This window comes from Peptacetobacter hominis (genome assembly GCF_006861675.1).
In the GTDB taxonomy this organism is placed as follows: Bacteria; Bacillota; Clostridia; order Peptostreptococcales; family Peptostreptococcaceae; genus Peptacetobacter; species Peptacetobacter hominis.
This window is the reverse complement of record NZ_SGJB01000012.1, coordinates 1-57,671: the sequence shown is the minus strand read 5'-3', so window position 1 is coordinate 57,671 and position 57,671 is coordinate 1. Positions and strand designations below refer to the sequence as shown.

Here is a 57,671-nt window from a genome sequence, read left to right as displayed (position 1 = left end):
AGCAACAACTACGTCGCCTATATTAGCATATCTTCTTTTACTTCCGCCAAGAACACGTATAGTTAATAGTTCTTTAGCACCAGAGTTGTCCGCAACTCTTAGACGAGTTTCCTGCTGTATCATCGTGATCCCTCCTTCTTTTAAAACTATTTAACCTTCTCAACAACTTCAACTAATCTGAATCTCTTATCTTTTGATAAAGGTCTAGTTTCCATTATCTTAACTCTATCTCCGATATTACATACATTGTTTTCATCGTGAGCTTTGAATGTTTTTGTTCTCTTAACACGTTTGTTGTATAGTGGATGACGTACGAACTCTTCAACAGCAACAACTATTGTTTTGTCCATTTTATCACTTACAACACGGCCTATTCTAACTTTTCTTCTTCCTCTTTCCATGTCTAAAAAGCCTCCTTCCAATTATTATGCTCTAGCTTCGTTTAACTTTCTTTCAGCAAGAACTGTTTTAACTTTTGCTATGTCTTTTTTAACAAACTTTATTCTAGCTGTGTTTTCTAATTGACCAGTAGCTAATTGGAATCTTAAGCTAAATAATTCGCTTTTGAATTCGTTTAACTTTTCTATAAGCTGTTCACTTGTTAACTCTCTTAATTCTTTAGCTTTCATCCTATTCACCACCCTTTATCTGATCTTCTTTTCTTACGAATTTACATTTGATAGGTAGTTTGTTTGCAGCAAGTCTCATAGCTTCTCTAGCTTTTTCTTCTGCTATTCCTCCACCTATTTCGAACATTACTCTACCTGGTTTAACAACTGCTACCCAGTATTCTGGTGAACCTTTACCGGCACCCATACGAGTCTCAGCTGGTTTTCTAGTTATTGGTTTGTGAGGGAATATTTTTATCCAAACTTTTCCCCCTCTTTTCATGTATCTTGTCATCGCAACTCTGGCTGCTTCTATCTGATTTGATGTTATCCAAGATGGCTCCATAGCAACAAGACCGAAATCTCCGTATGTTACTGTGTTACCTTTGTTAGCTTTCCCAGACATGTTTCCTCTGTGAACTCTACGACGTTTTACTCTCTTTGGCATTAACATGAGTTTGTTTCCTCCCTTCCTCTGAACCTTTTAATTAGTTTTCTTTATTTTCAGTTCTCTGAGGTCTTGATCCCTGAGGTCTGTTTCCTCTTCCTCTATCATTTCCTCTTCTGTTATTTCTTCTGTTATCTTTTCTGTTTCTTCTGTTATCGTTTCTTCTTTCTTCTCTTGGATCTACTCCGATACCACCTTTAGTTGGAAGAACTTCTCCGTTACACATCCAAACTTTTATACCTATTTTTCCGTATGTAGTATCAGCTTCAGCGAATCCGTACTCTATATCAGATCTTAATGTCTGTAGAGGTACATTTCCTTCACTGTATCCTTCAGTTCTAGCCATCTCAGCTCCACCTAATCTACCAGAAGCAGCAACTTTTATACCTTTAGCTCCTGATTTCATAGCTCTCTGTATAGCCTGTTTCATAGCTCTTCTGAATGCAACCCTTCTCTCTATAGCAGCTGCTATGTTTTCAGCAACTAACTGAGCATCTCTATCTACATTCTTAACTTCAACTATGTTAACTATTACGTTTTTCTTAGTTAATTTTTCTAATTCAGCTTTTAATGCTTCTATTTCAGAACCTGCTCTACCTATAACAACTCCTGGCTTAGCAACATGTAAATCTATTTTAACTTTGTTTGCTGATCTTTCTATTTCTATTTTAGCAACACCAGCTGTGTATAATTTTTTCTTTAAAAATTTACGGATATTGTGGTCTTCTAATAAGAAGCTTCCGAACTCTTTGCTATCATTAGTAAACCATCTTGAGTCCCAATCTTTTATAACACCGACTCTAAGTCCGTGTGGATTAACTTTCTGACCCATTACTGTACCTCCTTCTCTTATTTTTCTTTAAGTACAACTTCTATGTGAGATGTTCTTTTTCTTATTTCGCATGCACGACCCTGAGCTCTAGGCATATATCTCTTCATTGTTGGCCCCTGGTTAGCAACTATTGATGCTATATATAACTTATCTGAATCCATTTCGTAGTTATTTTCTGCATTCGCTTTAGCTGATTTTACAACTTTTTCTATTATTGAAGCTGCCTCTCTAGGAGTGAACTTTAATATTGCTAAAGCTTCATTAACATTTTTTCCTCTAACAAGATCGCATATCTGTCCTGCTTTTCTTGCTGAAACACGTACATATTTAGCAGTAGCTCTTGCTTCCATTACGTGGTCCTCCTTTCAACAGTATAATTATTTTCTTTTATTTGATTTCTCGTCGTCTTTATGTCCTTTGAAAGTTCTTGTTGGAACGAATTCTCCTAATTTGTGTCCAACCATATCTTCTGTTATATAAACTGGAACGTGTTTTCTTCCATCATGTACAGCTATTGTATTTTCAACGAACTGTGGGAATATTGTAGAAGTTCTTGACCAAGTTTTTATAACTTCTTTATTTCCGCTAGCGTTCATAGCTTCTACTTTCTTTAATAGACCCTTATGCACGAAAGGTCCTTTTTTAGTTGATCTTGACATTTATGATCCTCCTTTCCGAATAAATAAATCTATTAACGATTACTACTTAGTTCTTCTTGAAACTATTAATTTATCTGAAGCTTTGTTTTTCTTTCTAGTTTTGTATCCAAGAGCAGGTTTACCCCATGGAGTAACTGGTGTAGGTCTACCTATTGGAGCTCTACCTTCTCCTCCTCCGTGTGGATGGTCATTAGGGTTCATGACAGAACCTCTAACAGTAGGTCTTATACCCATGTGTCTAGTTCTACCAGCTTTACCTATAACAACGTTACCGTGTTCTACATTACCAACCTGTCCTATTGTAGCTTTACATTCAACACTTACGTATCTCATCTCACCTGATGGTAATCTTAATAAAGCGTATTTTCCTTCTTTAGCCATTAACTGAGCTGAAACTCCGGCAGATCTTACTAGCTGTCCACCTTTTCCTGGTTTTAACTCTATGTTGTGTACCATTGTACCAACTGGCATATCTTTTAACTGTAAGCAGTTACCTGGTTTTATATCAGCATCTTTTCCTGATAATAGAGTATCTCCAACTTTTATTCCAACTGGAGCAAGTATGTATCTCTTTTCACCATCTGCATAGTGTAATAGAGCTATATTTGCAGTTCTGTTTGGATCGTATTCTATTGTAGCAACTTTTGCTGGTATTCCGTCTTTATTTCTTTTGAAATCTATTAATCTATATTTTCTTTTCTGTCCTCCACCTCTGTGACGTACAGTTATTCTACCGTGAGCATTTCTACCAGAGTTTTTCTTTAAGTTAACTAAAAGAGATTTCTCTGGAGAGTTAGTAGTTATTTCATCAGAAACTAAAACTGTCATCTGTCTTAAGGCAGGAGAAGTAGGTTTAAACTTTTTAATAGCCATTCTCGATTTCCTCCTTAATTAATTCAGGATATTACATTCCCTGGAAGAATTCTATATCCTTGCTTCCTTCTGTTAACTTAACAACAGCTTTTTTGAAGCTAGCAGTTCTTCCCTGAGTTCTACCCATTCTTTTTACTTTTCCATCATAGTTTAGTGTATTAACTTTTTCAACTTTAACGTCGAATATAGCTTCTACAGCTTTCTTTATTTCAGTTTTGTTTGCTTTTTTATCAACAACAAAAGTATATTTCTTGTTAGCCATTTCAGTCATACTTCTTTCAGTAACAACTGGTCTTATTATAACGTCATGTGGATTAGTCATTACGCGTACACCTCCTCCACTTTCTTAACAGCATCTGTAGTTATTACAAATGTGTCATGGTTTAATATATCGTATACATTTAAAGTGTTAACTAGAGAAGTCTGAACACCTTCTATGTTTCTTGCTGATTTTATTACATTTTCGTTTTTGTCAGCCATAACTACTAAAGCTTTTTTAGAAGCTTTTATGTTGTTTAATATAGCTGCGAATTCTTTAGTTTTAGGAGCATCCATGTTTAATGCATCTAATACTATTATTTCGTTGTTCTGTACTTTTGATGATAAAGCACATTTCATAGCTAATCTTCTTACTTTTTTAGGTAAAGTATATTTGTAGCTTCTTGGTTTTGGTGCGAAGGCAACTCCTCCACCAACCCACTGTACAGATCTTGTAGAACCCTGTCTAGCTCTACCTGTTCCTTTCTGTTTCCAAGGTTTTCTTCCGCCACCTCTAACTTCTGCTCTAGTTTTAGCTGACTGAGTACCCTGTCTTCTATTTGCTAACTGACACTTAACAGCTTCGTAAAGCACATGTGAGTTAACTTCAACGTTGAATATAGAATCACATAATTCTATTTCACCAACATTCTGTCCCTGAACGTTCATTACATTAATCTTTGGCATTGTTATTCCTCCTTTCCTCTCTTAGTAATTATTTAGAAGCCTTTATTGCTTCTTTTATTGTTACTATTGATCCTTTAGCTCCTGGTATAGCACCTTTAACTAATACAAGATTTTTGTCAGCGTCTATTCTTACTAAATCAAGATTCTGTATAGTAACTTTTACGCTACCCATGTGTCCTGCAAGTTTTTTGTTTTTGAATACTCTACCTGGGTAAGAACAAGCTCCCATTGAACCTGGTCTTCTGTGGTATCTAGAACCGTGAGATTCTGGTCCTCTTGACTGTCCGTGTCTTTTTATTGGACCCTGGAATCCTTTACCTTTAGATATTCCAGTAACATCTATTTTTTCACCTGCTTCAAATATATCAGCTTTTATTTCCTGTCCAACTGTATATTCTGCAGCGTTTTCTACTCTGAATTCTTTTAAGTGTTTTTTAAGAACGTTAGCTGCTGCTAAATGTCCTTTCTGTGGTTTGTTTAGAGATTTTTCTTTAGCATCTCCAAATCCTACCTGTATAGCATTGTAACCATCATTTTCTACTGTTTTAACCTGAGTTACAACAACTGGACCTGCCTCAACAACTGTAACTGGTATTACTACACCGTCTTCAGTGAATATCTGAGTCATTCCAACTTTTCTTCCTAATATACCTTTCATCGTTAACCTCCTATTTTCTTACAGCGGATTGCTCCATGCGGAGTAATCATTCTAAGATATCTCTATCTTAGGCGGCTTCTTATAATTTTATTTCTATATCAACACCAGCTGGTAAGTCTAATCTCATTAATGAGTCAACTGTTTTTGGTGTTGGGTTAGCTATATCTATAAGTCTCTTATGAGTTCTTATTTCGAACTGTTCTCTAGAATCTTTATATTTATGTACAGCTCTTAATATAGTAACTATCTGTTTTTCTGTTGGTAGAGGTACAGGACCTGAAACCTGAGAACCAGCTTTTTTAGCAGTTTCTACTATTTTACCAGCAGAGAAATCTAATAATTTGTGATCATATGATTTTAATCTTATTCTTATTTTTTCATTCTTAGCCATCTTGTTTTCCCTCCTTCTGCAAATATTTATCATAATTCTGATATTCCGTCGCATCCGATACACTGTTCCGGGTGTGTTCTTACTTCAGAACCAGCATTTCGCAACGTTCAGCCAGAATTCTAACAAAATATATCTCTCAAGCACACTAGTATATTTTACATCATATCGGCATTGATTTCAAGCTTTTTTTGATTTTATTTTTAAGTTTTTTCGTTGTTTTTCCAATCATCAGAAGCACTTTCCTTAGTATATCGTGTTTTTGTATACATGTCAACAAAAAAGAATAATTTCGTAAAATTCTGTAAAAAAAGAGAGACTCCTAAAAGTCTCTCTCTTGATCTATGTGTCTGAGTTATTATTCTATTATAGATGCAACAACTCCAGAAGCTACTGTTCTTCCACCTTCTCTTATGGCGAATCTTAATCCTTCCTCTACACATATAGAGTTTATTAAGTCAACTTCTATTGTTACGTTGTCTCCTGGCATTACCATTTCTATTCCTTCTGGTAATTTACATTCTCCTGTTACGTCTGTTGTTCTGAAGTAGAACTGTGGTCTGTATCCATCGAAGAATGGAGTGTGTCTTCCTCCCTCTTCTTTCTTAAGAACGTATATCTCAGCTGTGAACTTAGTGTGTGCGTTTACTGTTCCCGGCTTAGCTAATACCTGTCCTCTTTCTATTTCGTTTCTCTGTACACCTCTTAGAAGTGCTCCTATGTTGTCTCCTGCTTCTGCCTGATCTAGTAGTTTTCTGAACATCTCTACTCCTGTTACTACTACTTTTCTTGGCTCGTCTGAAAGTCCTACTAGTTCAACTTCGTCCTGTACTTTTAGTACTCCTCTTTCAACTCTTCCTGTTGCAACTGTTCCTCTACCTGTTATAGAGAATACGTCCTCTACTGGCATTAGGAAGTCTTTGTCTACATCTCTCTCTGGAGCTGGTATGTATTCGTCTATCATTTCGAAGAATTCTACTATTTTATCTCCCCACTCGCTTGATGGATCTTCTAATGCTTTTAATGCTGATCCTCTTACTATTGGAGTGTCATCTCCTGGGAATTCATACTCGTTTAATAATTCTCTTACTTCCATTTCAACTAATTCAAGAAGCTCTTCGTCGTCTACCATATCACATTTGTTTAGGAATACTACTATGTATGGTACACCAACCTGTCTTGATAGAAGTATGTGCTCTCTTGTCTGTGGCATTGGTCCATCTGTTGCTGATACAACTAGTATCGCACCGTCCATCTGAGCTGCTCCTGTTATCATGTTCTTAACGTAGTCTGCGTGTCCTGGGCAGTCAACGTGTGCGTAGTGTCTGTTTGGAGTTTCGTACTCAACGTGTGCTGTTGATATTGTGATTCCTCTTTCTCTCTCTTCTGGTGCTTTATCTATGTTAGCGAAGTCTACTGCTTCTCCTAACTGATATCTGTCGAATAATGTTTTTGTTATTGCTGCTGTTAATGTAGTTTTACCGTGGTCAACGTGTCCTATAGTACCTATATTAACATGAGGTTTATTTCTTTCAAATTTAGCTTTTGCCATTTTAAAATCCTCCCTGAATAATATTATTTATTTTATCCGGGCGGAAAGCCCCGCCCGATTTTTCACATTTATTTTGAGATAATATTATTATCTACCTTCTACTATTTTCTTAGCAACTCCTGCTGGAACCTGCTCATAGTGGTCGAATATCATAGTGTAAGTAGCACGACCCTGAGTCATAGATCTTAGGTCAGTTGAGTATCCGAACATTTCAGAAAGTGGAACAAATGCGTTTATAACCTGAGCACCACTTCTTGCTTCCATACCCTGTATTAGACCTCTTCTTGAGTTTAAGTCACCCATTACATCTCCCATGTAGTCTTCTGGAGTAACAACTTCAACTTTGAAGTATGGCTCAAGTAATACTGCGTTACCCTGCTGCATAGCTTTCTTGAACGCCATAGAACCTGCCATTTTGAACGCCATTTCTGAAGAGTCGACTTCATGGTAAGATCCATCGTATAACTCAACTGCAACGTCAACAACTGGATATCCTGCAACTATACCAGACTGCATAGCTCCCTGTATACCCATGTCAGTTGGTCCAACATATTCCTTAGGTACAGATCCACCAACAGTTTTGTTTTCGAATTTGTATCCTTCACCTGGCTCAGTTGGAGTAACTCTGATCTTAACGTGTCCGTACTGACCTCTACCACCTGACTGTTTCTGATATTTGTATTCAACATCAACTGGCTGAGTTATTGTTTCTCTGTAAGCAACCTGAGGGTTACCAACTTTAGCTTCAACCTTGAATTCTCTTAGAAGTCTGTCAACTATTATGTCAAGGTGTAATTCACCCATTCCTGATATTATAGTCTGTCCAGTTTCTTCGTCAGTTCTAACTGTGAAAGTTGGGTCTTCTTCAGCAAGTTTCTGAAGAGCTATACCCATTTTTTCCTGAGCTGCTTTAGAAGCTGGCTCTATAGCAACAGATATAACTGGCTCTGGGAATTCCATAGATTCAAGTATTATTGGATGTGCAGGATCACATAATGTATCTCCAGTAGTTGTATCTTTTAGACCAACTGCTGCAGCTATATCTCCTGCATAAACATTAGTTATTTCAGTTCTTGTGTTTGCATGCATCTGAAGTATACGTCCGATTCTCTCTCTCTTGTTCTTAGTTGCATTTAATACATAAGAACCTGATTCAAGAGTACCTGAGTAAACTCTGAAGAATGCAAGTTTTCCAACGAATGGGTCAGTCATTATTTTGAATGCTAATGCTGAGAATGGCTCATCGTCAGAAGCATGTCTTTCATCTTCTTCTCCGTTTTCTAATACACCTTTTATAGCTGGTATATCAGTTGGAGCTGGAAGATAATCTATAACAGCATCTATTAGAGGCTGAACACCTTTGTTTCTGTAAGCAGTACCACAGAATACAGGGTTCATTTCACATGCTATTGTAGCTTTTCTTACTGCAGTTTTTATTTCTTCAACTGTTAATTCTTCACCTTCAAGATATTTCATCATTAACTCTTCGTCAGTTTCAGCTACAGCTTCAACTAGTTTTTCTCTCCACTCCTGAGCTAATTCTTTCATTTCTTCAGGTATTTCAGTTTCTTCCATTACAGTACCTTTATCGTCTTTGTATATTATAGCGTCCATTTTTACAAGGTCTATTATACCAACGAAATCATCTTCTTTACCTATTGGTAACTGCATTGGAACTGCATTTGCACTTAATCTAGTTTTCATCATATCTACTGCATTGTAGAAGTTTGCACCTAGTATATCCATTTTGTTTATGAATGCTATTCTAGGTACTCCGTAAGTTTCTGCCTGTCTCCATACGTTCTCAGACTGAGGTTCAACCCCACCTTTCGCACAGAATACAGCAACTGAACCGTCAAGAACTCTTAGAGATCTTTCAACCTCAACTGTGAAGTCGACGTGTCCTGGAGTATCTATAACGTTTATTCTGTAACCTTTCCAAGTAGCTGTAGTGGCTGCAGATGTTATTGTGATACCTCTCTCTTTTTCCTGCTCCATCCAGTCCATCTGAGAAGCTCCCTCGTGAGTTTCTCCTATTTTATGAGTTTTCCCAGTATAGAAAAGGATTCTCTCTGTAGTAGTAGTTTTTCCTGCGTCTATATGGGCCATTATACCGATATTTCTAGTTTTTTCTAAAGGAAATTCTCTAGTCATCTTGTTCCTCCTTATATGGTATCAAATTAATTGGAAGATTTCCTGTTTCCTATATTACCGAATACTCAGCATCCTACCATCTGTAGTGAGCAAATGCTTTGTTAGCTTCTGCCATTTTGTGAGTATCTTCTTTCTTCTTAACTGAAGCTCCTGTGTTGTTAGCTGCGTCCATTATTTCTTTAGCTAGCTTTTCAACCATTCCTTTTTCTCCACGAGCTCTAGTGTATCTTACTAACCATCTTAGACCTAGAGTCTGTCTTCTGTCTGGTCTAACTTCTATTGGAACCTGATAGTTAGCTCCACCAACTCTTCTAGCTTTAACTTCTAATACTGGCATTATATTGTCCATAGCTTTTTCGAAAACTTCTAAAGCGTCTTCTCCTGTTCTTTCAGCTATTAACTCGAATGCATCGTATACTATTTTCTGAGATTTACCTCTTTTTCCGTCTAACATTAAATTGTTTATTAATTTAGTAACTACCTTACTTCCGTATATTGGATCTGGTAATACTTCTCTCTTTGGAACGTTACCTTTTCTTGGCATTTCGCTTCCCTCCTTAATTATTAAAATTTAAATCATAGGTACTCGACATCGAAAAGTCAGCCGTGATGCCATAAATATATCTATATTTAAAGCACCTAACTATATTACTTAATCACTTTTTCTTCGATTTTCGGTTTGTTATCTTTTAAGCGTAACAGATCTTATTATTTACCAGCTTTAGGTCTCTTAGCACCGTACTTAGATCTAGACTGTCTTCTCTTGTCTACACCTGCAGTATCTAGTGTACCTCTTAGTATGTGGTATCTAACCCCTGGTAAGTCCTTAACTCTTCCACCTCTTATAAGAACAACTGAGTGCTCCTGTAAGTTGTGTCCTTCACCTGGTATATAAGCAGAAACTTCTATACCGTTTGTTAATCTAACTCTGGCAACCTTTCTTAGGGCTGAGTTTGGTTTTTTAGGAGTAACTGTTTTAACTGAAGTACAAACTCCTCTTTTCTGTGGAGAACTTGCGTCAGTTGTTTTTTTGTTTAATGAGTTATACCCCTTCTGTAATGCTGGAGCAGTAGACTTTTTAACTAAGTCTTTTCTACTTTTACGAACTAACTGGTTAATTGTTGGCATCATCTGCACCTCCTTCTTCTAATTTTCGATCTTTCAGTGATCGCCAACTTCGATTAATATCTCTAACTAATCGATTTGCTGTGCTTTTTAGCTTGATGCTTTTTAGTTCTACTTTTTCTATAATATAAAAGTCACTAAGAGCCTAATTAAAGACCCTTAGTGTACTTTTAAATCACACTTTTATTATTTTATCATCTAACATAACCGTTGTCAACACTAGAAATTTTACAATTTGAACTATTATTCTTCTATTTTTTCAACAGCTATATTTCTATATTTCTTCATTCCTGTTCCTGCTGGTATAAGTTTTCCTAATATAACATTTTCTTTTAGTCCTATTAGGTGATCCTCTTTACCTTTTATAGCAGCTTCAGTAAGAACTCTTGTAGTTTCCTGGAATGATGCAGCTGATAGGAATGACTCTGTAGCAAGAGATGCTTTAGTTATACCAAGAAGAACTCTCTTAGCAACTGCAGGTCTTAATCCCTGAGCTATTGCTTCTTCGTTGCACTTATCAAATACAAGTACATCTTCATATCCTCCTGGAAGTAAATCTGTATCTCCCGGATCCTCTACCTTAACTTTAGAAAGCATCTGTCTTACGATAACCTCGATATGTTTATCGTTGATATCAACCCCCTGAAGTCTGTAGACTCTCTGTACTTCCTTAACTATATAGTCCTGAACTCCTCCGATTCCTTTTACTCTTACTATATCGTGAGGGTTTATAGAACCCTGAGTTATAGGATCTCCAGCTTCTACTATCTGTCCATCTCTTACTCTAAGTCTTGAACCATATGGTATCTGGTAAACCTGAGCTTCACCTTCTGCCGGTATTACAGTAACTTCTTTTCTCTTTCCTGTTTCATCAACTCTTACCTGTCCTGAAACTTCTGTTATTATTGCAAGTCCTTTTGGTTTTCTGGCTTCGAAAAGCTCTTCAACCCTTGGAAGACCCTGCGTGATATCTCCACCGGCAACTCCTCCTGTATGGAATGTACGCATTGTAAGCTGTGTACCCGGCTCACCGATAGACTGTGCAGCGATGATTCCTATCGCTTCACCTATATTAACTTCTTTTCCTGTAGCAAGGTTTCTACCGTAACATTTTGAGCAGACACCATGTTTTGTCTTACAGTTAAGAACTGTTCTTATGTTTACTTTTTCTATTCCGGCTTCAACTATTTTTTCTGCTGCAGCCTCTTTTATCATAGAGTCAGCTGGTACAAGAACTTCTCCTGTTTCCGGATGTACTATTGGATCTATAGTATATCTACCAACTATTCTGTCGTATATTTCCTCTATTACTTCATTTCCGTCTTTTATAGCAAGTATTTCTGTAGTTTCTGTAGTTCCACAGTCTACATCTCTTACTATAACGTCCTGGCTGACATCGACAAGTCTTCTTGTAAGGTAACCTGAGTCGGCTGTACGAAGAGCTGTATCGGCAAGACCTTTTCTGGCACCGTGAGCAGATGTGAAGTACTCTAACACTGATAGACCCTCACGGAAGTTTGATTTAACCGGTATTTCGACAGTTTTACCAGATGCATTGGCCATAAGTCCACGCATACCTGCAAGCTGTCTTATCTGGTTTTTAGAACCTCTGGCTCCTGAGTGTGCCATTATGAATATATTGTTAAGTCTGTCAAGGTTATCCATAAGTGCATTTGTAACCTTGTCAGTGGTTTCTGTCCATGTAGCAATAACTTTTTCATATCTTTCGTCGTCAGATATAAGACCTCTTCTGTATGCTTTTTCAAGTCTGTCAACTTCTTTTTCAGCATTAGCTATGTATTCTTCTTTTTCCTTAGGTATAGCCATATCCGCAACGGCAACAGTTATACCACCTACTGTAGAGTACTTGAATCCAAGTCCTTTTACATAGTCAAGAAGTTCAGCTGTTACAGTGTTTTCATGTTTTCTGAAACATTTGTCTATTATCTTACCAAGATATTTTTTAGTTACAACCTCGTCTATTTCAAGGCTGAACGGATCTTTTTCTCTGTCTACAAATCCAAGGTCCTGAGGTATTTTTTCATTGAATATGAATCTACCTACTGTACTTTCAACAAGAGCACTTCTTCCATCAGGAAGTACTTTTCTGCATTTTACAAGTGCATGAAGTTCTACTGCCTTGTTGTAGTATGCAAGTAATAACTCATTGTAATCCTTGAATACCATTCCAGTACCCTTTGCACCTTCCTGTGCTTCTATTGTAAGATAGTAACTTCCAAGAACCATATCCTGAGATGGAGTTGTTATTGGAGAACCATCTTTAGGTGCAAGTATATTGTTTACAGAAAGCATAAGGAATCTTGCCTCTGCCTGAGCCTCTACTGATAGTGGAACGTGAACGGCCATCTGGTCTCCGTCGAAGTCCGCATTGTATGCAGTACATACAAGTGGATGAAGTTTTATAGCCTTACCTTCAACTAATACCGGTTCAAATGCCTGTATTCCAAGTCTATGTAGAGTAGGGGCACGGTTAAGAAGAACTGGATGGCTCTTTATAACCTCTTCAAGAACATCCCATACCTCTGTTTTTACTTTTTCAACTATTGTTTTTGCACTCTTTATGTTGTGAGCGTATCCCTCTTCAACAAGTTTATCCATAACGAAAGGTTTGAATAATTCAAGTGCCATTTTCTTAGGTAGACCACACTGATAGAATTTAAGTTCTGGTCCAACAACTATAACAGAACGTCCAGAGTAGTCAACACGTTTACCAAGAAGGTTCTGTCTGAAACGTCCCTGTTTTCCTTTAAGCATGTCAGATAAAGATTTAAGAGGTCTGTTACCAGGACCTGTTACAGGTCTTCCTCTTCTTCCGTTGTCTATTAGGGCATCTACTGCTTCCTGAAGCATTCTCTTTTCGTTTCTTACGATTATGTCAGGAGCTCCTAATTCAAGAAGTCTCTTTAATCTGTTGTTTCTGTTTATAACTCTTCTGTAAAGATCGTTAAGGTCTGAAGTTGCAAATCTTCCACCGTCAAGCTGAACCATAGGTCTAAGATCCGGTGGTATAACAGGGATTGCATCAAGTATCATCCACTCAGGTTTATTTCCTGATTTTCTGAATGCCTCAACTACTTCCAGTCTTCTTATTGTTCTTATTCTCTTCTGTCCAGTACTGTCCTTAAGGTCAGCTCTAAGCTCTTTGCTCTGCTGCTCAAGGTCTATGTTCTGAAGAAGTTTTTTAACTGCTTCTGCACCCATTCCTACTTCAAATGTTCCATATCCGTAGTTATCAACAGCATCTCTGTATTCTTTTTCAGTTAGAAGCTGTTTTTCTGTAAGTCCAGTTTCTTTTGGGTCTATTACAACGTATGATGCAAAGTAAAGAACTTTCTCAAGAGATCTAGGAGACATATCAAGTAAAAGACCCATTCTACTTGGTATACCTTTGAAGTACCAGATATGAGACATAGGAGCTGCAAGCTCTATATGTCCCATTCTTTCTCTTCTTACCTTAGACTTTGTTACTTCAACACCACATCTATCACATACAACACCTTTATATCTTACTCTTCTGTATTTACCACAGTGACACTCCCAGTCTTTCTGAGGCCCGAAAATTCTTTCACAGAAAAGCCCGTCCTTTTCAGGTTTAAGAGTACGGTAGTTTATAGTTTCCGGTTTTTTTACTTCTCCTCTAGACCACTGTCTTATTTTCTCTGGAGAAGCTAATCCTATTTTTATCGACTCGAAATTGTTTAGTTCAAACAAGGAGTTCTCTCCCTTCTATTTGAGATTTTCGTATTTTTTACTTTTCTATCCGATTTTTATAAATCGAAATCATCTTCATCATAGTTCATATCGTCATCTTCAAAGTCTTCTGAGAATCCGTCGAAATCCACTTCTTCGTCTTCTGCAAATTCATCTTCAAGCTCTTCTATGACATGTGTATCTTCTATATCATCTGGTACTACATCAAGTTCAAAGTTTGTAACATTTCCATCATCTTCATAGTCAACAGATTCTTTTACTTCTATTTCCTGATCTTCATCAGAAAGAACCTTGACATCAAGACATAATGACTGAAGTTCTTTTATAAGAACCTTGAATGATTCTGGTATACCTGGCTCAGGTATATTTTCACCTTTAACTATAGCTTCATAAGTTCTTACACGACCTACAACGTCATCTGATTTAACTGTCAGTATTTCCTGAAGGATGTGAGCTGCTCCGTATGCTTCAAGAGCCCAAACCTCCATCTCTCCGAATCTCTGTCCACCGAACTGAGCCTTACCTCCTAGAGGCTGCTGAGTTACTAGTGAGTAAGGACCTGTACTTCTTGCATGAAGCTTGTCATCAACAAGGTGATGAAGTTTCAGATAGTACATGTATCCAACAGTTATTCTATTGTCGAAAGTATCTCCTGTTCTACCATCGAACAGTGTAAGTTTTCCATCTCTTGGGTATCCTGCTTCTTCAAGAGCATCCATTATATCGTACTCGTTTGCACCATCGAATACTGAAGTTGCAACATACCATCCTAATTTCTTAGCCGCAAGACCAAGGTGAACCTCAAGAACCTGTCCGATGTTCATACGAGATGGTACCCCCTGTGGGTTAAGAACTATATCCATAGGAGTTCCGTCTTCCATAAATGGCATATCCTCTTCAGGTAATACTCTTGAGATAACCCCTTTATTACCATGACGTCCGGCCATTTTATCTCCGACTTTTATCTTTCTCTTCTTAGCTATGTAACATCTTACAAGCTCATTTACACCAGGAGATAAATCATCTCCGTTTTCTCTTGTAAATACTTTTACATCGACGATTATACCAGATTCTCCATGAGGTACTTTAAGTGAAGTATCTCTTACCTCTCTGGCTTTTTCACCGAATATAGCTCTAAGAAGTCTTTCTTCTGCAGTAAGTTCAGTTTCTCCTTTTGGAGTTACCTTACCTACAAGTATATCTCCAGAGTCAACCTCTGCACCTATTCTTATGATACCTCTGTCGTCAAGGTTCTTGATTGCACTTTCCCCAACGTTCGGTATATCTCTTGTTATTTCTTCTGGTCCAAGTTTTGTATCTCTGGCTTCACATTCATACTCTTCTATATGTATAGTAGAAAGTCTGTCTTCTCTTACAAGTCTTTCGTTTATTAAAACGGCGTCCTCGTAGTTGTAACCTTCCCAAGTCATGAATGCTATAAAGCAGTTTCTACCAAGTGCTATTTCCCCAAGGTCTGTAGCTGGTCCGTCTGCTATAACGTCTCCTGCCTTTACTTCTTCACCTTTGTCCACTATAGGAGTCTGGTTTATACAAGTACCTGCATTTGAACGTTTGAATTTAAGAAGCTTGTACTTATCTTTGTTTCCATCTTCTCTTTTTATTACTATTTCATCAGCTGAAACTCTGTCAACTATACCGCTGTTTTTAGCAACAACAACAGCTCCAGAGTCTTTAGCTGCTCTGTACTCTATTCCTGTTCCTATTATAGGAGCTTCTCTTCTCACTAGAGGAACTGCCTGACGCTGCATGTTTGATCCCATAAGCGCACGGTTGGCGTCGTCATTTTCAAGGAATGGTATCATTGCAGTCGCAACAGATACAACCTGTTTAGGAGATATGTCCATGTAGTCTACTCTATCAGCTGAAAGAAGCTCAAGAGCACCGTTTACAGTTCTACATGTTACTCTGCTGTTTACAAATTTACCGTCTTCTGTAAGAGGTTCGTTTGCCTGCGCTCTTACAAAAAGGTCTTCTTCATCTGCAGTAAGATAATGTATCTCATCTGTTACTCTACCTGTTTCCTTGTCATATTTTCTGTATGGAGACTCTATAAATCCATACTCATTTACTTTTGCATATGTACCAAGAGAGTTGATAAGACCGATGTTTGGTCCCTCTGGAGTCTCTATCGGACACATTCTTCCGTAATGTGAGTGATGAACGTCACGGACTTCGAATCCCGCTCTCTCTCTTGAAAGACCTCCTGGTCCAAGAGCAGATAATCTTCTCTTATGAGTAAGCTCTGATAGAGGGTTTGTCTGGTCCATGAACTGTGAAAGCTGAGAGCTTCCGAAGAATTCTTTTATTGCTGCAGAAACAGGTCTTATATTTACAAGAGCCTGAGGAGTTATGGCTTCCATATCCTGAACAGTCATTCTCTCTTTTATAACTCTTTCCATTCTTGAAAGACCTATTCTCACCTGGTTCTGAAGAAGTTCACCTACTGATCTTATTCTTCTGTTTCCAAGGTGGTCTATATCATCTATGTTACCTATTCCGTAGAATAAGTTGAACTCGTAGCTTATAGACGCAATTATATCGTCAAGAAGTATGTGTTTAGGAATAAGTTCTCTTATTCTTGATTTTATAGCTTCTTTTATTTCTTCTTCATCATCATAGCTGTCAAGTATTTCCTTTAATGTAGGATAATGTACTTTTTCTTTTATATTAAGGTCAGATATATCAAATCCCACATGGGCTTCTATATCAACAAAGTTGTTACCTATTACTTTTACTTCTTTCTCATCATTTACAAGTATATGTACAACGTTTATACCTGCATTCTGTATTTTCTTTGCAGTTTCAAGAGATATTGTATCTCCTGCATTTACATACACTTCACCTGTCTCAGTATCAACAACGTCTCTTGATGCCACTCTGTTCATTATTCTGTAGCATAAAGCAAGTTTTTTGTTGAATTTGTATCTACCTACTTTTGCAAGATCGTATCTCTTTGGATCAAAGAATAATGCATTAAGTAGAGAAGATGCACTTTCTACTGTAGGAGGCTCACCTGGTCTAAGTTTTTTGTATATTTCAACAAGACCTTCTTCAACTGTAGAAGTATTATCCTTTTCAAGAGTAGCTGAAAGTCTTTCATCTTCTCCTAAAAGGTTTATTATTTCTGCATCAGTTCCTATTCCAAGCGCTCTAAGTAGAACTGTTACAGGCTGTTTTCTTGTTCTGTCAACTCTTACAGATATAACATCATTAGAGTCTGTCTCATATTCAAGCCATGCTCCTCTGTTTGGTATAACTGTAGATGATATCAGTTTTTTACCTGTTTTATCTCTTTCTAAAGCGTAATAAACTCCCGGAGATCTTACAAGCTGGCTGACAATAACCCTTTCCGCTCCATTTATAACGAAAGTTCCTCTTTCTGTCATAAGCGGGAAGTCACCCATGAAGACTTCCTGTTCTTTTATTTCGCCCGTTTCTTTATTTATAAGTCTAACTTTAACTTTTAGAGGTGCACAATATGTTGCATCTCTTTCCTTACATTCTTCTATATCATATTTTGGATTTTCGTCAAGAGAGTAGTCGACAAATTCCAGTATAAGATTACCTGTGTAATCCTCTATTGGTGAAATATCGTCAAAAACTTCTTTTAATCCTTCTTCTAAAAACCACTTATAAGAATCCACCTGGATTTCTATAAGGTTTGGTACGTCAGCTATTTCCTTTATTTTGGAAAAGCTCATTCTCTTTCTTTTACCTATCGTGACAGGATGTGGCATTTCACTCTTCACCTCTCATATCTAAAGTTCATTGTATAACGCATCTAATGATTTTATCACATTTTCATGGTTTTTTCAATACTTTTTTATTCCGTACATATTGAAAATACGCCCATTTTAATGTTCCTATCTATATAATAACTCATTCAGAGAATATTTAACAGATGATATTTCTTTTTTATTTCACATTTTTGTCTATTGCCGTTCAAAGTTGTTTTTACAATTAAAAAGGGTGTTCTATTGAACACCCTATCTTGTCTGAATATCAAACTGTCAAATATAATTATTTAACTTCTACTTTTGCACCAGCAGCTTCAAGTTTTTCTTTTATCTGATCTGCTTCTTCTTTAGAAGCTCCTTCTTTAACTGCTTTTGGAGCGTTGTCAACTAATTCTTTAGCTTCTTTTAATCCTAATCCAGTTATTTCTCTAACAACTTTTATAACACCTATTTTTGATGAACCAGCATCTGCTAATACAACATCAAATTCAGTTTTTTCTTCAGCAGCAGCTCCACCAGCAGCTGCACCAGCAACCATAACTGGAGCTGAAGCAGAAACACCGAATTTTTCTTCTGCAGCTTCAACTAATTCATTTAATTCTAAAACTTTCATATTTTCTATAGCTTCTAATATCTGTTCTATTGTCATTTTAAGCACCTCCGAATTTTTTTCTTAAATTATTTTTAGTTTAATTTGTTCAGGTTCAGGCAGCTATTAAGCTTCTTCTTCCTGTTTCTTCTTTGCTATTGCATCTATTAAGTATACAAAGTTTGATACTGGAGCTTTTAAGCTTCCAAGTAGTTTTGCAATAAGCTCTTCTCTTGATGGTATGTTTGCAAGTTCCATAACTTTTGCTTCGTCATAGAATTCACCTTCAACTATACCCATTTTTAACTGCATTTTTGGATGAGTTTCTATGAATTTTTTAAGTATTCTAGCTGGAGCAACTGGATCATCGTATCCGAATGCTATAGCGTTAGTTCCTACTAGTAATTCATCGTTGAACTGCTCTATTCCAACTTCTTTAGCGGCTCTTCTTACTAAAGTATTTTTGTATACCTTATAATCAACACCTGCTTCTCTCATCACTTTTCTTAATTCTGTAACTTCAGCAACTGTTAATCCTTTGTAGTCAACTACAACTGCAGAAGAAGAATTTTTTAATTTTTCTACTATTTCAGAAACAACTAATGATTTAACTTCTAAAGCTTTTTTCATTAATATGGCACCTCCTTGTCAAAAGTTATATTTCATTCACCGTATAACTTAAAAAGCCTCTTTATCACAGACAAAGAGGCTTGAAGATTCGTTATATATCTAAAACCTCGGTGGGAATATTAAGCTTGCGCACCCACTGTCTACGGCAAATCTATTCATTTTTACATCAACATCTGATATATTATCACAGATACCTTACTGTGTCAACAGTTTTTTATTATTCAGCAACTCTTGCAGGGTTAACTTTAACTCCAGGTCCCATTGATGAAGCAACAGTTATGCTTCTTAGGTACTGTCCTTTTGCTGCAGATGGCTTAGCTTTTATTATAGCTTCCATTAATACTGCAAAGTTTTCAGCAAGTTTTTCTCCACCGAAAGAAACTTTACCTACTGGAACGTGTATTATGTTAGTTTTGTCAAGTCTGTACTCAACTTTACCTGCTTTTATTTCGTTAACAGCTTTTGTTACGTCGAAAGTAACAGTTCCTGATTTAGGGTTTGGCATTAATCCTTTTGGTCCTAATACTCTACCTAATCTACCAACTACACCCATCATATCTGGAGTAGCAACAACTATATCAAATTCAAACCAGTTTTCACCCTGTATTTTCTGAACTAGCTCTTCAGCACCTACGAAATCTGCTCCTGCAGCTTCAGCTTCTTTAGCTTTTTCTCCTTTAGCGAAAACAAGAACTCTCTTAGTTTTACCAGTACCGTGTGGTAGTACAACAGCACCTCTAACCTGCTGGTCAGCGTGTCTTGAGTCAACACCTAATCTTATGTGTGCCTCAACTGTTTCATCAAATTTAGCTTCTGCTACTTCACATACTAGTGAAAGAGCCTGAGAAGCATCGTATAAATTAGTTCTGTCTATTTTGCTTAATGCGTTTGTGTATCTTTTACCTTTTTTAGCCATTATTAATTTCCTCCTCGTGGTAATTTCGGTTTTTTAGACCTCCCACTTTATATAAAACAAAGTGTTCTATTTCTTATTAATTAGTTTAAAATATGTGGCTGTTGATTAGTCAACAACTTCTACACCCATACTTCTAGCTGTACCAGCTATCATGCTCATAGCAGCTTCTACGCTTGCAGCGTTTAAGTCAGGCATTTTTAATTCAGCTATTTCTTTAACCTGTGCTTTTGTTATTTTAGCAACTTTCTTCTTGTTTGGTTCTCCAGAAGCTGATTTTAGATTACAAGCTTTCTTTATAAGAACTGCTGCTGGTGGAGTTTTAGTTATGAAACTGAAAGATCTATCCTGATATACTGTTATAACAACTGGTATTATCATTCCAGCCTGATCTGCAGTTTTTGCGTTAAACTCCTTAGTGAATCCCATTATATTTACACCATGCTGTCCTAAAGCTGGACCAACTGGTGGTGCTGGTGTAGCTTTTCCAGCAGGTATCTGTAATTTTATCTGACCTATAACTTTTTTAGCCATTTAAAGTGCACCTCCCTATAATTTCTCTATACTTTCAATCCCTATTGTTACCGGGGACTTTCTACCGAATATTTCTGTTAATATTTTTGCTTCTCTTTTTTCTTTATTTACCTCTTCTACAGTTCCTACACTGTCTGCAAAAGAGCCTCTTATGATTTTAACAACGTCGCCAGGTTCAAGATCCACGTCGCCACTTACGATATTATTTTCAGGAAGCTCTATTCCCATAGCAGCAACCTCTGCTTCGCTTAGTGGTACAGGTTTTGATCCAGGACCAACGAATCCGGTAACTCCTTTTGTGTTTCTTACTACGTACCATGATTCATCTGTTATAATCATTTTTATTAATACATAACTTGGATAAACTTTACGCTGTCTTACTTTTTCTTTTCCAGTTGAAGTAGTCTCAACTACATCTTCAGTAGGCACTATAACCTGAGTTATGATATTTTCCATACCTCTTGTTACAACAGCCTTTTCTATTGTAGCTTTAACTTTGTTCTCGTGTCCTGAATATGTATGAACAACGTACCATTTTGGTTCCTGTACTTCTGACATAATCTAGTCTCCTTTACTTTACTTTACCAGTAAGGCAAGTCCACCTGATAAAAGTGTGTCTATACCCCAAACCGCTAAAGTAGAAAATATAACCACGGTTAAAACCACACCTGTGTTTCTGAAAAGTTCTTTTCCAGTTGGCCATGTTACCCTTCCAAGCTCAGCTTTTGTCTCTTTAAGGTAACCTATCAGACCTATTCTTTTCTTTTTAGTCTGCTTTTCGTCTGACATAGCTTTCACCCCTTTAAAGCAACACTAAATTATTACTTAGTTTCTTTGTGTAGAGTGTGCTTTTTGCAGAATTTGCAGTATTTCTTTAATTCTATTCTGTCTGGATTGTTTTTCTTATTTTTAGTAGTATTGTAGTTTCTCTGTTTGCACTCTGTACATGCTAAAGTAACTTTTACTCTCATTTAATACACCTCACTTTGATAGTTTTATATATATTGAATATAATATTTCGATGTTGCTGAAATATTATTACCTTCCATAAACATTACTCTGTATAAATTACCACAAAGCTACCGTATATGTCAATGTTTTTGTTTTTGATTTTTTGTTTTTGACTTTTCAAAAATCTCTTTGTGCAAAAAAGAGAGACCTATAAAAGGTCTCTCTAATATATAAACTTCAAGTTATTATTCTATTATAGATGCAACAACTCCAGAAGCTACTGTTCTTCCACCTTCTCTTATGGCGAATCTTAATCCTTCCTCTACACATATAGAGTTTATTAAGTCAACTTCTATTGTTACGTTGTCTCCTGGCATTACCATTTCTATTCCTTCTGGTAATTTACATTCTCCTGTTACGTCTGTTGTTCTGAAGTAGAACTGTGGTCTGTATCCATCGAAGAATGGAGTGTGTCTTCCTCCCTCTTCTTTCTTAAGAACGTATATCTCAGCTGTGAACTTAGTGTGTGCGTTTACTGTTCCCGGCTTAGCTAATACCTGTCCTCTTTCTATTTCGTTTCTCTGTACACCTCTTAGAAGTGCTCCTATGTTGTCTCCTGCTTCTGCCTGATCTAGTAGTTTTCTGAACATCTCTACTCCTGTTACTACTACTTTTCTTGGCTCGTCTGAAAGTCCTACTAGTTCAACTTCGTCCTGTACTTTTAGTACTCCTCTTTCAACTCTTCCTGTTGCAACTGTTCCTCTACCTGTTATAGAGAATACGTCCTCTACTGGCATTAGGAAGTCTTTGTCTACATCTCTCTCTGGAGCTGGTATGTATTCGTCTATCATTTCGAAGAATTCTACTATTTTATCTCCCCACTCGCTTGATGGATCTTCTAATGCTTTTAATGCTGATCCTCTTACTATTGGAGTGTCATCTCCTGGGAATTCATACTCGTTTAATAATTCTCTTACTTCCATTTCAACTAATTCAAGAAGCTCTTCGTCGTCTACCATATCACATTTGTTTAGGAATACTACTATGTATGGTACACCAACCTGTCTTGATAGAAGTATGTGCTCTCTTGTCTGTGGCATTGGTCCATCTGTTGCTGATACAACTAGTATCGCACCGTCCATCTGAGCTGCTCCTGTTATCATGTTCTTAACGTAGTCTGCGTGTCCTGGGCAGTCAACGTGTGCGTAGTGTCTGTTTGGAGTTTCGTACTCAACGTGTGCTGTTGATATTGTGATTCCTCTTTCTCTCTCTTCTGGTGCTTTATCTATGTTAGCGAAGTCTACTGCTTCTCCTAACTGATATCTGTCGAATAATGTTTTTGTTATTGCTGCTGTTAATGTAGTTTTACCGTGGTCAACGTGTCCTATAGTACCTATATTAACATGAGGTTTATTTCTTTCAAATTTAGCTTTTGCCATTTTAAAATCCTCCCTGAGTAATATTATTTATTTTATTGCATAGCAATATGTCTATGACTTGTATTTTACTATTAATCATTTACATTTTCAAGATGTTTCTCTAATTTTTTCTTGACTCTCTGAAGCGCATTGTCTATTGATTTGACATCTCTGCCTATTCTTTCCGCGATTTCCTGATATGATTTTCCATTGAGATATAATGTAAGCACTTCCTGCTCCAGTTTGCTGAGAAGTTCATTTATTTTCTTCTCAATATCTTTTATCTCTTCTTTACTTATAATAAGTTCTTCCGGATTGCTTACCATACTCGCCGTTATTATATCAAGAAGTGTTCTTTCGGACTCCTCATCATATATAGGCTTGCTTAGGGATACATAGTTGTTTAGAGGTATATGTTTCTGTCTCGTAGCTGTCTTTATTGCTGTTATTATCTGTCTGGTTATACATATCTCCGCAAAACTTCTGAATGAACTTGTCTTGCTCTCATCAAAATCTCTGATGGCCTTGAAAAGACCTATCATACCCTCCTGTATAATATCCTCTCTGTCAGCTCCGACAAGAAAATACATTCTGGATTTTGATTTTACAAAATTTTTGTATCTTATCATAAGTTCCTCGAGAGCCTCATAGTTTCCCCGCTGAGCCTGCTTTATAAGTTCCACTTCCTCAGCATAACTTTCATAAATAGTTTTTTCCTTTTTCCCGTCTGCAGATTCCATTAATTTTCCCCCTCTAAAATAACACAGTACCCGAATTTATTTTCTTCTTATACTTTCAAGCTTGTTGAAAGTATCTTCATCTATATGATCTATAATCGAGTTTCTCTGCACCGTTTTTCCATGTGTGGATTTTTTTCTTCCGATTTTTTCCTTTGCCTGCATAACATCCAGATACATTTCTCTTGCAGATACTCTCGATCCACCTTTTCCAAGAACAATCTGCTGTTCAGCAAAATCACTGGTTGCAACCCTTATCTCAGTATTGTGTCTATCATCAAGTTCTGCTATATATTTTTCTATATAACTGTCTGCTGTCTGATTTTCCCTTGTATACACAATCGAGACTGTATCACTTCTTTTTTCTGTACTTCCAGATGAATTTTTTACATTATATGCATCAAATACTATAACCGTTTTTTCCCCTGTATATTTTGAATACTCTATCATATAGTCAATAAGTTTTTCTCTTGATGTTTCCAGATCATCCTTTGAAATTCTGGCCAGCTCTTCCCAGCCATTTATTATATTGTACCCATCTACAATCAGTATTTTTTTCTTTTTTGCTTTTCTAAGTTTCATAATTATTTCCCAGACAATCTCTGTCTGAATACTTCATAAAGAAGTATCCCTCCTGCAACCGATGCATTAAGAGATGTTACATTTCCTATCATCGGCATACTTACAACAAAATCACAGTTCTGTTTTACAAGTCTTGATATACCAAATCCCTCACTTCCTATAACCACACCTATAGGGCCTGTAAGATTCTGTCTGTAGAATGTTTCTCCGTCCATATCGGCAGCTGCTATCCAAAGCCCCTCATCTTTAAGCATTTTGATTGTATTGACTATATTTGTCACCTTGCAGACAGGAACATACTCGACAGCTCCGGCAGATGCTTTTGCAACAACCGGCGTTATATCAACAGATCTTCTCTTTGGTATAACAACCGCATGAGCACCTACTGCATCTGCTGTTCTTATTATAGAACCTAAATTGTGAGGATCTGTTATTTCATCAAGTATTATTATAAAAGGTTCCTCTCCCTTTGCCTTTACATTTGCCACTATTTCTTCTATATCGTAATACTTATAATCTCCTATACATGCTATTACCCCCTGATGTGAATGACTCTGCGCCATTTCATCAAGCTTATGTCTATCAACATACTGTATTACTATTTTATTTTCTTTTGCCATTGCAATTATTTTCTTTATAGAACCTTCTTTTGCAGAATTGGATACCATTATCTTATCTATATGTTTTCCGCTTTTTATACATTCTATAACGGGATTTCTACCCTCAACTACTGCCATTTCAGCACCTCTTTTCTATAAATTTTTGAATTTTTCTCTTATCTCTGTTATTTTCCCGCAAGTCATATTTCCTTCTGGACATGTCCCTTTTATACATTTTGGCCCGCATCCTGAGAACATTATAGGAGCTACTTTTTTGACTTCCGCAAGCATCCGTACTGCAAGTTCTCTTATCTCCCACTGAGCTCTTTCACAGCATCTGTGGTGGAAGAAATTGTATAGACTTCTTGTATTCATAGTCATAACTATCTTTGTCTCACATGCGTTAGGGAATACATATCTCGCATCCTCTATAGCTTTTTTCTCTGCAAGTCTTTTGGCCTCTTTTTCAGATTTACCAGCTTTTGTAAATTCTTCAAAATGTTTCTTTGAAAGGATATCAACTATTCTATCGTAGTCTTTCTGATCTCTTTCCATAGCCTCTATGAATATTTTCTTTGCCTCTTCACATTTTTCTATCTCCGGAGGAAGTATATACTCGAACTGATCAAGCTTTACATATCTCTGAGACTGCTGAGAATAGCTCGCTATTCTGTGTCTCACTATCTGATGTGAACATGCTCTTGATATTCCCTCCACAGCAAATGTAAATGATACATGCTCAAGAGGCGATTCATGCCCTATATCTGTAAGCATTTTAAGGAAGTTCTGTATTTTTTCTTCTGTCAGATTCTCCTCTATTCCATCTACTCCTACCTTTGAGTAGCAAAGTTTTGCCGCCATTGATACTACCTTTTCAGGCTCTGGCGTATATGCTATTAATTTTACTTTCATTTCATCAACTCATTTCTTTTTATATGTATAATTGTCCATTTTTTATTATATCATATAGACAAAAATAAGGATACCACAGCAGCGGTATCCTTATTCAAAACAGCTATATATTCTATAGTTTTTTATCAGTAAATTTTTGCAACCTTATCAGTTTCACTATTTTTCATCATGTGGAGTGAAAAAATACCTTATACCTACAGCCAACACAGCAAATACAACAGCCACTATCAGCATAGACACCCATGTATTTGTTATCAATGCAATTCCTATACCAAGTATTACATATGAATTTACGTCTCCATGTTGATTTATGCTGTAGTAAAATGGTAAATTCATCTTCCGCTCCATAAAGGTATATATTACACCAAGTATAATAAAAATCAACCCCGTATATAGAGTGATTTTATTATCCACATTAACATTTCCAGATATATTAATCATATACTTTCCAAGGTAGACGAATATTGTTACGCCTATCAGTATTAATCCACATCTGTATGAATATTTTTTTCTTTCGTCTAGCATAAATCATCACCCTTTCTGTAATCAGCTGATTCTTTATACTTACAAAATATCACTATTTCCAGGTATTCTCAATACATTTACCCCAACTGGGCATCTTAGCTACCCAACTGGACAATTAACATAAAGGTATGTATATAAGCATCCTGAAAATATCTTCATCAGAAATAATTTCCACATTTCCATCGTAATTTTCCACAGAACTCTTTATACTGTGTATTCCTATTCCATGTACAAAAGAATCTTTTTTATCTGTAACCAATCTTCCTCCGATAGATTTGATGTTATTTACCTTTGTATTTTCACACCTGATAACAAACATCTTTTTTACGGTTGTTCCTCTAAGCACTATCTTTCTTTTTTTATCTTTATAATCTATTTTCATACACGCCTCTATCGCATTATCGAGCATATTTGAAAATATACTGCATACGTCCGCTGAATCAATAAAATCACAGTTAGAAAAATTTATATCTATAATTATATCTATATTATTTTTATCACATATATCTTTCTTTTCCTTCAAGATAATGTCCAGTATCATATTTCCACTATCTATCGTATATCTACAATCTTCTATCTTTTTCTTTATATCCCGAATATATCTATTTGCCTGCTCATTTTCACCGTATATATTCTGAATACACATTATATGGTTGTTCATATCGTGATACAGCCTTTTTATTTTATCCTGTGATTCCTTCATACTTAGATAGTATTTATGTTGAGCGTTTATCTTTTCCTTTATTATCTCGTACTCGCTTCTAATCTTTTCCTCTTTCATTATTCTCGCTATAATTCCCATTAAAGCTACATTTGAAAATAGAAACGCAGTCGATATAGTCAGTGTGAAAATCTGATCCAGGCTGTTTATATTTCTATCTTTTAGAATATATCCAAAAATAAATGTTATACCTGCTACATTTGCGACTATTGGAATACTCAATAGTAGAAAGTCTTTTTTCCGGATTGAAATATCTATTTTAAGTGTTTTGACTATAGGAGACAGTAATATTAGAAACGGTTTAGAAATGACCATTATCTCCAGATTATAAAAAATATCCGTATTTAAAACCGACATATCTCGTATATCATTTATAAATACAACTATACCAGTTCCTGCAATATCAAGTCCAACTGCCATCACCCAATACAACAGACTTATAAAAATACATTCTAACTTTGGCGTCCTGTAGTTAATTGAATAGATTATCAAACCCATCAATATATACGCTGCAAGATTTATATTTATATCTCTGCTTATATTCTTAATAAAAACAGATATACAAACTGAAAATAAAACACTTATATTTAACAATGTTTTGCTTCTTTTTCTTTCACTTATTCCATCTATCAAAAATCCAAATACCGTCCACTCTATAGCCGTAGCAATAATACACCGTACAATCCAAAATATATTATTCTCTAACATATAACATCACCTAACATTATCGTGATCTTTTTCTTTAGATTTGATATTCGGTATTTGCTTACAGGTATCTGATAATCTCCTATAAATACGGTATTTCCTTTTATTGTATCTATATACTCAAGATTTACCAGATAACTTTTGTGGCATCTATAAAAATTATACTTTTCCAGTTCCTTTTCCATCCTGTCCAGACTATTTTTGCTATGATAGATATTTTCCTGTGTATATATACTCAAATCCTTTTTTATAACATCGATGTACATTATATCTTTTATCAGTACTTTGTGTATAATGCCTTTATTTTCTATAATTATATAGTTTTCTCTTCTACTTCTTATGTCCGATATGCAGCTGAATAGATGTTTTTTCAGTTCCTCGTATTCCAGTGGCTTCAGTAGATATCTATATGCTCTAACTATATATCCATCCTGAATATAATTTATTAAAGAAGTTATAAATATTATCTCAGATGAATCGCTTTTAGACCTTATATTTTTCGCAAGTTCCATACCATCGATTCCATCCATTTGAATATCCAGAAGAAATATATCAACGCTTTTAAATTCAATATCAGATGACAGAATTTCATCACCCGATTCAAATTCCATAAGCTCTATTTCCGCGTTGATTTCTTTAAATATCTTTATCACATAATCGCTGAGAATTTTTCTATGTATATCCTCATCTTCGCATATAACAACTCTAAACATACAGCACTACCTCCACCATAAAATAAAAATGTCCTTACTTATGTTTAGTTTTATTATAACCTATCGATATTATTTCCTCAAAACAAAAAGGCGCCAACCTTGCGATTGGCACCCATAGATTACATTTCTGATTCAATTATACCTATACCCCTGCTTATAATCTCCTCTAATCTATCTATCTGTTTATCCAGATAAAGATAACCTATAAGAGCCTCAAAGCCTGTAGCATATCTATAATCCACTATATCCATATTCTTTGGAGCAGTATTTGATTTCTGATTTCTACCCCTTTTGAATATTCTCATCTCTTCTTCTGTAAGATCACTTTCTATTGCATGTATAACACTCGCCTGAGCTTTTGCATTTACATACTTTATAGCCTGTTTGTGAAGAGAGTTTACTCTCTCATGGCAGCATCTGTTTATCAGATACTCTCTTATATATGATTCGTAAACCGTGTCACCAAGGTAGGCAAGTACCAGTGGAGACATGGTTATAAGTTCACTTTTTTCCATTTTTACACTCTTTTCCATTTTACACCCTGTCTTGTATCTTCAAGTACTATTCCCATATCAAGAAGCTGCTGTCTTATAGCATCAGCTTTTGCGAAGTCCTTGTTCTTTTTAGCCTCTGTTCTCTGAGCTATTAACTCTTCAACTTCAGCATCTACAGAGTCATTTCTCTTTTTGCTTACTATATTAAGAACTCCTGTAAGCTCTACAAACTCGTCAAGGCATTTCTGTGCAAATTCTTTTGATGAGTTTTCATCTACATTAAGGTTTATAAATTTAGCAAGCTCAAATATAGCTGTTACTGCATCTGCTGTATTTAAGTCGTCGTCCATAACCTCTATAAATCTGTCTCTGAATCCATCTAATTCAGGTATAAGTTTTTTCTCATCTTCAGTCATTTCACCAGTTAAATGCTCAAGAGTGAATTCAAGTTTTTCTTTTGTATTGTAAAGTCTATCAAGACCAGCTCCAGCCTGCATTAATAGTTCGTCACTGAAGTTTACAGGGTTTCTGTACTGAGCTGATAGAAGGAAGAATCTCACTATTTCAAGATCGTATTTTTCTGATATATCTCTTACAGTGAAGAAGTTTCCTTTTGATTTACTCATCTTCTCGTTGTTTACGTTTATATATCCATTGTGCATCCAGTAGTTTGCAAATTTCTTTCCACTTCTGGCTTCACTCTGTGCTATTTCGTTTTCGTGGTGAGGGAATGTAAGGTCTATACCACCGGCGTGTATATCTATGCTCTCACCAAGGTATCTCTTAGACATTACAGAACACTCTATATGCCATCCAGGTCTACCTTCTCCCCATGGACTCTGCCATCCAGGTTCTCCTTCTTTTTTGGCTTTCCATAAAACGAAATCCATCGGATGTTTTTTCTGCTCGTTTACTTCTATTCTTGCACCTGCTTCAAGATCATCTATGTTCTGTCCAGAAAGTTTTCCGTATCCCTCGAATTTTCTTGTATCGAAATAAACATCTCCGTTTACTGCATAAGCATATCCCTTATCTTCAAGTTCTTTTATGAACTCTATTATCTGCTCTATATTGTCAGTAACCTGAGGATGTACTGTAGCTCTCTTTATTCCAAGTCCGTCACAGTCTACAAAGTACTCTTTTATGTATTTCTGTGCAACTTCTTCAGGAGTTATTCCCTCTTCGTGACTTCTTTTTATTATCTTGTCGTCAACATCTGTGAAGTTCTGTACATATGTTACGTCGTACCCTCTGTATTCAAGATATCTTCTTAATGTATCGAATATTATAAAAGGTCTTGCATTACCTATATGTATATAGTTGTACACTGTAGGCCCGCAGACATACATTTTTACCTTTCCTTCTTCAAGAGGTACAAATTCCTCTTTCTGCTTTGTAAGTGTATTATATACCTTCATTTCTCACACCTCCATAAAATAATAATTTCAGCTGTAGTTATTTGTAAATTACAATAAGTTATATATTTATATTATAATGTATAATCGTCAAATTTTACAGATATAACATGTATATTAATCTTATTATAGCCATTTATTGATACTTTCTAACACTTTTATGACTGATTATTTTGGAATTATAAATTTCATTGCATTTTTTATTATATCAAATTCAATTTCTCGGATTTTTTCAAGTTCTCCATCAAAACACACAGTTAAATCACTTTTTTCGGATTTTATACTTATATGTTTTTCCTTTCTATATATGATAAGATCCTTTGCTTCATCAAGCTCCAGATGAACTCCTTTTTTATAGCTTGAAAACAACTTTATAAATCTCATTCTTGAACAGGTTTTAATTATACTGAGATCTATTAATCCGTCGTCAACCAGAGCTCTCGGAACTCCTTTAATTCCTCCACCACAATACATTCCATTTGCAACGGTTGCCATAAGAAGTTTCCCCTCATATACATCATTGGTTCTGTCTGTTACTATAGAAAGATTAGCTCCCTTTTTCTTTATAAGGGTCGATATTATCCCTAGCATATATGCAAAACTTCCATGCACAAAAGGAATTCTCTTCATATATGCAGTCGCTTCTACTACATTGCTGTCAAACCCTATGTTACACATATTGACAAAATATCCATTATTTTTATCTGATGTATATTTTATAAGGTCGCAGTCTATACTTTCTCCATCAAGCTGAGACTTTATATCTCTGAAAATATTCGCTTCTCCAAAATTTCTTATAAAGTCATTTCCACTTCCCATAGGTATACATCCTATTTCAACATTGTGATATCCGTATGCACCATTTACAACCTCATTTAATGTTCCGTCCCCTCCACACGCGTATATTCTGAGTTTTTCGGTGCTTTCCCTGCATACTTTTTCTGTATAATATTTTGCATCCAGTACGTTTTTTGTCGTATATATCTCTATATTATGTGTATTTTTCATAGAGTTTATTTCTTCTATCAATTTTGGGGCAAGTCCTCTCCCCGCTTTCGGATTTATTATAAATATATTTCTCATGGTTTTATTCTACAGTATGATATATATTATTCCAATACTGCTTTTTCATCTTTAAATGAAAAAAGAGCTACCGTATAATTACAGTAGCTCTAATATAATTAAAGAACATTTGTTTTTATATTTTCTAGTCTTTTTATACAAGTTTCTTTTCCAAGAACTTCCATTACTTTTGGAATATCCGGACCGTGCATCTGTCCTGTAAGAAGTATTCTTGATCCCATGAAAAGATTCTTACCTTTTATCTTGTACTCTTTCTGTATAGATTTTAGTATTGCAGCATTGCTGTCTGCATCAAAACTTTCCGCAGCACCTATTTTTTCTATAAGTGCATCGCATAGAGTTGGTATATGCTCAAGGTTAAGGAATTCTCTTCCTTCCTCTGTTTCTATTTCAACTTCATCACCGAAGAATATAGAAACATGATCAGTTATTTCTTTTACATAGCTTAACTTCTCTTTTAGAGCGTCAACTATTTTCTCAACTAAAGGCATTTTAGCTTCTTTTTCTTCTTCTTTTATGTATCCTGCTTCAACAAGGAATGGCATAGCAAGTTCTGCAAGAAGACTATTGTCTGCTTCTTTCATATAGTGATGGTTTACCCAGTTTAATTTTTCTGTATCGAATACTCCACCGCTTTTTGATACTCTCTCTATTGAGAATGCTTTTTCAAGCTCTTCCATAGAGAATATCTCCTGGTTGTCCTCTGGAGACCAACCTACAAGTGCAACGTAGTTTACAAGACCTTCTGGAAGGTATCCTTTTTTCTTGAAGTCTTCTACTGCAACATCTCCATGTCTCTTACTTAATTTTTTCTTTTCTGTATTAAGTATGTTTGGAAGGTGTACGAATACAGGTTTCTCCCATCCAAATGCTTCGTATAGATATACGTGTTTAGGAGTTGAAGATACCCACTCTTCACCTCTTATTATGTGAGTTATTTTCATAAGATGGTCGTCTACAACAACAGCAAAATGATATGTAGGGAATCCATCAGTTTTTATAAGCACCTGATCATCAAGATCGTTTGTGTTGAATTCCATATCACCTCTTACAAGGTCTGTGAATTTTATTGTATAGTCTTCAGGAAGTCTAAGTCTTATAACATATGGTATTCCTGCATCTATTTTTTCCTGTATTTCCTCTTTTGTAAGATCTCTACAGTGTCCGTCGTATCTTGGAGTTTCCCCAGCTTCTTTCTGTTTTTCTCTTACTTCATCAAGTCTTTCTTTTGTACAGAAGCAGTAGTATGCCTTACCGCTGTCAAGAAGTTCCTGTATATATTTCTGATATATATCAAGTCTTTCTGACTGTATATATGGACCGTACTCACCCTTCTGAGTTACATTTCCGTTTTCATCAAGCATAACACCTTCTGTATGGTTTACTCCAGCCCATTTCATGGCGTTAAGCATGTTTTCTATTGCTCCATCCACAAGTCTTGTTCTGTCTGTATCCTCTACTCTAAGTATATACTCTCCACCCTGATTTTTAGCGAAAAGATAGTTATATAGGGCAGTTCTAAGACTTCCTATATGCACAAATCCAGTAGGGCTTGGTGCAAATCTTACTCTTATATTGCTCATTTTTTTCCTCCTAAAATTTAAATTAACTCAGCAAATATGCTGAAAACCTCATTATTATACAGTTTATTATAACATAAATTGCCATTAGAGGGTGTTATAAACTTTCGATGTGTATCTATTTCCGTATAATCAAAACAGCTGCTGCAAATAATTGCAACAGCCACTTTGTTTAATAGAAGCAAGCAATCCGGATTTTCACAGATTACCGACTCTATCTAAGTTCTGATATTTTATCTCTCACTACTTCCACTACACTACTTACAGATATTAATTCTCTTTCGTCACTGTCTCTAAGTTTCATCTCTACAAGACCATCTCTAAGATCTCTTCCAACTGTTATTCTTATCGGAATTCCTATAAGATCTGAATCTTTGAACTTAACACCAGCGCTTCCAGTTCTATCATCTATAAGCACATCATTTCCTATAACTTCTTTTAATTTCATATATATGTTTTCAGCTGTATGTACTACATCTTCATTTTTAAGATTTACAGGAACTACAACAACTTTAAATGGAGCAACGCTCATAGGCCATACTATTCCACTGTCATCATTATTCTGTTCTATAAGTGCAGCTGTAAGCCTTTCTGTTCCTATTTCATAGCATCCCATGTGTATATACTCTGTTTTTCCATTTTCCGCTTTATATGTTGCATTCATTTTCTCGGAAAATTTATATCCAGGCTCAAATATATGGGCAATCTCCATACCTCTTCTTATTTTCATAGGAGCACCACATATAGGACATCTATCTCCATTCGAAACTGTTTTAAAATCTCCAACTTCTCCATCAAAGTCTCTTTTGAAATTTACATTTTTTATATGGTATCCGGTTTTATTTGCGCCGGCAATCATATTTGAAGCAGATGCGACCTCGCTGTCTACAAGTATTCTATCCGCCTTTATTCCAATAGGACCTGCGAATCCAACCTCTGCTCCTGTTACTTCTCTTACCGTATCATCTGTTGCAAGAGTAAATGATTCCACATCTCCTATGAAGTTTTTGACCTTTATTTCGTTTACAGCTCTATCTCCTCTTACTATTACCGCAATTCTTTTGTCATCAGCTTCATATATAAGAGTTTTCGCAAATCCTGATGCATCTTTTCCAAAGAATACTTCAAGGTCTTTTATTGTTCCCGCATCAGGAGTATATACTTCTTCAATCGGCTTTATTTCTTCATTTTCAAAATGTCTATCAAAGCAGTGTGCTCTTTCAAGATTTGCTGAATAGTCACATTCTGTACATATAGCGATTTCATCAGCTCCAATTTCAGACTGAATCATAAACTCTATAGAAGCAGGAGAGCCATCTATCCCTGAATCTGCTTCAACTGTTATATATTCAAGCCCACATCTATCAAGTATTCTACTGAACACTTTCTTCATTTCTTTATATGATTTGTCCATTTCTTCTTTTGTAAGGTCAAAACTATATGCATCTACCATTGTAAATGACTTTGTTCTTATTACACCAAACCTTGGCTTTCTTTCATCTCTATATTTACTTTGTATCTGGAAAAGTCTTATTGGAAGTTGTTTATATGAACTAACTTCCTGTCTCACTATATCTGTGAATACCTCCTCATGAGTTGGTCCAAGACAATATTCTCTTCCCCTTCTGTCCTTAAGTTTGAACATCTCTGCTCCTCTTCTTGTCCATCTTCCGGATTCCTGCCATAATTCTGAGGGTATAAGAGCTGAACAAAGCATTTCCTGATAGTCTACATTCTCAAGTTCTTCTCTTATTATACTTTCTATTCTATTTTGAACTCTCATACCAAGAGGAAGCTGATTATATATTCCTGTTGCAGTTCTTTTTATCATCCCTGATCTTACCATTAACTGATGACTTGTTATTTCTGCATCTGATGGAATTTCCCTCATGGTTGGTATAAACATTTTTGACATTCTCATATCGATCGTCTCCTTAATCTGTTTTGAGTCATTTTTATGATAATATGTCTCTTTATAAAGCTTTCGTCGAAAACGTTTTTATTCCTTTTTTAAAGGAGTATTATTTTAATTCTCTATTTTATATTTACAACAAATAAATAAGTCTGCCATAAAGGCAGACTTATCTGTATTATACCCGGTTATCTGCCGGTATTAATATGCTTTGGCTATTATAACCATGTCTTTTGCTTCTTTTCCGCAGTATACACACTTGTTAGTTCCAAGGTCTTCCTGCTCGAAAGGTATACATCTTATAGTTGCAGCTGTTTCAGCTTTTATCTTAGCTTCACATTCTGGGCATCCACACCACATAGCTTTTATGAATCCTGGTTTTTCTTCTAATGCTTTTTTGAATTCAGTCATATCTTTTGCAACAGAAGTTCTAGATTCTCTGTGAGCTCTTGCTTTTTCAAGCATATCGTAGTGCATTCTTTCAAGAAGGTCTGCTATAGAATCTGTTAATCCTTCTAAAGAGTATGCCTCTTTAACAAGAGTATCTCTTCTGAATACTAGAGCATGGTTGTTTTCTATATCTTTTGGTCCTATTTCTATTCTTACTGGAACACCTTTCATTTCCCAGTCATTGAATTTGTATCCTGGAGAGTAGTTTGGTCTGTCATCAACCTCTACTGATATTCCTCTTTCTTTTAACTGAGCGTATATCTCGTCAACTTTTTCCATAACTCCACCTTTGTTTGCAGCTATTGGAACTATAACAACCTGAGTTGGAGCTATTCTTGGAGGAAGTACAAGACCTCTGTTGTCAGAGTGAGTCATTATAAGTCCACCTATAAGTCTAGTTGATATACCCCAAGAAGTATGGTATGGGTTTGCAAGATTTCCTTCTCTGTCTGAGAATGTTATATCAAATGCTTTAGTGAAGTGCTGTCCAAGGAAGTGGCTTGTTCCTGACTGAAGAGCTTTACCATCGTGCATCATTGCCTCTATTGTATAAGTTCTTTCTCCACCCGCGAATTTTTCACTTTCTGATTTCTGTCCATCTATAACAGGCATTGCAAGAAGATCTTCGCATACTTCTTTGTACATCTGAAGTATATCTAGAGTTTCCTTTTCTGCCTCTTCATATGTTTCATGTAGAGTATGTCCTTCCTGCCATAAGAATTCAGAAGTTCTTAGGAAAGGTCTAGTTGTTTTTTCCCATCTTACAACTGAACACCACTGGTTGTATAGGTATGGAAGTTCTCTGTATGATTTTAACCATTTAGCGTACATTGTACATATTATTGTCTCAGAAGTAGGTCTTACACAAAGTCTTTCTTCTAAAGTTTTGTTTCCTCCCTGAGTTACCCAGGCAACCTCTGGAGCAAATCCTTCAACGTGCTCAGCTTCTTTTGTAAGTAAGCTTTCTGGTATTAATAGAGGGAAGTAGCAGTTTTTATGTCCTGTAGCTTTTATTTTTGCATCAAAGAACGCCTGTATTTTTTCCCATAATGCGTATCCATATGGTTTTATAACCATGAATCCTTTTACTGGGGCATAGTCAACAAGGTCAGTTTTTGTTACAACATCTGTATACCACTGAGCAAAATCGACGTCCATTGGTGTAATTTCTTCAACAAACTGTTTTTCATTCTTAGCCATAATAATTTCTCCTTAAAATAAATATAATAATAGATAATAAAAAAACCTTTCATCTCTTTAATATAGAGACGAAAGGTGCAGTTTCCGCGGTACCACTCTAGTTAGCTGTGTTTACAGCTCTCTTTTCAGGATATAACGGTCCTCCCCGCAGAGTTTTTTACTCTGAACTAAAAGGTCAGGTTCAGCTGTTTCCATCTGGAAGATCTCAGCAATTCTTCCTCTCTGTAAGATTTTCGCAACTTACTAGTCCTCATCACTGTTTTCTGATTATTTCAACTTATACTCTAAATGATATCTTATTGTCTCTATTTTGTCAATAACAAACATATGCTCTGTGCAGAAATTCCCTCACCTGAACCTGTAAATCCAAGTTTTTCTTCTGTAGTGGCTTTTACATTTATATTGCTTATTTCTGTATCAAGGGCATCTGCAAATATCTTCCTCATCTTTGGAATATGTGGAGCCATCTTCGGAGCCTGAGCTATTATCGTGCAGTCTATGTTTCCTATTTTGTATCCATTTTCGTCCATTAATTTTTTTACATGTCTCATAAGTTCTATACTGTCTGCTCCCTTGAATCTCTCGTCTGTGTCAGGGAAGTGCTTACCGATATCTCCAAGAGCCATTGCTCCAAGTATAGAGTCCATTACAGCATGCGTAAGAACATCTGCATCAGAATGTCCCAGAAGTCCTTTTTCATGTTCTATTTCAACTCCACCTATTATAAGTTTTCTACCTTCAACAAGTCTATGTACATCATATCCCATTCCTACTCTCATACACTCTCTCCTTTGAATATATTTTTTAAATATAATGTCTTAAATCCTCATATATGATATAATATAAATAGAAGCCGTATCAGACGGCGTATGATGCAATTTAAAAAATATTATTATTTTCTAAACCACTTATCAATGGCCGTTGATAGGTGGTTTTTTACTGTCTTATACATTGTCGATATTATCATAAGGATTACTCCAGTGATAACACCAACAACTATATCTCTAAAAAACTGTTCCATAGTGATCATCCCTTTCTATCAAAGAGTTTTCCTCCTTTCATGAAAGGTAAATCACACGCCACCCTTTACGACTTCATAGAATAATTATATCAGATTATTTATATATAAACTATCTGATTCTTTTTTCTATACTTTCAGCAAATCCAAGATCCTCAGGACTTGTTATCTTTATATTATCATATGATCCCATAACCATATGTACCCTGTATCCTACCTTTTCTGCAAGCATCGCATCATCAGTCCCATAAAATCCATCTTCATATGCTTTTTTATATGCTTTTTCAACTATATCTCTTTTGAACGACTGAGGTGTCTGAGCTGCCCATACTATACTTCTGTCAGGAGTATCCTCTATTACCCCGTCTTTTACGATTTTTATTGTATCTTTTACTGGAACTCCTACAACTGTCGCTCCATATTCCTTTGTCTTTTCTATCGCATCCTTTATTATTTCCTCGGTAATAAATGGTCTTGCTCCGTCATGTATAAGTACTATTTCAGAATTTTCGTCTAGTTTTTCAAGTCCGTTTTTTATTGTATCCTGTCTTTCAGCTCCACCATATGCTATTTTTATATTTTCATATCCGTATTTTTCTGCTATAAGTTCTCTGAACATATTCTCTTCGTCTTTTCTTATACAGACTATTATCTCATCTATCTCATCACATCTGTAGAATTTCTCTATCGCATGTGCCAGCACTTCTTTTTTGTTTATACATAGAAACTGTTTGTTTATATTTGCTTTCATTCTCTTTCCACTTCCAGCTGCAACTATTATGGCACTGTTCATATTTATCACCTCTCTTTATAATATAAAACCTATCTATATACAATATTACTATATAGATAGGTTTAAAATCAAAGATTTATGTATCAGTTAAAGCTATATTATAAACATAATTTTTACAGTAAACACTTTATCAGATATTTCTATATTCAATTCTCCATTATTTTTGTCTACAGCATCTTTTATATTTCTGAGTCCATATCCATGTATTTCATTTTTCTTTTTATAAGTTTCAAGATTTATAAGTTCATTATTCATAGAATTACTCATTACAATAACATACATATCATTTATTCTTTGTCCTTTTAAATTTATAAATCTAGTCTCTTTAATATCTATTTTCTCACATGCTTCTATTGCATTATCAAATAAGTTTGAAAATATCATACACATATCTGTATCTTTTATGAATTTCAATGATTCAGCTTTTATAGATACATCCAGCTTTATATTTTTTCTGATACATGCAACAGATTTATTCCGTATTATATAATTTAAAACTATGTTTCCTGTGTCGCACATTACTTTTGACGAATCTAAATCTTCATATAGGTTATCAATATAATTTTTTATAGAATTCAGTTCTTTGTTATCAGCCATACCTCTTATACTTATCAGATGATTTTTTATATCATGGCGAATAGATTTTACTTTTTCACGTTCTGAGTTCAAGTCCATATAGTGTTCATATTCTTTTTTTAGAATATCATTCATAATTTTATTGGTGTACCTGACTCTATATCCTTCAATCATATTGATTAATGCAAAGAAAATATAAATATTTGAAGTAACCATAAAAATTGAAATGACAGCTATTATAAACATCTCCTGTGCTGTAATTCCTTCAAACGCAATATATCTGTATATAACGAGTATGCTTGCTATATTTCCCACTACAGGTACAAATATCATTTTTAAAATAGCTTTATCTATATCCTTACATTTTTTAATATACATAGTTATCAGGCATATTACTATAAGCACTATAATATTGAATATAAATTCTTCAAAATACACCACATATATATTAGGATCTATCATATTCTTTGTTATTATTATATTGGATCCCGACAATCTATTATCCGTTATATTCAATATTGTTATTATCCTGCTATTTATCTTATCCAGTAAATAATATCCTAAGCCCCAATATAACGTTGATAATAATACAGAAATTTTTATATTTAAAGAGTAAAATCTTTTTGCATATATCACCCCTATGATAATCGAAATAATATAGTAATTTTTATGAAGGAATAAAAAAATCAGCACTCCAAGTACAAATAACCTTATAACTCTTTTGATATCGTATCTTTCATATTTATCTGAATTATAATTGGAGATAAAGTCAAATGCTATTACAAATATGAATATATTTATAAAGTTTATAAATATCCACATTAAATTATAAAATATACCACCCATACAATATCTCCTTCCTCCTAACAGAGCGATTTATTTTCTTAGATAATTCGTAGAAGCTTTTGCTGTTATTAGAATAACTATAAAATTCACAACTCCTAAAAATATAATTGATTTATATTCTATGTAAAAATCCGGGAAAAGCCATCCTTTATTCATATGCGATATGTAATATAAAACCTCAAACAATATCGATATAATAAAGGCTATCCCGAATGATATCACAGAATATATTATTGTCTCTTTTAATACCATTGTCCTCAACTGATTTTTAGATGCCCCAAGTATGCTCAGCTTTTTAAACTCATCTTTTCTGGAAATTAGAATGTCTGAAATCATATTTACAGAGTTTATTATTGTTAGTACATATATAACCCGTACTACAAAATTAAAAAATAACTTTGTTTTCTGATCAATAATTTCATTTTCTTTTCTTGTTTCTGCTATATCAGATACTACTATAGGCAATCCTTTTATATATTTTATAATACTGTTACTCACGAATTCAGAGTCCACACCTTCATTTACCAGTATATTTATATTGTCATAAATAATCTCTCCGAACATTTTTTCATATAAAGAGTTACTTACTATAATCTGAGGTAAGTCATCATCAGATGTATAATATGGACCGGAATATAAATACTCCGATGTTGTATTTTTTATCTGTATATCATTTATTTTGTACATTTCCTCATCATAGTTCTTATATCCATATATAAATTCTTTTTTGTATTCTTTTTCTTTTGACGATACAAACTCTGCCTTATTATCATTTCCAACAAATATATTATCTTTTTTAAATTCTTCGGGCAAATACATTATAGCCTCATCTTTATTATTGTCTATCCCATATACTTTTTTCATTGTCTCATCATTATACGTGAATACAGATGCTTTTATATATTTTTCATTTTTATTATCTACTAAAATACCATTATATGATATTTTATAGTGTTTATCTCTTTCGATTAGATATTTATCATACTTTTTATAATCTCCACTTATTTTTATTCTACCAAGTTTCTGAGATGATGCTATTATTTCATTTATGGCACTACTTCCGTCGTTATTTTTTATATTACTTATATAATTTAGAGATTTTTCATCAATTCCCTTTTTATTAAAATTCATTGTATTCATATTTATATCAAAATTATCACCATTAGATGGATCTGAAAATAACCTATTATTATGATACATCATCATATCATTTCTATAATTTATTGAAGTAAAAAGAATTGCTCCTATACTCAATATAAATAATATTAACATCGTTTTTTTCTTGTTCATAATCATTCTATTGTATGAAATTTTGCTGAGTATATTATCCATATTCTTTTCTTTAAACTTAGTTTTTAATGATTTTTCACTGTTATCCTCGTTTATCACTAATTCTATAGGAGATTTTCTCTTTATATCTCTATACTGTATTACTGCAACAAATAATGCCGACACAATTGGAATTAATGTATATACAATCCACTTATAATTTATATTTATATTTTCAAAATCCGATATCATATACTTCTCTATTCCGAATATTTTATATAATAACTCTGTATCGGACTTAAGTATATTCATTATGAAAAATGTGAGTATCAATCCCATAATTATACCTACAACTCCAACTATACATAGTTCCATAAAAATCATTTTAAAAAGATTTTTGTTGTCTATTCCAATAGTTCTCATTATACCGAATTCTTTTTTTCTCTTTACTATTGATATACTATAAACTCCATTTATAAACCGTATATTCATCATCAATATAGATATACACATTACCACTTCTTTTGATGTAAATTTATTTTCTTCTTTAATTAAATCATTTAAAATTTTATTTTCTTTTATATCCTTTTGGGGTATATCAGTTAACTTTGATATTTCATTTTTCAACGAAGGTATATTCACTTCATCATTTACTGATATATAAGTTCTTGTTTTGTAAAGATTATTTCCTTGAAATTTTGTATATACATGCATATATCCTGTCCGTTTATAATATTTGCTATCGCTTAGTATACCTGCTACTTTGAATTTTCTATTATACGCTCTATTTGCATCCATACTGTCTGTGAACTTTAAAGATACCTCTTCATCCTGTTGTATTCCCATATTCTGGGCTACCCATCTTTCTACAACTATTTCATTATCATTTTCAGGCATTCTTCCAGATATAATTTCCATATTGTATACTTTTAAATAATCTTTTTCTATACCACTAAACTGCTGATATAATCCAGCGTTATTTTCAACACCACCGATAAATTCTTCGGTACCAATATTCATTATCCCCTCAAGATTTATTATCTCTTTAGTATTTTTTAGGTTATCTATATAAAGATTATAGTCTCCTTCTCTGCTTTTAAAATTATTTATATAGTTATTTTGGAGAACATTATTTACAGAGTACACGACTAATAATAATACAACAGATACTGCTATTCCTATAGACATTGATATATTTCTTTTTCTATTATAAAAAAAATATCTGATATACATATAAACACCTCCAACAATCGGTTTATTTGAGTATATCAGACAATTTTGTTATATTTCTTTTATTGGAATAAACTGTATATTTAACGGTATAAATTGTATAAATACCGTGGTTAAAATATATTTCATAGCTATAAATTCATAGCTTTCACTTAAATCATATCTCCCAATACATCTAATAATCTTATCTTAAACAACTTAATACTATTTCTACTTATCGGTATTTTATGATTTCCTACAAGAGCTGTTCTCTCTTTATAGTCTATTCGCTTTACTTTTTTTAAATTTACTATATAACTCTTATTACATTTAAAAAATTCTTTTCCATTCAATTTCTCTTCTATATTTTTCATAGATATTCTAAAAGAAAATACTTCCTCATCAGTATAAATCGTTGTTTCCTTTCCCATAACTTCCACATACAATATGCTTTCTTTATTTATAATTATAGTTTCTCCAGCATAGCTGATATCTATCGTTTCAAATTTATTTGCAATTTCATTTATACAATCCGATGTACTTTTCTTAAGTGTATTATATTCTATTGGTTTTGATAAATATCTATATGCTCTAACTTCGTATCCTTCCCTTATATAATCATCTACTGCTGTTGTAAATATTATCTCTGTTCTTTTGTTATATTTTCTTATAATCCTTGCTGCTTCCATTCCATTCATATTGTCCATTTGTATATCCAAATATAATATATCTATATTTTCAGGATAATTTTCTAAAAGTTCTTTTGCAGAACTATATTTATATATATTAAATTCTATACCTAACTCATTTGAAATTTTGAGTAATTTGTCTGATAGATCATTAAGTTGAAATATTTCATCTTCACACACTGCTATATTTATCATATTTCTTATTCCTTTGTTTTATAAATTATTCTATTATTGTTGTGATAATCATATAGTTTTTTTAATCCTTTTATATCTATAACTAAACTCATATATATTATCATATTTCACTTTATTTTTAGTATAGAAAACATATCATATATTGTAAATAGCATCCCTGCACAAAATAAAAGAGAGCACAGCAGATTAAATCCGCATATGCTCCCCATAGAGAAAATATATTCTATCTATTATTTACAAGCTTTAACTATATCTTCTACAGTTAATCCGTAGTGTTTTAATAAAGCGTCTGGAGTTCCTGACTGTCCGAACTGATCCTTAACACCTATTCTAGTAACTTTAACAGGGCACTCTTCTGAAAGAACTTCACATACAGCAGAACCAAGTCCACCTATTATGCTGTGCTCTTCAGCTGTAACAACTTTTCCTGTTTTCTTAGCTGATGCTACAACAAGCTCGTTGTCAAGAGGTTTTATTGTTCCTATGTTTATAACTTCTGCATCTATTCCATCAGCTTTTAGAACTTCAGCAGCCTCTAAAGCTTTTGCAACCATTATTCCTGTTGCTATTATAGATACATCTTTACCTTCTTTAAGAACTTCACCTTTTCCAAGTTCGAATTTGTAAGAATCATCGTGTATAACTGGAGCAGCTGCTCTACCGAATCTTAAATACATTGGTCCGTTGTACTCAGCAGCAGCAAGTACCATAGCTCTAGCCTCTACAGCATCTGCAGGGTTTAATACTACCATACCTGGTATACTTCTCATTAGAGATATATCTTCTATAGCCTGGTGACTTCCACCGTCTTCTCCAACTGTTACACCTGCATGAGTTGCAGCAACTTTTACGTTTAATTTTGGATAGCATATAGAGTTTCTTATCTGTTCGAATCCTCTACCTGCAGCAAATATAGCAAATGTACTTGCAAAAGGTATTTTACCTGAAGCTGCAAGTCCTGCTGCTGTACCCATCATATCTCCCTCAGCTATACCCATATCAAAGAATCTCTCTGGGCAAGCTTTTTTGAACATATCAGTTTTTGTAGCACCTGCAAGGTCTGCATCTAATACTACAACGTCCTTGTTTTCAACTAATTCTACAAGTGTTTTTCCATAAGCCTCTCTAGTTGCTATTAATTCCATAATTACTGAACTCCTCCTTCTAAGTCTTTTAATGCTGTTTCAGTCTGCTCAGCATTTGGAGCTTTTCCATGCCATCCAGCCTGATTTTCCATAAATGATACACCTTTACCTTTTACAGTTTCACATATAACTATAGAAGGTCTACCTTCTTCTTCTTTTGCCATTTCTATAGCTTTTTTAAGCTGATCGAAGTCATGTCCATCAACTGATATTACATTCCATCCGAAAGCATCGAATTTTTTAGCTATTTTTCCAAGGCTCATAACTTCATCGTTTGAACCGTCTATCTGAAGACCGTTGTGATCAAGGAAAGCTATAACGTTGTCAAGGTTGTAGTGAGCAGCACTCATTGCAGCCTCCCATATCATACCTTCCTGAACTTCACCGTCTCCTAGAAGTGTATATATGTTGTAGTCTTTTCCATCAAGTTTAGCTGCAAGTGCCATACCGTTTACAGCTGATAATCCCTGACCTAAAGAACCAGTAGACATATCTACACCTGGAGTTTTTTTCATATCAGGATGTCCCTGAAGCATAGAACCGAATTTTCTAAGAGAAAGAAGCTCTTCTTTTGGGAAGTATCCTCTTTCAGCAAGAACAGCATATAATGCAGGAGCACCATGTCCTTTAGACATTACAAATCTGTCTCTATCTTCCCATTTTGGATTTGCAGGATCTATATTCATAGCATCAAAGTATAATACAGTTAGTATATCTGCTGCTGATAAAGATCCTCCTGGATGACCAGATTTTGCTTCTGATACTGATCTGATAATGCTTTTTCTTACTTCATTTGCAATAGCTTTTAATTCATTGTTGTTCATTTCATTATTTCCTTTCTTGAATATATTTTCTCTAAAAGAATCACTATCGATTCTTATTGTTGCCTATTCATTATTATTTTACATTAATTTTTTGGTTTTGCAAATATCATTCTTCCTGCAGGAGTCTGTAAAACAGATGTTACAAGTACTTTTATAGTCTGTCCCATAAGTTTCTTTCCTCCATCTACAACTATCATTGTACCGTCGTCAAGATAAGCTATACCCTGCTGAGCTTCTTTTCCTTCTTTTACAATCTGTACTACCATATCTTCGCCAGGAATTGCTACTGGTTTTACAGCATTTGCAAGTTCATTTATATTTAAAACTTCTACACCCTGAACCTGCGCTACTTTGTTAAGGTTAAAGTCGTTTGTGACAACTTTTCCGCCTACTGTCTGTGCCATTTTCAGAAGTTTCATGTCTACCTCTGCTATTTCAGGAAAATCCTGACTACTTACTTCTACATCTATATTCAGTTCCTTCTGTATAGTATTCAGTATATCAAGCCCTCTTCTACCTCTGACTCTTTTCAGGTCATCCGCTGAATCAGCTATATGTCTAAGTTCATCAAGTACAAACTGAGGAATTATTATTTTTCCTTCAATAAACCCGGTCTGGCATATATCTGCTATTCTACCGTCTATTATTACACTTGTATCTAAAACTTTTGGGGGAATTCCGTATTTTGAACATACTTCCTCTTCATTTATTTCTTCTTTGACAGACTCTTTTTCCTCTTTTTCTTTTATTATTGCTCCAATTATTCTTTTATTTACTCTTGCAAGGTCCGTTTTACTTTTAAGTGCAATTTTTATTCCTATATATCCCATTATCAGGTATGCAAGAAGTGATATTACTCTTCCTATTACAGGGATTGTATTTAGAAGTCCACTAAGAAGATATGCTATAACAAATCCTGCTATAAGACCTATTGATCCTAAAAGTATATCCATCTGAGGATATTTTGAAAGTTCCTTGTCTACTGCTTTTGCAAGCATTTTTATTTTTTTAATAATCCATGGTTCTATTGCATAAAATATTATTCCAACTATTATTCCTACTGCTAGTGCTGCTGCAACTTCGTATGTTTTATTTCCATAAGTAAGTATTTTCAGATTATCTGTTATCGATGTATATGCAGTTGATCCAACTACTATACCAAAAGCTCCTATAAGTATTCTTATTATTTTATTTATCAAGCTTTCACCCCCTCATTATATTTTATTATTATAGAACAGCGATACGGTTTCTTCAAGTAAATTGCCCAACTTCATTCAATTTTACCGCAATTGTAACCTTTTATCGCTGTTTTGTTACATTTCTGCCTTATCTATATATGTCTGTCAAGAAGGGCAAGCTGTTTCATTTTTATTAGACCGTTTTTTATGTATGTAGCTCTTATTTCTCCTATTCCCTCGACTTCATCAAGCTCCTCTATACTAGCTTTCAGTATATCCTGGAAGTTATCAAAATAATTCACAAGGTTTTCTATGATATTCGATGGAAGTCTGTGAATCTTATTAAGAACTCTGTATCCCTTTGTCTTTATAGGCATATCCATATTTTCTGAAAAACCACTGTATCCAAGTATTCTTGCTATATTAGTAAGGTCTAAAAGATCATCCTCATTCATAGAAGAAAGTTTCTTTCTGAATTCTTTTGCATTAACATCGCTTTCATAGTCCATAAACACTAGATTCCGATCATCTCTTGTACTTCCCATTAACTCTTCAAGCTGCATTCTTACAAGTGTTCCTTCATTTCCAAGTTCAAGAAGGTAATTTTCTATTATATCCGTAACCCTCATTACCATTTCTATCTTCTGTATTACAAGTGCAACATCGTATATAGTAACAAATCCATTGAATTCAAGTGCATTCAGATTTGATACCGCCTGATCAAGTACAGATTTATACTTTTCAAGTGTCTGAAGTGCCTGATTTGCCTTTGTAAATATTTTTGATATATCCTCAACTACATATTTCTGATCGCCCTTATATACAGATATTACATTTCTTCTTTGAGATATTGCTATTACAGTCGATTTTGTCTGTTTTGCAACCCTCTCAGCCGTTCTGTGTCTTGTACCTGTCTCAGATGTTTTTATTGAATAATCTGGTATAAGCTGTGTATTTGCATATAATATTTCATCTATTTCAGAATTAAGCACTATGGCTCCATCCATTTTTGCAAGTTCATAAAGATATGAAGGTGTATATTCCACATGTATAGCAAATCCGCCATCAACAAGTTCCATAACACTTTCATCATCTGCAATTACTATAAGTCCCCCTGTCTTAGCCTTAAGAACATTGTCAAGTCCCTGTCTCAATGCTGTTCCAGGAGAAATCATTTTTAGAACATCTTTTCTCATGTTTCTGTTTTCAGCTATCTTTTCCATAACTTCTATTCTCCTTTCAGTACAACATTTATCGCCTGTCTTACATTTTCAACAGGCCATATTTCAATTCCTTTTGTATCTTTTACTGCATCATAGTTTGTTTTTGGTATTATTATTTTTCTGAATCCAAGTTTTTTGCATTCAGCTATTCTTTTGTCTATAAAGCTTACTCCCCTTACTTCTCCTGTAAGTCCTACTTCTCCTGTAACAGCGACATCTTCTTTTATCGGTATATTTCTGAATCCCGATGCTACAGAAAGTATTACTCCAAGGTCCATTGAGGGCTCATTTATTTTTATTCCCCCGACGATATTTATATATACGTCCTGATTCTGAATCTGCATTCCGACTCTTTTTTCAAGTACAGCAAGAAGTATATTCACTCTGTTAAAATCAATTCCAGTTGCAGTTCTTCTCGGTATACCAAAGCTTGTAGGAGATACAAGTGCCTGAAGTTCAAGAAGCATCGGTCTTGTTCCCTCTACAGTAGATACTATTACAGAGCCTGCAACATCCTTTGGTTTTTCTGCTATAAGTACCTTTGAAGGATTTTCAAGTTCAAATAATCCTTTATCTCTCATTTCAAATACACCAAGTTCATTTGTCGAACCGAATCTGTTTTTTACCGCCCTTATAAGTCTATATGTGTTGTATCTTTCCCCTTCAAAATAAAGAACAGTATCCACCATGTGTTCCAGAAGTTTTGGGCCTGCAAGTGACCCCTCTTTCGTAACATGTCCCACTATAAACGTAGATATTCCCATTTTTTTTGAGATTTTCATAAATCTCGAAGTTCCTTCCTTTATCTGACTTACTGTTCCCGGTGCAGATGCTATATCCGGAGTAAATACAGTCTGAATTGAATCGAGAATTATAAGATCCGGTGTAAAACTTTCAAGATGTGCCTCTATAAGATTCAGGTTGTTTTCTGCAAATATATACAGATTATCCGAACCTGCTCCAAGTCTTTCCGCTCTCATTTTTATCTGAGATTCCGATTCCTCACCGGATATATATAATACTTTTTTCCCTGTCTGTGCAACACTCTCAGATACCTGAAGTAAAAGTGTAGATTTTCCTATTCCGGGGTCTCCTCCCACAAGTACTAGCGATCCTCTTACAATTCCTCCCCCAAGCACTCTGTTTAATTCATTTATACCGGTAGAAAATCTTTCTTCATTCTGTACAGTTATAGATTTTATACTCACCGGTTTTTTTGAAGATTTATCTATAATAAAAGTTTCTCTATTTGCTTTTTTCGATGAAGCATCCTCTATTTCCTCTACAAATGTATTCCATTTCATACATTCAGGACACTTTCCAAGCCATTTTGGATTTTCATATCCACATGACTGACATACGTATTTAGTTTTTATCTTTGCCATCAACAACCCCTCTGTTTACATTCTTTCTCATAATATATTATAACATATGAAAAGTGACAAATTAGTTAAATTTATTTACAGTTGAAGTATATTGATATTTTGCATATATTACAGTTTGTAGTAATCTCAGATATATAACCAAACAAAAAAGGTGTTGCCGTATACATGATTAAAGCACATACACGGCAACACCGAATACTTCCTGTTATTTATTAGCTGCTGCTATTATTTTTTCTGCTATCTGAGCTGGTACTTCACTGTATCTTACAAGTTCCATTTCAAAATATCCTCTACCCTGAGTCATGGCTCTAAGGTCTATAGCATACTTGAATGTTTCCGCCTGAGGAGCTTCTGCAGTAAGAACCTGTTTTCCATTGTCAGTAGGTTCCATACCAAGTATTTTTCCTCTTCTCTTGTTTATATCTCCCATAACATCTCCCATATATTCATCTGGAATTGTTATAGTAAGTTTCATTATTGGTTCAAGAAGTACTGGATTTGCTTCTTCCATACCTTTTTTGAATGCTATTGAAGCTGCCATCTTGAATGCCATTTCTGAAGAGTCTACATCGTGATATGATCCATCATAAAGAGTAGCCTTTATCTGAGTAACAGGATATCCTGCAAGTATTCCTTTTGCCATACTTTCTTTTAGTCCTTTTTCAACTGCAGGTATGTACTGTTTAGGTACAGATCCACCGAATATTTCCTCATCAAACTCAAATGGCTCGCTGCTTCTTTCAAATCTTATTTTTACATCTCCATACTGACCATGTCCACCAGACTGTTTCTTATGTTTACCCTGTACATCAGATTTACCTTTTATAGTCTCTCTGTATGCAACTTTAAGGTCGTCAAGATTTACTTCAGTACCGAATTTATCCTTCATTTTGTTTATTACTGTCTTAAGATGAAGTTCTCCCTGTCCTCCAAGAAGAGCCTGTTTAGTTTCTGTATTTCTGTAGAAGTGAAGAGTTGGATCTTCTTCAACAAGTTTAGATAGTATTGTTCCGACTTTTTCCTCGTCATTTTTATTTTTAGGAGAAACAGCATAGTATATCTGTGGTTTAGGGAATTCTATCTCATCTTCTGGGATTTCATTTTTATCCTTAGATATAGTGTCTCCTGTTTTTAGAGAAGGAACTTTTGTAACAAGTATAACATCTCCGGCTTCCGCTCTTTCAAGTTCAACAAGTTCACTTCCGTTTAATGTATATATATTGGCTATTTTTTCTTTTGTGTCTCTGTTAAGATTGTATACTTCTGAATCTTTTTTAATTTCTCCCTGAAGAACTTTTATATAAGACATTTTTCCTACAAATGGGTCTACAACTGTCTTGAATACCTGTGCCTTGAATGGAGATTTTACATCCTGATATTTAGGATCTATATAGCTAGATATAGTCTCTATTATTTCTTTTGTACCTACGTTGTTTATCGTAGAACCAGATATTACAGGTATTATATCCCCTCTCTGAACACCGATTATTATACCTCTCTGTATTTCCTCTTTTGTAAGTTCTTCACCGCTGAAATATTTTTCAAGTGTTTCGTCATCTGTTTCAGCTATAAGTTCCATAAGAGCTTCTTTCATTTTTAAAGCCTGCTCTTTAAATTCACCCTCTAAATCGTCCACATTTTCAAATACGTTGTGAAGTTTTATAAATTTACCGTCTCTGTAAACAGGGCTTATCATAGCTATTATCTTATGAGCAAATTTTCCATCAAGCATTTCTATTACATCTTTATATCTCGCTTTTTCATTGTCTATTTTATTTATAAACATGATTTTAGGAATACCTTCAGTAAGTTCAAGAGCTTTCTCAGTTCCTACCTGTAGAGGATCTGTTGCATCTATAACTATTACAGCGACATCACTTGCTTTTAAAGCTGAAATAACATCACCGCTGAAATCAGTATACCCTGGAGTATCCAGCAGGTTGAATTTGTATCCTTCGTATTCTATAGGTATAAGTCCCATACTGTAAGTCATATTTACTTTATCAGTAAGTTTAGGAATTTTCTTTGTATTGGCAACGTGAGATATTGTTTCGATAAGATTAGTCTTACCACATCCACTATGTCCTAATATCGCTACATTTCTTAACATATTGCTATCATATACTTTCATACGAGCACCCGCCTTTTGTGTAATAATTTGTTGCTTATTGTCTGTCAAATGACTTTACTTTTATATATTTCTACACAAAAATACGTTTTCCTTTTTTTATTTGTTTAAAATTTCTGACATTATCCTAAAATATATAATCGAAATTTTATACAATACTTTTTTCATTTCTTAATTATTTATAATACAGCTTCAACTGCTTTTTTAAGCTCTGAAATATCATTTACATCAGGATGGACTGATGCCATATCAAAGTTTTCTATACTTTTCTTTGCTCCCTCGTCATTTGGATTTTTCTCAAGCATACTTTCATATCTTTTTCTTACTGCAATACCCATTTTTCCCTGACACATAAATCTTCCGATTATATTATTTGATGACTTAAGATTTGACTCGACATTTGATAGTATTCTATCAAAATAAGACTGTGCTCCACCGAAACCAGCTGTTCCGAATATAAATATTTTCTTATTTTCTATTTTCTTCATAAATATCGCAAGATTATCGCTGCAGTTTCCTTTGTCTGTCCAGAACCCTACAAATATTACATCTGCTTCAAGTGCTTTTTCATCCGGTTCACCAAAGTATATACAGTTTTCTCCAAGTAGACTCTGTATACTTTCTGCAAGTAGTTTTGTGTTTCCTGTATGTGATGAATATATTATTGAATATTTCATTATTATCTCTCCTTATTTTTAATTGATTTAGTCAAGTATATTATATTTAATTGATTCAGTCAAGTATTGTTCCGACAAATTATTTATATATTATTATTTGATAGATAAAAAAATTCTATTTTGGCATAACTTCTACAACTTTTGTACATATATTCTGACCAAAATACTCATCATGCTCTACAAAAATCATAGTAATATTATTATCGATAATCATATTTTCTATTTGTATACGGGATATTATATCTACAAAATTTAACGGCTCATCCCATATGTAAATCTCAGCATCTTCACATAAACTAGTGGCAATTAATAGTTTCTTTTTCTGCCCTTCACTCCATTCACCTATATTTTTTTCGAACTGTTCTCTTTTGAATCCCAATTGTATCAAACTACTTTTTAAATGTTGTATATCCACATCTTTATCTTTTACGAAATCTTCTATCTTTCCTTTTAGATAGTCTGTTGATTGTGAAACATATGATATTTTACCTGATACATTTATATTTCCAAGATAGTCTATTTTTTCCCCAATAATAAGTTTTATTATACTGGATTTCCCACTTCCATTTTTTCCTTTTAGCCATATACGTTCACCTGATTTAAGTTCAAAATCTATTGGTTTATTCAATATTTTATTATCGTATTTTATCTGTAATCCCGTGGTACTTATAAATATATTTTTCTCGTGCTTCATATTGTGTATTGAAAGATTTTCCACTGTTTCTATATTTTTTAATAGCTTTCTTTTCTCTTCTATAGCCTTATTCTGTCGTTTTTCAAGAGATTTTGATCTTTTCATCATTTTCGCAGCTTTATGTCCAATATATCCCCTATCTACAGGGCCAGATCCAAACTTACTTGATTCCGCTGCATTTGACCATTTTGATTTCTGATTCGATGCTATTTTTAATCTATCTATTTCTTTTAATAATTTTTCATTCTCAGCTTTCTCAAAATTATCTCTTCTTTCATTATTCAGATACCATGTTGAATAATTTCCTTTTTGTATATCAATATTACTCTTATTTATCGACATAATATGGTCAACTATCTCATCTATAAAATTTCTATCATGGGACACAAGTATAAATCCTTTTTTCTTGTTTAAGTATTCAGAAACACACTTTCTCCCATCTGTATCCAAATGGTTTGTAGGTTCATCTATCAAAATAAATTTATTCTTTCTTAGAAATAATGCAGCCAACAATAATTTATTCTGTTCTCCCTGACTAAGTGTATCAAATATTCTATCTAATATATCAACTTTCAATCCTATTTTACATATTTCTTTTTCTATAAGTTCATTGATAATATATCCATCATGACTTATATATTTATCAAATACATCTCCATATTCTTTTATATATTTAGTGTCCTTTGAATAGAATTCCATTTCACTCTCCCATTTATCAAACGGAGCAATAACTTCTCTCATAACATTAATTGCTAATTCTTTTTTATTTTTAACTTCCATAGGAAAATAATCAAATTCTACTGAGCTATTTATTTGTCCACTGTACTTATATTCTCCCATAAGTAATTTCAAAAGAGTTGTCTTACCTCTTCCATTTCTTCCAACCAATCCCAATTTCCAATTTGTATCTAAAACAATTGATACATTTTTGAATACATCTTCTCCATATGAATCATATTGAAATGTTAAATTATTTATTTTAATTTGTGCCATAATAATCATCTCCTCAAATAAAAAAACTTTCTCATTTTCAGCATTTATTACCGCATAAAAATAAGAAAGTTGTTACAGACATAATTATTCAAATTAAACAAAAACAGCAAAAAACTATTTTTATATTATGTGATGTATTTAAAATTTACAATCTTATTCTCAACTTTATGCAGTAATTTAAGCTCTATTAACAAAACATCTATTTTGATGTTTTATTTGTTAAATCACTTGTATTGAATAAGATTAATTGTTCATTTCTATACATTCACCCCTTTTATATTATGGAATTATTATATCACATATACAATTTTATAACAATACATACTGTTCGATATTATTTTTAGAAGAATCTTTTTTAAAAAGGGCATACTTTTCAGTATGCCCTCAGAATACATTATTTTAATATCATTAGAAGCTGTTTATCTACAACCATATCTCCTTCAGATACTTTTATAGATTTTATCTCTCCATCTGCTTTTGCAACTATATTTGTTTCCATCTTCATAGCTTCTATTACTATAAGTGGCTGGTTCTTAGTTACTGTATCTCCTTCTGATACAAGAAGTTTAACAACTTTACCAGGTATACTTGCACCTATCTGCATTGGATCTCCCATGTCGGCTTTTTCTACATGGTTTACAGCTCCTGAATAGTTGTTGTCCTTGATTTCAACAGCTCTCATCATTCCGTTAAGTTCGAAATCAACAGTTCTGTATCCATCTTCTTTTACATCTCCTATATCAGTAAGTCTTATTGTAAGAACCTTACCTTCTTCTATCTCAACTTCACATTCTTCGTTTTTGTTTAGTCCGTAGAAGAATACATCACTTTCAAGTTTAGAAAGGTCGTTGTACTCCTGAAGATGAGTTAGATAATCTTCATATACTTTTGGATATAACGCATAACTTATAGCCTGAAGGTCTGTAACAGTTTTTAAGTTGAATTTTTCTTTCAGATGTTCTTTTATTGCATCAAAGTCTTCTGATGGAAGAAGTGATCCAGGTCTTACTGTTATAGCTTCTTCACCTTTTAGAACTACATCAGAAAGTGCTTTTGGTATTCCACCTTCTGGCTGTCCTATCATTCCTTTACAGTAGTCAACTACTGAGTCAGGGAATGCAAGGTGTTTTCCTTCTTCGTATATGTTTTCTTTATCAAGTTTATTCTTAGTCATGAATATAGCAAGGTCTCCTACTACTTTTGATGATGGAGTAACTTTTATTATATCCCCAACTATTTCGTTTGCTTCTTTGTATTTTTCCTTAACTTCATCGAATCTTCCTACAAGTCCTAAGCTGTCTGCCTGTGGTTTAAGGTTAGTATACTGTCCACCAGGTATTTCAAAGTTGTATATCTCTGCACAAGAGTTTGTAAGGTCTGATTCAAATTTTCCGTATACTTTTCTAAGATCTTTATAGTATCTTCCAAGCTGATCGTATCCGTAAAGATCTATTTCTGTATCTCTTTCTGTATGTTTTAATGCTTCAACTATAGCGTTTAGTGAAGGCTGGCTTGTAAGTCCTGCCATTGATTCAAGAGCACAGTCTATTATATCGACTCCTGCCTCTGCAGCCATTAAGCAAAGTGCAACACCGTTTCCACTTGTATCGTGAGTATGTAGGTGTATTGGAGCTTTTATTTCTTTCTTAAGTTCTTTTACAAGAGTATATGCTGCATAAGGTTTTAATAGACCTGACATGTCTTTTATTGCTATTATATCAGAACCTAAATCCTCAAGTTCTTTTGCCATTTTTAGATAGTACTCAAGGTTGTACTTAGATCTGCTCTTATCAAGTATATCTCCTGTATAACACATAGTACCTTCAACTATTTTACCCTGCTCAAGAGCTGTTGCTATAGATGGTTTCATGTTTTCTACCCAGTTAAGTGAGTCAAATATTCTGAATACATCTATTCCTTCTCTTGCTGATGCTTTTATGAATTCTTCTATTACGTTGTCTGGATAGTTTTTGTATCCTACAGCATTTGAAGCTCTAAGAAGCATCTGGAAGTTTATATCAGGTATAGCTTCTCTAAGCTGCTGTAATCTTCTCCATGGAGATTCTTTAAGGAATCTGTATGCAACGTCATAAGTTGCTCCACCCCACATCTCAAGAGAGAAAAGATCTTTCTGGTATTTATCAGTAGCAGCTGCAACCTTCATAAAGTCGTTTGTTCTAAGTCTTGTGGCTATTAATGACTGATGAGCATCCCTCATTGTTGTATCTGTTAAAAGAAGTTTTTTGCTGTTTGATATTTCTTCTATATATGCTTTTTTACCAAGTCTTTCAAGTTTAGCCTTACTTCCCTCTATTACAGGCACGTCTTTTTTCATACAAGGCTCATGAAGTGCATCAAATCTAGGTTTTTCAGCACATTTATTTTCATTTACTATTACATTACCTATATAGTGAAGAAGTTTTGTACCTCTGTCCTTACTTTCTTTTATATCGAAAAGATCTGGGTTTTCATCTATGAATTTTGTAGAACATAGTCCCTGCTGGAACTGTGGGTTGTTAAGCACATTTACAAGGAATCCTACGTTTGTCTTAACACCTCTTACCCTCATCTCTTTTATAGATCTAAGAGTCTTGTTTATAGCTCCTTTGAATGTTCTATCATATGAAATAGTCTTAACAAGTAAGCTGTCGTAGTAAGGACTTATGTTTGCACCTGTAAATCCGTTACCACCGTCAAGTCTTATACCGAAACCTGAACCAGTTCTGTAAACCTGTATCTTTCCTGTGTCAGGCATGAAGTTGTTTTTAGGATCCTCAGTAGTTACACGGCACTGTATAGAGTATCCTCTTACCTGTATATCGTCCTGAGATTTTATATCTATTTCAGGGCAATCAAGTCTGTGGCCTTCAGCTATAAGTATCTGAGCCTGAACTATATCTACTCCTGTTATCATTTCTGATACAGTATGTTCAACCTGTATTCTTGTGTTCATTTCTATGAAATAGTGATTTCCATGCTTGTCTACAAGGAACTCAAGAGTACCTGCATTTGAGTATCCAACGTGTTTTGCAAGTTTTACAGCATCTTCACATATTTCTTTTCTTGTTTTCTCACTTAGAGAGAATGCTGGAGCGTATTCTATGATCTTCTGATGTCTTCTCTGTACTGAACAGTCTCTTTCATAAAGATGAACAAGATTTCCATAGTTATCTCCTAGTATCTGTACCTCTATGTGTTTAGGGTCTTCTATGTATTTTTCTATAAATATCATATCTTCCCCGAAAGCTTTTCTTGATTCACTACATGCTGTTTCGTATTCAAGTTCAAGATTTTCTTCGTGGTGAACGATTCTCATACCTCTTCCTCCACCACCATTTGAAGCTTTTATCATGACAGGATAACCTACCATTTTAGCAACTTCTTTTGCTTCTTCAACTGATTTTATAGCTTTTTCAACACCAGGTATAGTCTGTACATCTACTTCTTTTGCAACTTTTTTAGAGTTTATTTTATCACCCATAAGATCCATTATCTTAGATGATGGTCCTATGAAAGTTATTCCATTTTCTTCACATTTTCTTGCAAATTCAGCGTTTTCTGCAAGGAATCCATATCCAGGATGTATTGCATCAACTTTTTTTCTCTTTGCAAGAGCTATTATTCCTTCTATATCAAGGTAGGCATCTATAGGACCTTTGTCCTCTCCTATAAGATAAGACTCATCAGCTTTTGTTCTGAAAAGTCCATATTTATCTTCCTTACTGTATATACCTACACTTTTTATTCCTAATTCAGAACAAGCTCTGAATATTCTTATTGCTATTTCTCCTCTGTTAGCAACAAGTATCTTATTAAACTTTTTAACCATAATACCTGCCTCCTTTATTTTTGAATGTCATACCTACTATTATATAGTACTTTCCCTAATTTTTGAATGTATTTTTTGATATTTCTTAATTTATAAAATAAGTTTATAAATAAGCATGATATTTTATCGAATTAGTATAATTATTTTTTTATTATAAAAGCATATTACGATTTTTAATCTGTAAAAAATTATATATTATTATTCAATTATATACATTTTTTTGTATTTTCGCAATATTATAGTATTTTTTGATATTTGTGTTAAATTATTACTTAAAATGAAATATAAAAACCCTGACTTTTACATAAAAGCCAGGGTTTTGTAAAATAACTGAAAATAAAAAAAAGATTACGTGGCTACGACCTACTCTCCCAGGGGCCTTCGCCCCAAGTACCATCAGCGCTAGAGAGCTTAACTTCTGTGTTCGGAATGGGAACAGGTGTATCCTCTCTGCTATAGTAACCACATAATCTTCTGTTTCAGAGCTGCACTCTGAAAACCGCATACATACATCTTCCATCATTTATCTTGGTCAAGTCCTCGACCTATTAGTATCAGTAAGCTGCATACATTGCTGCACTTCCACCTCTGACCTATCAACCACG

Annotated in this window: 53 protein-coding genes, 1 rRNA gene and 2 other annotated features (1 of these 56 running past the window's edge); all 54 genes read right to left on the bottom strand. The window is 34.3% G+C overall.

The window, feature by feature from the left end; translation table 11 throughout:
• On the bottom strand, window positions 1-123 hold the 5' end (the start) of the coding sequence (gene rplN, locus EXD82_RS07430) for a 50S ribosomal protein L14 (RefSeq protein ID WP_006440506.1). Its footprint begins 246 nt before the window's first position; 123 of the gene's 369 nt are visible here — the first part of the coding sequence; its start codon is at window positions 121-123; its stop codon lies off the left edge, out of view.
• A 23-nt stretch (window positions 124-146) separates the two neighbouring features.
• A complete protein-coding gene (rpsQ, locus tag EXD82_RS07425; RefSeq protein ID WP_040410590.1) occupies window positions 147-401 on the bottom strand; it encodes a 30S ribosomal protein S17 in 255 nt (84 codons plus the stop codon).
• A 24-nt stretch (window positions 402-425) separates the two neighbouring features.
• A complete protein-coding gene (rpmC, locus tag EXD82_RS07420) occupies window positions 426-629 on the bottom strand; it encodes a 50S ribosomal protein L29 (protein WP_142536283.1) in 204 nt (67 codons plus the stop codon).
• 1 nt (window position 630) lies between these two features.
• Entirely contained in the window at window positions 631-1,062 is a 432-nt protein-coding gene (rplP, locus tag EXD82_RS07415; RefSeq protein WP_142536282.1) for a 50S ribosomal protein L16, read from the bottom strand.
• Window positions 1,063-1,096: 34 nt separating this feature from the next.
• Window positions 1,097-1,888 (bottom strand): 30S ribosomal protein S3, encoded by a 792-nt coding sequence (gene rpsC / locus EXD82_RS07410; protein WP_142536281.1) that lies wholly within the window; start codon window positions 1,886-1,888, stop codon window positions 1,097-1,099.
• Between the two features lie 17 nt (window positions 1,889-1,905).
• Window positions 1,906-2,238: a 50S ribosomal protein L22 gene (gene rplV, locus EXD82_RS07405; protein WP_142536280.1), complete on the bottom strand. Its 333-nt coding sequence runs from the start codon at window positions 2,236-2,238 to the stop codon at window positions 1,906-1,908.
• A 27-nt stretch (window positions 2,239-2,265) separates the two neighbouring features.
• Window positions 2,266-2,547 carry a 30S ribosomal protein S19 gene (gene rpsS, locus EXD82_RS07400; RefSeq protein ID WP_142536279.1) on the bottom strand — a complete coding sequence of 94 codons (282 nt, stop codon included), beginning with the start codon at window positions 2,545-2,547 and terminating at the stop codon, window positions 2,266-2,268.
• A gap of 42 nt (window positions 2,548-2,589) precedes the next feature.
• The gene (gene rplB, locus EXD82_RS07395; protein ID WP_142536278.1) at window positions 2,590-3,420 is read right to left on the bottom strand and encodes a 50S ribosomal protein L2; all 831 of its coding nucleotides are present in this window, start codon (window positions 3,418-3,420) and stop codon (window positions 2,590-2,592) included.
• A 31-nt stretch (window positions 3,421-3,451) separates the two neighbouring features.
• Window positions 3,452-3,742: a 50S ribosomal protein L23 gene (gene rplW, locus EXD82_RS07390; protein WP_142536277.1), complete on the bottom strand. Its 291-nt coding sequence runs from the start codon at window positions 3,740-3,742 to the stop codon at window positions 3,452-3,454.
• Window positions 3,742-4,365 (bottom strand): 50S ribosomal protein L4, encoded by a 624-nt coding sequence (gene rplD, locus EXD82_RS07385; protein ID WP_142536276.1) that lies wholly within the window; start codon window positions 4,363-4,365, stop codon window positions 3,742-3,744. The genes rplW and rplD overlap by 1 nt, the downstream gene beginning before the upstream one ends.
• A 28-nt stretch (window positions 4,366-4,393) precedes the next feature.
• The gene (rplC, locus tag EXD82_RS07380; RefSeq protein ID WP_142536275.1) at window positions 4,394-5,023 is read right to left on the bottom strand and encodes a 50S ribosomal protein L3; all 630 of its coding nucleotides are present in this window, start codon (window positions 5,021-5,023) and stop codon (window positions 4,394-4,396) included.
• Between the two features lie 79 nt (window positions 5,024-5,102).
• Complete coding sequence (rpsJ, locus tag EXD82_RS07375) at window positions 5,103-5,414, bottom strand: 30S ribosomal protein S10 (RefSeq protein WP_054268679.1); 312 nt, start codon at window positions 5,412-5,414, stop codon at window positions 5,103-5,105.
• Between the two features lie 355 nt (window positions 5,415-5,769).
• Complete coding sequence (tuf, locus tag EXD82_RS07370; protein ID WP_142536264.1) at window positions 5,770-6,963, bottom strand: elongation factor Tu; 1,194 nt, start codon at window positions 6,961-6,963, stop codon at window positions 5,770-5,772.
• A gap of 87 nt (window positions 6,964-7,050) precedes the next feature.
• Complete coding sequence (gene fusA, locus EXD82_RS07365) at window positions 7,051-9,117, bottom strand: elongation factor G (protein ID WP_142536274.1); 2,067 nt, start codon at window positions 9,115-9,117, stop codon at window positions 7,051-7,053.
• A gap of 73 nt (window positions 9,118-9,190) precedes the next feature.
• On the bottom strand, window positions 9,191-9,661 hold the full coding sequence (gene rpsG / locus EXD82_RS07360) for a 30S ribosomal protein S7 (RefSeq protein ID WP_142536273.1): 471 nt from the start codon (window positions 9,659-9,661) through the stop codon (window positions 9,191-9,193).
• Window positions 9,662-9,825: 164 nt separating this feature from the next.
• Window positions 9,826-10,245 (bottom strand): 30S ribosomal protein S12, encoded by a 420-nt coding sequence (gene rpsL / locus EXD82_RS07355; RefSeq protein ID WP_142536312.1) that lies wholly within the window; start codon window positions 10,243-10,245, stop codon window positions 9,826-9,828.
• A gap of 240 nt (window positions 10,246-10,485) precedes the next feature.
• On the bottom strand, window positions 10,486-13,974 hold the full coding sequence (gene rpoC, locus EXD82_RS07350) for a DNA-directed RNA polymerase subunit beta' (protein WP_142536272.1): 3,489 nt from the start codon (window positions 13,972-13,974) through the stop codon (window positions 10,486-10,488).
• Window positions 13,975-14,030: 56 nt separating this feature from the next.
• Window positions 14,031-17,732: a DNA-directed RNA polymerase subunit beta gene (gene rpoB, locus EXD82_RS07345; protein WP_142536271.1), complete on the bottom strand. Its 3,702-nt coding sequence runs from the start codon at window positions 17,730-17,732 to the stop codon at window positions 14,031-14,033.
• Between the two features lie 283 nt (window positions 17,733-18,015).
• A complete protein-coding gene (rplL, locus tag EXD82_RS07340; protein WP_142536270.1) occupies window positions 18,016-18,381 on the bottom strand; it encodes a 50S ribosomal protein L7/L12 in 366 nt (121 codons plus the stop codon).
• A gap of 66 nt (window positions 18,382-18,447) precedes the next feature.
• Window positions 18,448-18,951, bottom strand: coding sequence for a 50S ribosomal protein L10 (rplJ, locus tag EXD82_RS07335; protein ID WP_142536269.1), 504 nt, complete (start codon window positions 18,949-18,951; stop codon window positions 18,448-18,450).
• Between the two features lie 40 nt (window positions 18,952-18,991).
• Window positions 18,992-19,115 (bottom strand) — a sequence feature (ribosomal protein L10 leader region).
• Window positions 19,116-19,168: 53 nt separating this feature from the next.
• A complete protein-coding gene (gene rplA / locus EXD82_RS07330) occupies window positions 19,169-19,867 on the bottom strand; it encodes a 50S ribosomal protein L1 (RefSeq protein ID WP_142536268.1) in 699 nt (232 codons plus the stop codon).
• Between the two features lie 105 nt (window positions 19,868-19,972).
• Window positions 19,973-20,398 carry a 50S ribosomal protein L11 gene (gene rplK, locus EXD82_RS07325; protein ID WP_142536267.1) on the bottom strand — a complete coding sequence of 142 codons (426 nt, stop codon included), beginning with the start codon at window positions 20,396-20,398 and terminating at the stop codon, window positions 19,973-19,975.
• Between the two features lie 15 nt (window positions 20,399-20,413).
• Window positions 20,414-20,956: a transcription termination/antitermination protein NusG gene (gene nusG / locus EXD82_RS07320; RefSeq protein WP_142536266.1), complete on the bottom strand. Its 543-nt coding sequence runs from the start codon at window positions 20,954-20,956 to the stop codon at window positions 20,414-20,416.
• A gap of 18 nt (window positions 20,957-20,974) precedes the next feature.
• On the bottom strand, window positions 20,975-21,187 hold the full coding sequence (gene secE / locus EXD82_RS07315; RefSeq protein ID WP_142536265.1) for a preprotein translocase subunit SecE: 213 nt from the start codon (window positions 21,185-21,187) through the stop codon (window positions 20,975-20,977).
• Window positions 21,188-21,219: 32 nt separating this feature from the next.
• Window positions 21,220-21,369: a 50S ribosomal protein L33 gene (gene rpmG / locus EXD82_RS07310; RefSeq protein ID WP_006440482.1), complete on the bottom strand. Its 150-nt coding sequence runs from the start codon at window positions 21,367-21,369 to the stop codon at window positions 21,220-21,222.
• Window positions 21,370-21,594: 225 nt separating this feature from the next.
• Entirely contained in the window at window positions 21,595-22,788 is a 1,194-nt protein-coding gene (tuf, locus tag EXD82_RS07305; RefSeq protein ID WP_142536264.1) for an elongation factor Tu, read from the bottom strand.
• A gap of 71 nt (window positions 22,789-22,859) precedes the next feature.
• Window positions 22,860-23,507 (bottom strand): RNA polymerase sporulation sigma factor SigH, encoded by a 648-nt coding sequence (sigH, locus tag EXD82_RS07300; protein WP_142536263.1) that lies wholly within the window; start codon window positions 23,505-23,507, stop codon window positions 22,860-22,862.
• A gap of 36 nt (window positions 23,508-23,543) precedes the next feature.
• Window positions 23,544-24,086 (bottom strand): NYN domain-containing protein, encoded by a 543-nt coding sequence (locus tag EXD82_RS07295; RefSeq protein ID WP_142536262.1) that lies wholly within the window; start codon window positions 24,084-24,086, stop codon window positions 23,544-23,546.
• A gap of 2 nt (window positions 24,087-24,088) precedes the next feature.
• Window positions 24,089-24,823, bottom strand: coding sequence for a 23S rRNA (guanosine(2251)-2'-O)-methyltransferase RlmB (gene rlmB, locus EXD82_RS07290; protein WP_142536261.1), 735 nt, complete (start codon window positions 24,821-24,823; stop codon window positions 24,089-24,091).
• A 15-nt stretch (window positions 24,824-24,838) separates the two neighbouring features.
• Window positions 24,839-25,597, bottom strand: coding sequence for an FAD-dependent thymidylate synthase (gene thyX / locus EXD82_RS07285; RefSeq protein ID WP_142536260.1), 759 nt, complete (start codon window positions 25,595-25,597; stop codon window positions 24,839-24,841).
• Between the two features lie 156 nt (window positions 25,598-25,753).
• The gene (locus tag EXD82_RS07280; protein ID WP_142536259.1) at window positions 25,754-26,122 is read right to left on the bottom strand and encodes a hypothetical protein; all 369 of its coding nucleotides are present in this window, start codon (window positions 26,120-26,122) and stop codon (window positions 25,754-25,756) included.
• A gap of 115 nt (window positions 26,123-26,237) precedes the next feature.
• Window positions 26,238-27,551: an ATP-binding protein gene (locus EXD82_RS07275; RefSeq protein ID WP_142536258.1), complete on the bottom strand. Its 1,314-nt coding sequence runs from the start codon at window positions 27,549-27,551 to the stop codon at window positions 26,238-26,240.
• Entirely contained in the window at window positions 27,545-28,261 is a 717-nt protein-coding gene (locus tag EXD82_RS07270) for a LytR/AlgR family response regulator transcription factor (RefSeq protein WP_142536257.1), read from the bottom strand. Before EXD82_RS07270 ends, EXD82_RS07275 begins: the two co-directional genes overlap by 7 nt.
• A 119-nt stretch (window positions 28,262-28,380) precedes the next feature.
• The gene (locus tag EXD82_RS07265; protein WP_174919191.1) at window positions 28,381-28,794 is read right to left on the bottom strand and encodes a Mini-ribonuclease 3; all 414 of its coding nucleotides are present in this window, start codon (window positions 28,792-28,794) and stop codon (window positions 28,381-28,383) included.
• Window positions 28,779-30,173, bottom strand: a complete 1,395-nt coding sequence (cysS, locus tag EXD82_RS07260; protein WP_142536256.1) for a cysteine--tRNA ligase — start codon at window positions 30,171-30,173, stop codon at window positions 28,779-28,781. Before cysS ends, EXD82_RS07265 begins: the two co-directional genes overlap by 16 nt.
• Before the next feature lie 165 nt (window positions 30,174-30,338).
• Window positions 30,339-31,253, bottom strand: a complete 915-nt coding sequence (locus EXD82_RS07255) for a diacylglycerol/lipid kinase family protein (protein ID WP_142536255.1) — start codon at window positions 31,251-31,253, stop codon at window positions 30,339-30,341.
• 98 nt (window positions 31,254-31,351) lie between these two features.
• The gene (gene gltX / locus EXD82_RS07250; RefSeq protein WP_142536254.1) at window positions 31,352-32,836 is read right to left on the bottom strand and encodes a glutamate--tRNA ligase; all 1,485 of its coding nucleotides are present in this window, start codon (window positions 32,834-32,836) and stop codon (window positions 31,352-31,354) included.
• Window positions 32,837-33,047: 211 nt separating this feature from the next.
• On the bottom strand, window positions 33,048-34,754 hold the full coding sequence (locus tag EXD82_RS07245; RefSeq protein WP_142536253.1) for a proline--tRNA ligase: 1,707 nt from the start codon (window positions 34,752-34,754) through the stop codon (window positions 33,048-33,050).
• Between the two features lie 192 nt (window positions 34,755-34,946).
• Window positions 34,947-36,395: a proline--tRNA ligase gene (gene proS, locus EXD82_RS07240; protein WP_142536252.1), complete on the bottom strand. Its 1,449-nt coding sequence runs from the start codon at window positions 36,393-36,395 to the stop codon at window positions 34,947-34,949.
• 61 nt (window positions 36,396-36,456) lie between these two features.
• Window positions 36,457-36,661: a binding site (T-box leader), on the bottom strand.
• Between the two features lie 39 nt (window positions 36,662-36,700).
• A complete protein-coding gene (gene ispF, locus EXD82_RS07235) occupies window positions 36,701-37,174 on the bottom strand; it encodes a 2-C-methyl-D-erythritol 2,4-cyclodiphosphate synthase (protein ID WP_142536251.1) in 474 nt (157 codons plus the stop codon).
• Window positions 37,175-37,525: 351 nt separating this feature from the next.
• Window positions 37,526-38,206: a 2-C-methyl-D-erythritol 4-phosphate cytidylyltransferase gene (gene ispD / locus EXD82_RS07230; protein WP_142536250.1), complete on the bottom strand. Its 681-nt coding sequence runs from the start codon at window positions 38,204-38,206 to the stop codon at window positions 37,526-37,528.
• Between the two features lie 93 nt (window positions 38,207-38,299).
• Window positions 38,300-39,298 carry a sensor histidine kinase gene (locus EXD82_RS07225; RefSeq protein WP_174919190.1) on the bottom strand — a complete coding sequence of 333 codons (999 nt, stop codon included), beginning with the start codon at window positions 39,296-39,298 and terminating at the stop codon, window positions 38,300-38,302.
• A gap of 360 nt (window positions 39,299-39,658) precedes the next feature.
• Entirely contained in the window at window positions 39,659-42,130 is a 2,472-nt protein-coding gene (locus EXD82_RS07220) for an ABC transporter permease (RefSeq protein ID WP_142536248.1), read from the bottom strand.
• A gap of 149 nt (window positions 42,131-42,279) precedes the next feature.
• The gene (locus EXD82_RS07215; RefSeq protein WP_142536247.1) at window positions 42,280-42,990 is read right to left on the bottom strand and encodes a LytR/AlgR family response regulator transcription factor; all 711 of its coding nucleotides are present in this window, start codon (window positions 42,988-42,990) and stop codon (window positions 42,280-42,282) included.
• A gap of 230 nt (window positions 42,991-43,220) precedes the next feature.
• Complete coding sequence (locus EXD82_RS07210) at window positions 43,221-44,135, bottom strand: transketolase family protein (RefSeq protein ID WP_142536246.1); 915 nt, start codon at window positions 44,133-44,135, stop codon at window positions 43,221-43,223.
• Window positions 44,136-44,137: 2 nt separating this feature from the next.
• Complete coding sequence (locus tag EXD82_RS07205; protein ID WP_142536245.1) at window positions 44,138-44,959, bottom strand: transketolase; 822 nt, start codon at window positions 44,957-44,959, stop codon at window positions 44,138-44,140.
• An 83-nt stretch (window positions 44,960-45,042) separates the two neighbouring features.
• Entirely contained in the window at window positions 45,043-46,158 is a 1,116-nt protein-coding gene (locus EXD82_RS07200) for a PIN/TRAM domain-containing protein (RefSeq protein ID WP_142536244.1), read from the bottom strand.
• A 131-nt stretch (window positions 46,159-46,289) separates the two neighbouring features.
• Window positions 46,290-47,360, bottom strand: a complete 1,071-nt coding sequence (gene disA / locus EXD82_RS07195; protein ID WP_142536243.1) for a DNA integrity scanning diadenylate cyclase DisA — start codon at window positions 47,358-47,360, stop codon at window positions 46,290-46,292.
• Window positions 47,361-47,365: 5 nt separating this feature from the next.
• Window positions 47,366-48,745, bottom strand: a complete 1,380-nt coding sequence (gene radA / locus EXD82_RS07190) for a DNA repair protein RadA (RefSeq protein ID WP_142536242.1) — start codon at window positions 48,743-48,745, stop codon at window positions 47,366-47,368.
• A 205-nt stretch (window positions 48,746-48,950) separates the two neighbouring features.
• The gene (locus tag EXD82_RS07185) at window positions 48,951-50,876 is read right to left on the bottom strand and encodes an elongation factor G (protein WP_142536241.1); all 1,926 of its coding nucleotides are present in this window, start codon (window positions 50,874-50,876) and stop codon (window positions 48,951-48,953) included.
• A 176-nt stretch (window positions 50,877-51,052) separates the two neighbouring features.
• Window positions 51,053-51,550: a flavodoxin family protein BilS gene (gene bilS / locus EXD82_RS07180; protein ID WP_142536240.1), complete on the bottom strand. Its 498-nt coding sequence runs from the start codon at window positions 51,548-51,550 to the stop codon at window positions 51,053-51,055.
• Window positions 51,551-51,665: 115 nt separating this feature from the next.
• Window positions 51,666-53,237 (bottom strand): ribosomal protection-like ABC-F family protein, encoded by a 1,572-nt coding sequence (gene abc-f, locus EXD82_RS07175; protein WP_142536239.1) that lies wholly within the window; start codon window positions 53,235-53,237, stop codon window positions 51,666-51,668.
• A 394-nt stretch (window positions 53,238-53,631) separates the two neighbouring features.
• On the bottom strand, window positions 53,632-57,066 hold the full coding sequence (locus EXD82_RS07170) for a pyruvate carboxylase (RefSeq protein ID WP_142536238.1): 3,435 nt from the start codon (window positions 57,064-57,066) through the stop codon (window positions 53,632-53,634).
• Window positions 57,067-57,416: 350 nt separating this feature from the next.
• Window positions 57,417-57,533: ribosomal RNA gene (gene rrf / locus EXD82_RS07165) — 5S ribosomal RNA — on the bottom strand.
• Window positions 57,534-57,671: the final 138 nt, after the last annotated feature.

What these genes read in the sequence shown, in the direction of transcription:
- nusG (WP_142536266.1), bottom strand. Translation starts at nt 20,956, where the DNA reads ATGTCAGAAGTACAGGAACCAAAATGGTACGTTGTTCATACATATTCA.
- gltX (WP_142536254.1), bottom strand. Translation starts at nt 32,836, where the DNA reads ATGAGCAATATAAGAGTAAGATTTGCACCAAGCCCTACTGGATTTGTG.
- rpsS (WP_142536279.1), bottom strand. Translation starts at nt 2,547, where the DNA reads ATGTCAAGATCAACTAAAAAAGGACCTTTCGTGCATAAGGGTCTATTA.
- EXD82_RS07185 (WP_142536241.1), bottom strand. Translation starts at nt 50,876, where the DNA reads ATGAAAGTATATGATAGCAATATGTTAAGAAATGTAGCGATATTAGGA.
- rpoB (WP_142536271.1), bottom strand. Translation starts at nt 17,732, where the DNA reads ATGCCACATCCTGTCACGATAGGTAAAAGAAAGAGAATGAGCTTTTCC.
- rpsG (WP_142536273.1), bottom strand. Translation starts at nt 9,661, where the DNA reads ATGCCAAGAAAAGGTAACGTTCCAAAGAGAGAAGTATTACCAGATCCA.
- rplA (WP_142536268.1), bottom strand. Translation starts at nt 19,867, where the DNA reads ATGGCTAAAAAAGGTAAAAGATACACAAACGCATTAAGCAAAATAGAC.
- rplJ (WP_142536269.1), bottom strand. Translation starts at nt 18,951, where the DNA reads ATGAAAAAAGCTTTAGAAGTTAAATCATTAGTTGTTTCTGAAATAGTA.
- EXD82_RS07270 (WP_142536257.1), bottom strand. Translation starts at nt 28,261, where the DNA reads ATGTTTAGAGTTGTTATATGCGAAGATGAGGATATACATAGAAAAATT.
- radA (WP_142536242.1), bottom strand. Translation starts at nt 48,745, where the DNA reads ATGGCAAAGATAAAAACTAAATACGTATGTCAGTCATGTGGATATGAA.
- EXD82_RS07280 (WP_142536259.1), bottom strand. Translation starts at nt 26,122, where the DNA reads ATGCTAGACGAAAGAAAAAAATATTCATACAGATGTGGATTAATACTG.
- EXD82_RS07170 (WP_142536238.1), bottom strand. Translation starts at nt 57,066, where the DNA reads ATGGTTAAAAAGTTTAATAAGATACTTGTTGCTAACAGAGGAGAAATA.
- tuf (WP_142536264.1), bottom strand. Translation starts at nt 22,788, where the DNA reads ATGGCAAAAGCTAAATTTGAAAGAAATAAACCTCATGTTAATATAGGT.
- secE (WP_142536265.1), bottom strand. Translation starts at nt 21,187, where the DNA reads ATGTCAGACGAAAAGCAGACTAAAAAGAAAAGAATAGGTCTGATAGGT.
- fusA (WP_142536274.1), bottom strand. Translation starts at nt 9,117, where the DNA reads ATGACTAGAGAATTTCCTTTAGAAAAAACTAGAAATATCGGTATAATG.
- EXD82_RS07265 (WP_174919191.1), bottom strand. Translation starts at nt 28,794, where the DNA reads ATGGAAAAGAGTGTAAAAATGGAAAAAAGTGAACTTATAACCATGTCT.
- EXD82_RS07220 (WP_142536248.1), bottom strand. Translation starts at nt 42,130, where the DNA reads ATGTATATCAGATATTTTTTTTATAATAGAAAAAGAAATATATCAATG.
- ispF (WP_142536251.1), bottom strand. Translation starts at nt 37,174, where the DNA reads ATGAGAGTAGGAATGGGATATGATGTACATAGACTTGTTGAAGGTAGA.
- rpmG (WP_006440482.1), bottom strand. Translation starts at nt 21,369, where the DNA reads ATGAGAGTAAAAGTTACTTTAGCATGTACAGAGTGCAAACAGAGAAAC.
- rplK (WP_142536267.1), bottom strand. Translation starts at nt 20,398, where the DNA reads ATGGCTAAAAAAGTTATAGGTCAGATAAAATTACAGATACCTGCTGGA.
- cysS (WP_142536256.1), bottom strand. Translation starts at nt 30,173, where the DNA reads ATGAAGGTATATAATACACTTACAAAGCAGAAAGAGGAATTTGTACCT.
- EXD82_RS07255 (WP_142536255.1), bottom strand. Translation starts at nt 31,253, where the DNA reads ATGAGAAATATATTTATAATAAATCCGAAAGCGGGGAGAGGACTTGCC.
- rplL (WP_142536270.1), bottom strand. Translation starts at nt 18,381, where the DNA reads ATGACAATAGAACAGATATTAGAAGCTATAGAAAATATGAAAGTTTTA.
- rlmB (WP_142536261.1), bottom strand. Translation starts at nt 24,823, where the DNA reads ATGGCAGTAGTTGAGGGTAGAAATCCCGTTATAGAATGTATAAAAAGC.
- abc-f (WP_142536239.1), bottom strand. Translation starts at nt 53,237, where the DNA reads ATGGCACAAATTAAAATAAATAATTTAACATTTCAATATGATTCATAT.
- rplP (WP_142536282.1), bottom strand. Translation starts at nt 1,062, where the DNA reads ATGTTAATGCCAAAGAGAGTAAAACGTCGTAGAGTTCACAGAGGAAAC.
- rplD (WP_142536276.1), bottom strand. Translation starts at nt 4,365, where the DNA reads ATGCCAAAGATTAATGTAATGAACGTTCAGGGACAGAATGTTGGTGAA.
- disA (WP_142536243.1), bottom strand. Translation starts at nt 47,360, where the DNA reads ATGGAAAAGATAGCTGAAAACAGAAACATGAGAAAAGATGTTCTAAAA.
- rpsL (WP_142536312.1), bottom strand. Translation starts at nt 10,245, where the DNA reads ATGCCAACAATTAACCAGTTAGTTCGTAAAAGTAGAAAAGACTTAGTT.
- EXD82_RS07245 (WP_142536253.1), bottom strand. Translation starts at nt 34,754, where the DNA reads ATGAGAATGTCAAAAATGTTTATACCAACCATGAGGGAAATTCCATCA.
- EXD82_RS07215 (WP_142536247.1), bottom strand. Translation starts at nt 42,990, where the DNA reads ATGATAAATATAGCAGTGTGTGAAGATGAAATATTTCAACTTAATGAT.
- rpsJ (WP_054268679.1), bottom strand. Translation starts at nt 5,414, where the DNA reads ATGGCTAAGAATGAAAAAATAAGAATAAGATTAAAATCATATGATCAC.
- rpsC (WP_142536281.1), bottom strand. Translation starts at nt 1,888, where the DNA reads ATGGGTCAGAAAGTTAATCCACACGGACTTAGAGTCGGTGTTATAAAA.
- thyX (WP_142536260.1), bottom strand. Translation starts at nt 25,597, where the DNA reads ATGAAAGTAAAATTAATAGCATATACGCCAGAGCCTGAAAAGGTAGTA.
- proS (WP_142536252.1), bottom strand. Translation starts at nt 36,395, where the DNA reads ATGGCTAAGAATGAAAAACAGTTTGTTGAAGAAATTACACCAATGGAC.
- rpmC (WP_142536283.1), bottom strand. Translation starts at nt 629, where the DNA reads ATGAAAGCTAAAGAATTAAGAGAGTTAACAAGTGAACAGCTTATAGAA.
- rplV (WP_142536280.1), bottom strand. Translation starts at nt 2,238, where the DNA reads ATGGAAGCAAGAGCTACTGCTAAATATGTACGTGTTTCAGCAAGAAAA.
- sigH (WP_142536263.1), bottom strand. Translation starts at nt 23,507, where the DNA reads ATGGAATCTGCAGACGGGAAAAAGGAAAAAACTATTTATGAAAGTTAT.
- rplB (WP_142536278.1), bottom strand. Translation starts at nt 3,420, where the DNA reads ATGGCTATTAAAAAGTTTAAACCTACTTCTCCTGCCTTAAGACAGATG.
- rpsQ (WP_040410590.1), bottom strand. Translation starts at nt 401, where the DNA reads ATGGAAAGAGGAAGAAGAAAAGTTAGAATAGGCCGTGTTGTAAGTGAT.
- rplW (WP_142536277.1), bottom strand. Translation starts at nt 3,742, where the DNA reads ATGACTAATCCACATGACGTTATAATAAGACCAGTTGTTACTGAAAGA.
- ispD (WP_142536250.1), bottom strand. Translation starts at nt 38,206, where the DNA reads ATGAACAGTGCCATAATAGTTGCAGCTGGAAGTGGAAAGAGAATGAAA.
- EXD82_RS07295 (WP_142536262.1), bottom strand. Translation starts at nt 24,086, where the DNA reads ATGAAACTTAGAAAAGCAAAAAAGAAAAAAATACTGATTGTAGATGGG.
- bilS (WP_142536240.1), bottom strand. Translation starts at nt 51,550, where the DNA reads ATGAAATATTCAATAATATATTCATCACATACAGGAAACACAAAACTA.
- EXD82_RS07205 (WP_142536245.1), bottom strand. Translation starts at nt 44,959, where the DNA reads ATGAACAACAATGAATTAAAAGCTATTGCAAATGAAGTAAGAAAAAGC.
- tuf (WP_142536264.1), bottom strand. Translation starts at nt 6,963, where the DNA reads ATGGCAAAAGCTAAATTTGAAAGAAATAAACCTCATGTTAATATAGGT.
- EXD82_RS07275 (WP_142536258.1), bottom strand. Translation starts at nt 27,551, where the DNA reads ATGTTAGAGAATAATATATTTTGGATTGTACGGTGTATTATTGCTACG.
- EXD82_RS07210 (WP_142536246.1), bottom strand. Translation starts at nt 44,135, where the DNA reads ATGGAATTAATAGCAACTAGAGAGGCTTATGGAAAAACACTTGTAGAA.
- rplC (WP_142536275.1), bottom strand. Translation starts at nt 5,023, where the DNA reads ATGAAAGGTATATTAGGAAGAAAAGTTGGAATGACTCAGATATTCACT.